This is a genomic window from Psychroflexus montanilacus, assembly GCF_020164535.1.
In the GTDB taxonomy this organism is placed as follows: Bacteria; Bacteroidota; Bacteroidia; order Flavobacteriales; family Flavobacteriaceae; genus Psychroflexus; species Psychroflexus montanilacus.
Genome location: NZ_JAIQZC010000002.1, coordinates 403,459 through 458,041 on the forward strand (window position 1 = coordinate 403,459; position 54,583 = coordinate 458,041).

Here is a 54,583-nt window from a genome sequence, read left to right on the forward strand (position 1 = left end):
TATCCGAAATACTTAATTAAATCGAAATTAAAATTATCTCCAAAATTTCTAACATCCGCAAACTTTGAAACTATTACCTTTTCCCCTTTAACTTTTAAAATTATAGACTTAAGGTTATAATAAGAAGTTTTAAAATAATCATATATGTAATAATAGTACTTCATTTAATTTATGTAATAGTTTTAAAAAAATTTCCAATTCTTAGTTGATTTTCCCATAGTTTTCGATTGGCCTGCATTAAGCTGTATAAACTTTCTTGAGTATGAGCCTCATGAAAGAATTTGACTTTTTCTGAAACTTTACCCCTATCTTTAAAGTCAACCCATACACAGTGTTCCTTCCAGTTTATCTTATTTTCTAAAGGTAATAAAGAATCGGTGTTGATAAAAACAGGAATGCGTCCCATGGCTAAGGTCTCATAAAAGCGGACTGAAAAATTGCCTCCACCCCTTACACATAGCACATAGTGAGAATCTTTGATGTTATCGTAAAATTCCTGTGTCGTTTGGTGTTTATCCTTATGTCTAGTCACTCCTGCCCTATACTTTTCTCTTCTGATGAAATTGGTGGTCACTACCTTAGAAGCTTCCAATCTATCCAAAAGCTGAGCCCTTAACAGAGAAGTCGACTGAATGGGCTGGGGAGGATTTTTTGTTTTACCTATTTTGAACCTCATGAGATGGTGTAAACGAATCAAATGCTCTTTTAAAACCTGCTTCAGACTTGAATTGGCCTGGCCACAAAACCCAACGATAGGTTTAGAATCATAGTCAGGCAAGCTTAGTTGTGAAGTCTTGTAAAACTTCTGTAATGGATCACCAATAAATACGGGCATCCCTATATGCTGTTCTGACAACTGACTTTTATGTCCAGAGTTGCGAAAAACTAGATAATCTGCTTCTAACTTCAAATCTACTCCAAAATCACCAGACATCCAGGTCCACACTTGTTTCCCCTTAGCATTTGCCTCTAAAATATACTGTTTGGCTTTATCAACTAAATTATGCTCTACATAGTAATTCCAGGACATCGTCAATATGCAGATGTCTGCAGCCTTAATATTAGTCACATATTCAACCTCTGTTTCAGAAACCTGATACATCTCTACACGTTCCAAATCTGTAAACCTTGAGGATTTAATGAAAGGTTTCAAATAAGGGAAGAGCTGTCCTCTAAAAGCAGGATTATAATGAGAAGATAAGTAATGAATATTTTGCATTGGTTTTTTATCTATAGCTTATGATCATATCCCACCAGAGCATTGCTTTTTCTAGCGATACGGTTATAGACAAACCGATTATACCAATTCCAGTCCTTATATCTTCCTATAGATTTAAAGTCTTTAGTTTTTTCAAGCTTACCCCAATTCTGAACGTGTTTTTTTCTTCCAAAATAAGATGAACCCACTACTTTCGCATTTACAGCATTTTGAAGTTCTTGCTCTGTATATTCAACATTAGCATACTCAAATATTTGCCTGATGTATTTTTCAGGCTCTTGAACGATGCTTTCGTATTTCACTTCTAGGTACCGCCCTTTAAGTTCCTCTCTCAACTTAAGTAACTGGTTGGTGTGTTTCACATAAGCTTTGGAATACGTATACATATTGTATCCAGAACGTGTTTTAATCTTAGATTTCAGTTTAGAAAAGTCAGATTTACTGTTTCTAATCAAAGTTGAAGCCTTCAGGGAAGAGGCGATTAAATCTGGAGCAGATCGTGTTAAGATGATGAGCTTACCTTCAGGGAAAAATTCGTAAAACCATTCTAAGTTATACAAAGAAGGATTTTTTAAAAACAGTGCCTTTTTTTCAAGCTCAAAGTCATGACGCAGGTAGTCTAAGAAGCCTTTTGCAAAATAAGGGGCCATCTTCTTAGCGTCAATAGCTGGAGAAGCAAAAAAAGTGGAGTTGAAATTTCTTACCCATTCCTGGTAATGACTAATAGTTTTATCTGGAAAAAAAGGGAATTCGCCTTTGGAAGTTGATTTTGGCAAACTGTCTACCGACTTGATTTCTGAAAAAATGCTCCCCATAAAATTTGTTCCAGACCTTACTGAAATTCCAGCACATAAAATAACACTCATAGCCTATCTATAATTATAAAACGCATTAAACTTCTCCTTTTGCTGTTTCAAAGTAAATTGATTTTGAACTCTTTTTATCGCCTTTTCTTGAATTTTTCTCTTATCCTCTTCATTGAGCTGAATCACTTCCCAAATTTTCTCAGCTAATAATTTAGGCTGAGCTTTTGGAACCAGCAAGCCTGTTTGGTTATGTACGATGTTTTCCTTTAAAGCACCAGAATCAAACGCAATGCAAACTTGACCTAAAGCCTGAGCCTCTAAAACTGCATTGCAAAAACCTTCGCTCAAACTAGTTTGAACATAAACATCACTTTCACTAAGATAGTTTAAGGTTTCCTGATGTGTTTGTTTGCCTAAAAACCTTATGTGATCTTTCAATTTCTTTTGATAAACGTGGTGAAGGTAACGTTCTGTATGTTTTATGTCACCTTCACCAATGATGCTCCATTCAAAGTCAATGTTTTTTTCTTTTAGATAGCTCGCAGTTTCTATCAAGTCATCAATGCCTTTGATCCAGTGTAACCTGGCTATCGTTAATAATTTTAATTTCCCTGAACTTTCTGCCTGATGCTTTGGAAGGGATTTTAACCTTTCAAAGTCAACAGCAGGAGTGATAATTTCATAATCTAAATGAGGTGACAAACCTAAACCATAAGCTTTATGAAACAAGTACTTAGAGATGCTATGCACTTTATCCACCTGTTTCCAAAGTAAAGAATAACAGTTTTTTTGTTTTAAAGGATAGACATCCATATCATAGCCTCTTAAACTAACCGCTAATTTAGCACCTATGGCTTTAGCCACTAACTCCCTATCTACTGCCATAGTAGCGAAGCCAAAATGCAGCCAGTCTGTTTTGATCTTTAATAAGGTAGCGTTGATGTAGATTTTTTCAAGAATCTTTTTGAAGCCACTCTCTTCTTTACGCTCTAGTTGAATGAACTTAATTAGTCTTTTTATGTATGGAAGTAAGCCTATAAAAACAATCAGCATTTTGAAGACTTGAACTAAGTTATTTTTGCTCACTTTAGGATGCTTTAGATGCTTACAGGCCTCAAATATGGTCTCTGTAGCCGCTGTTACCAAAATCACTTCATGCCCACTCTCTTGAAGCCCCTGGATCTTGGATCTAAAAAAGGTTTCAGAATAACCTGGTGGTTGTGGAAGGATGAGGGTGATGGTCATTTTTTGGTGTATTGGTGTATTGGTGTATTCGACTATTCGACTATTCGACTATTCGAAAATAAGGTTCAAATTTTACTTTTTACATACTTCTTATATCCTGATAATAATTTCTGGTTTTTTCTATCATAGAAAACAAAGATTCTTCAGCTTCAGCGTTAAGGTAATTTAGATTTTTTGCTATAATTAGCTGTGTGTCTAATTCAGCTGCTGAACCGATCGAATAGCTAACAAAGTTATGAAGCTCTTTCCAGCCATTTCTTCCACTACCTTCTGCTATATTTGAAGGAATAGAAACAGCTGAGCGTCTAATTTGATTAGTCAAACCAAATTGTTCGTTTTTTGGAAAATTTTCGGTGTGCTTGTAGATCAAAGTCACAAGCTCTATACTGACTTTCCACACATCTAATTCTTTATGGTTCATAATAGTGAGTTTTTTTTGTGTATTCGAATATACGACTACTCGACTATTCGATTATTCGAAATTACAGTTCATAAAATTTCTGCCCAAATTTCTCCAGCACCTTCAAAATTAATCCTTTCTCGCCCTCATTCAAAAACTCCCTGTCATCATTTTGACCTCTTACTGTTGACTTGGGGTGCGCTTTAGTGGAAGGTTTTTTGTACTCTTTTTCAATGCCATCTAAAACCTCAATTCCTAAAGTAGCGCACAGGTTTTTATACACCCCAACATCTGTTCTTAAATCTTCATGTTTGACGATGTGGTAATTTTGGGATTGATTTGCATTTAAATCTTCAATCACCACTACATTTTCTATACACCAACGCAAAGCCAAAATCTCCACTACACTTTTAGATTTATAGTCTTCAACATGGACTTGATACTTATCGGCCAAAATATTTTTGAGATCATTTTGCTTTGCAAAATAAGACAAGTCGTAGAGCCAGGGAAATTTGACCCGCTGCTGAGATTTGATTACCTCATAAGGGTTCCTAATCACATGAACTACTGGAATGTCGTAATACTGATTTAAAAAAGGAGCCATTAGGTTTCCTCGAACGAATTTTATGATGAATTGTTTGGGGAGGAATGGCCACAAGTGCATTTTATACTTTCGGTTCGAGTTTTGAGCGATCCAGTCGGAGTTCACCCGGTTTTTTAAGACGTGTTCCAGATACTTTAGTCCTTCTTTATACTCGAGATAATTGCTATTTATAATCAACTGGTCGGCAATTAAATGACCGCTTTTAGTTCTCTCGGTATGTTCCGGCTCAAAAAGCATCCGGTAACGAAAGACCTTAGCCATGTTTTCACTTAGCCAGCTAGTGCCACTTCGGGCGGTGCCCACCACAATCACATGTTTATTAAATTGACTCATACACGACTTCTCTGGAATTTATAAAGGTTTCAAAAGCATACTTCTCTATCACATTTTGTCGCATCTGTCCTCCAATTGTTTTCAATTCGTTAGTTGACAATTGCTGCGCTTTATGAAGTAATTCAGTAAGGTCTTTTACATTACTGGCTTCGAATAGCCAGTCTTCAAAGCCTTCTAAAATATCAGTGATGCCTGAGACTTTAGAGCCTATCACGGGCACACCCATGCTCATCGCCTCTACTGGTGCAATCGGCATGCCTTCCCGTTTGCCTTCATTTTTGGTTGGAATGACAAACACATCTGCAATGGACAAAAAATTCTGCACTTCCTGCTGTTTGCCTGTAAAGGTAATATTAGAATACTCAGGCAAATACTTATCCTTTAAAGCTTTCACATAATCTGTTTGATCATTCCCCACCAATAGCAATTTGATATTGGGGATTTGAGACTGTATCACAGCTTCAATCAGAATTTCAATGCCTTTCACTTCTACCATATTGACGACTGAAATCACTACAAAGTCAGTTTTAGAAATTCCATTCATCACAGCTGTAGGCTGGTGATAATCCCTTGGAGAATAAAAATCGGTATCCAGGCCCAACGGCAAATAGGTCGCTTTAACTGATGGAATCGGATTAAAGAATTCAGTCATCATGTCTTTATTGATGGCGATTACCTGATGGCTTAGCTTAGACCTCCAAACCCAGGCTTTATTCCCCCAGCCCATGGCTTTTTTCGTATACACAAATTTCTTTCCAGCCAGCCTCACTGCCAGAGGTTCTGAAAAGTCAGAGCTCCAGTGCCAGGAATGGACGATATCCCAGTCGTGTTGTTTAAAAAACCAAACCACTTTCAATAATCGAAAGGGAAAGGACCAAATGGGTTTGTAACCCGTTTCATAATCAAAGACATGAATCGGCACCCCGAGTTGTTCCACCTCCTTAAAAAATGCACCCCTAGTATGTTTTACCAAAATCTCAGGGGTAAAACGCTCCTTATCCAAACCCTTCACCAGATCATACACTACCTTGCCGCTACCGGCCGTGTCGAAGTTGGGGATGGTGTAGAGGATTTTTAGTTTTTTCATTGTTTCGTGTAATAGAGTAGTCGTGTAATGGTGTATTGGTTAATTAGGTCAAAAATAGCATTTCAAATTTGTTTATGTTCAAGATAAGATCGTAAATATTTAGTGTCATGCTGCCCCGAATGGTCGGGAGTTTCAGCACCTTATGAGTTTAGATTTTTAATATGAAATTAAACCCTTAGACCAATTCTTATATTATTTTATTAAATCTTCGAAATTTTAAAACCCTGAAATAAATTCAGGGTGACAAAAATATTTAATTATTTGTTTAGTTCCTCTTTTAGACCTGAACCTAATCTATTGAGATGCCTAGGATTGGCTAGCTAAAAGGTTGAGTGTTTTGTCAGTTCGAGCCTGCCTGCGCCTGCCTGTCGTGCCTCTGGCAGGCAGGTTTACTTGGAAGGCCCGCCTGAATAATTAGACAGGACCGTCTCGTCTATCAAGCTTAATTCGGTCATTGAGTGTTCCGCTTTTTCAGCGGAATGTATCGAAATGACGTTTCTGGTAGCTTCGACCTGCCTGCCGGCAGACAGGTACAATCCCAACGAAAATGTTGGAATTACTCAGCCACCAGTTAAAAAAATAATTTAATTTGAATAAAAATATAGTGACCTTAGCATCCTGTTTATGTTCGAGCGGAGTCGAGAACTTTTGCACAATGTTCATTAAGTACATCTCGATGCTGAAACAAAATTGAAGACTATAAATCGCTGCGACTGCCCTAACCCTAAAGGGAACGCAGCTTACTTTTTAGACTTTTTTATCCTAAAGACTTTTTGCTCCCGCCTAAGGCGGGCTGGGGCAAACAAAAAGACTTTGATCATCTTCTCTTTCCCATTAAACGATTATTCGAATACACGACTACTCTAAATTCCTCCTATTCCAAACACTCAAAGTCAACAACATGCTCACCGGATGCGAATAATACACGGGATCTCTGGTTTGAAAGTTATGATAAAGCTCTTTAACCACTGAGGTATCTATAAAGCCTTTAAAGTCCTCATCAAATAAATACGACTCCAGCTGTTTCTCATTTTTCTTTCCTAAAAACTGCAATTCCCAGTTGCGCTGGATGAATTTCCTACCTGCTTTTTCTTGAAGGACGCGTTTAAGTTTGTCGGTGATGCGATAAGGCAAGTTATAAGGGGCTTTATTCTTGTGGAAATTCATCAAATTAAACGGCTTTTGATCCTGCCAGGTGATGTTGGCGACTTCTGGGTTGTTGCGCTTGATGTATTCAATTTGTAGTTGGCGATCAGCTAGATGTTCTTCTGGGATTTCACAAATCAGCTGACACATACGGTTATCGTAATAAGGCAACGTAATGGGATGTGCCGCTTCAAATACGCTTAGGTTAATGCTGGTCCAGCGTGGCGCCCAATACATCGATTTAAAGGCTCTGACTTTAGCGGAGGTGTTTTGGATGTCGATGCGATTCAATAAGCTTTGGGTGGTGTCTTTTAAGTAGGCGTCAAAGTCACCTTCCAATTCCCAGGACTTCCACAACTGCTGAGCTAGTTCTATCCCGCCTTTTTTGATCACTTTTTTGTGGATGTAACTCACCAGATCTTTATCCTGAATGCCTTCATCGCCTCCCTTATCAAACAGTACATCGCCCCAATGCCCAAGTGAAAAGATACCTTGCATGTGTTTGAAGTCCTCCAGAACTGCCATTTGCCGGGGATGGGTAAATTCTGAATAGCACTGATTGATCTCAGCCAATTCATCGATCTTGTCCCAAAGATAACTGGACGGAATTTCAAACGCCTGGAAGTCGAACTTACAAGCTTTAGCAATTTGCTGACTGATCTGATGCTCTTTATACCCGCCTTGAAAAGAGTACGAATAAGACGTCACTTGCTTTCCTAAGTTATGAAGCGCCACCGCCTGACTCCGACTATCCAGACCTCCCGATAAGGGTGAAATCGCCTGCTGATTCCCAATTTGCTCGTTAATAATTTGCTCAAACAACTCCTTATACTGTTGAAGAGAAGCATCAAAACTTTGGTCTTTCGGCTCATAAGACCAGTTAAACCAGGGCTTCGAACTCAGCAAGTAGCCATCTTCATCAATGTCATTAATCGTACCTGGTCTTAATACTTTTTTATGCTTCCAATAGGTTGAATCGTCCCAAAAAAATCCCGTAGCCGCAAATAAACAAATAGCTTTGTAGTCCAGTTCTTCTGGCTCGCCTTTTATCTTGACAAAGGTTTGGTGGATGGGGATGATTTTGGTCTTAATACTTCGCATATTTATGTATTCGTTTATTGGTATATTGGTGTAATAGTATATTCGTAGAATTGTACAGCGGGATTCGACTTCACCACTACTCCATTATACGACTATTCGACTAACCGCTTTATCACTTTCGCTGGATTCCCCGCCACCACAACATCATCAGGTACATCTTTAACGACGACACTCCCAGCGCCGATGACCACATTATTGCCGATACTAATGTTTCCGATGATACAGACGTTGGCTCCTACGGTAACATTATCGCCAATAGTAGGTAAAAGGCTATTATCATTATTTTTGTTGCCGATGGTTAAACCATTTCTAAACTCAAAATTTTGACCGATGGATTTGGCATTGATGACCGTAGCAAAGGGATGAAAGCAGCTTAATCCCCCTTCAATTTTCGTGCTTTTAAAAATCTTGCATTGATAGTTTGGATAGTTAAAAAGTCGCTTGAGTCTAGTGTTCAAAAGTCCGGTGCGCCATTGAAAAATAAATACAAACTCAGGATAGTATTTCATCAAGTGCTTAAAACGATGGAAATCTGAGGTTTTAATTGAGTTACAGCCTCGCAACTGGTAATAGTAACGAATATCTTCTAAGGCTTCATTTGAGTTTATCATTTTAAAAAGCTTCGGAATTATGAAATATTGAAAAACATGATTAATTTTTTTCATAACATCGATATTAGTTTTAATTGAAGTTTTGTAACTAAAAACTTATTTACATTTTGAAAGTTATTTAAAAAATTAAAAACACTTAAAAAACATCGATGCCTCAAAGATATATTGGTATCCTTATACAGCAATTTAAATTCTTGATATGCCTTAAAAAATGAGTTTTTTTCTAAATTTCTGATCTTTATAAAAGATCTCAGAGTTGCTTTGAGAAAATTAAGTTTGACCTTGCCTTCTGTGTTTTTAAATCCATAAAGTCGAACTTCTAAATGACTTTTTTTTCTTTCTAATTCTGATTTAAGACTCCAAATCCCTTTCCTGTGCTTTCTATAATTAGCAGTTACAATATTTAAGTATTTTGCTTTGCCATATTTCATTTGCTCAATTAAATAAGCAGCATCTATAGCAGTAATACTTGTGTAGTCAGATAAAACGTAGTCATGATTTCTGTAAACTCTTGTAAGAGTGGGCGCTACAAACATTAAATCAAAAATTGATAAGACAGTATCTTTAGCATGAGGTAAAAACTTAGGATTTCTTAGCTCATTTTTTTGATTTACAGTTCCGCAATTTGTGTAACAGATTACAAAATCCTCATTACTCTCCAAAAAATCCACTTGCTTTTGTAGTTTAAGCTTATCAGTCCAGTAATCGTCGCCGTCACAAAGAGCGATGTATTTACCTTTTGCTGAATATAAGTTATATAGAAAATTAAATCGACCTGTAGGCTTTCCTCCTATGCTAATGTTGTTTTCACGATGGTGAAGAAATAGCCTGATTTTATCTGGATATTTCTCAGCATATTCTACACAAATCTCACGTGTCCCATCTGTAGAAGCATCGTCCCCTACAAGAAGTTCAAAATCGAAATCTACTTTTTGATTCAAAATACCATCCAAGCATTGCTTAATGTAGTTGACGTGGTTATAAGTTACCACACAAACGCTCACCACGGGCTTGCTTTTAACCTCTGTTGGGAAGTGTTCCACAGCCTTATGCTCGTATTTATCTTTAAATTCCTTAAATAACATTATTAAAACTATTTTTTAATGGACTGTCTTTCAAATCTTTTTCTATATAATCCTGTATTTCCTGTGAAATTTCTTTTTGGTAAAGTTCTTTTGAATTACGACTCGACTTAAACACGGAGTTCGGATGCTTTTTCACCTTATTCCTGCTTTCTGTAATGAAGTCCAAAACCTGGTCTTCAATTTCCAATCCTATGAAATCATAAATTTTTTTTACTTCAAAAGTTGTGTTGAGATTTAGCTCATCATACTGAACCAAAACAACGTTAGTAGGGTATTGCTCACTTAATCTTAAAAATAATTCTGAGGCTTCTTTCCACTTGAGGTATCCAAAATATTCTTCTTTTCGGCCTAAGTTTTTTAAGTCGGCTTCCAGCCATTGGTTGTTAAAATCCCATTCCAGCTTAAACTCTCTCGGCGCTTTTCGCCAAGAATTCAAAACCTCCAATGGGTGTCGGAGTATAAATATGAATTTTATTTCAGGAACTTTTTTAATCAGATGCTCAATCAGAAAGTGATATCGCACTTGCTTAAACACAAGGTGAGTTGGTTGTTGGTCCTTTTTAAAACTAGGGTATTCTCCTAAAAGATCTTTATCCCTTAAGTTGATAAAGTCATCGTCGCTACTAGAAATTTCCTCAAAAAACTTTAATATCCGTTCTCTGGAAGACGTTTCGTTTAAATAATCCTTAAAAGCATAAGAGAACAAGGGTTGGAATTTAAAATTTACTTTGGATGAGGCATTGATAAGTTGACCCAGCCAGGAAGTTCCAGATCTAGGTACTCCATGTATACCAATTATTGTTGACTCTCTCATTTTATCTTAGAGCTTTTGAAGTATTCTCAAACCCATTAAACATCAAAACATCTATAATCGATAGATAGTTTACAAATCCATCGGAAAACTGCTTATAAGTGAATGAAGGTATTTCCAAAGTTTCTTTTTCACATCCACCATTCGGGATCCAGTCTTTATAGAGTTTTTTACTTCCAGGAGGCATCACAATTGATCCTGCCTTCTGATTTTCTATTAGGGTGTCCAGTTTGTCTTCCTTACCTAAGGCTTCAAAATTTTCAAAATTTAGTTCACTAGATCGGATGAAGGTCGTTTCTAGATTAAGAGCTTTAGATAATTCTTCTAAGGTAAAACAATTTAAGTTGGAGATATACTCAAACTCTGGTTTTAAGAGATCTTCGATAAAACTATATGTCTCTTCAAAAAAAGGTGCTTTTTTATAACTAAAATAAAGTTGATTGAGCAACTTAGCTTTAGCCTTGGTGAAGTTTTTAAGCTTAACTTGGTTAATCGGCTTAAATTGATCCGACTTTTCAATCTGAAAATTAAAATAATTAGGTTCGCCGTTGATCAATATTTTATTTCTGTGCACAAAACCACGATTGATATATTGTACATTATCGTAGAAGATAAAACGATCTACACATGATATGAGCTTAAAATAGCCTAAATAAGGAAATATATAGGGCTGCATGACCGCCATAGAGGTATTCTTATTAGCCATGGTTTATAAGGATTACGATGGTTTTCAAATCGTTTTCTTTTAATGTGGTGTATAAAGGGAGACAAAGGACTCGACTTGCTATATCTTTGGCAATGGGACAATGACTGGAATTTATGTAAGGCAGCTCTTCCAAGCTCGGATAAAAATAACGCCTTGGATTGATGTTTTCTTCCTCTAATCTTGTTTTTACGTTTAAAAGTTCTTTTTCTGTTTTAAAAATCACAGGATAATAAGAGTAATTCCAGTCAGTGTGTTCTCTTAATTTTAATTTACTCAATTGACTAAAATCAAGATGCGCTTCGTAATACTCACAGACACGTTTGCGCTCAGTCATGATCTGTTCCATATAAGGCAACACACTTAAGCCCATTGCCGCCTGTAGCTCACTCATCTTGGCATTCAATCCAAGACCGTGGTATTTCTCAGGACCGTCGTGTCCAAAATTATGCCGGTACCACATCTCCTGTTTGGTGGGCTCATCCTGGCAAAATAGGGCTCCACCTTCACCGGTATGAAATAACTTAGTCGCATGAAAACTACAGGTGCTGACATCTCCATAATTAAAAATAGACTGTCCTTTGTAGCTGACACCAAAACAATGGGCGGCATCATAAATCACTTTTAAGTGATACTTTTTAGCAATGGCTTCAATATCTTCTACTGCGCAAGGATTACCGTAAACATGTGTGGCTAAAATGGCTGTGGTTTTATCGGTAATCGCCGCCTCAATTTTTGTTTCATCGATGGTTAAGTAGTCTGGATGAATGTCTACAAAGACAGGCGTACACTTTTCCCATACTATAGTGGCCGTAGTCGCCACATAAGAAAAGGGCGTGGTAATCACTTCGCCTCCGTTTGCAAAAGCATTTAAGGCGATTTGAATCGGCAAGGTGCCATTCGTCATGGGTATGATGTGGTTGACACCTAGATATTCCTGGAGTTTTTCAGACAACTCTTTATACAACTCCCCATTATTAGTCAGCCACTGATTGTCCCAAATGCGCTGGACTTGCTTTTGATAGTCTTCAATTGGTGGAAAAAAGGTTTTAGTGACGTTAATCATAACCTTTTGTATAACCTCATCATATCTTTTATCATCTTATCTTCGTTGTGTTGTTTTTCTACTTTTAGTCGTGCAGCCAATTTAAGGCTTTTTATGTCGCTTCCCTGTAATTCAGTAAAATTAAGTATTTGCTGAGCTATCGCTTCTTCATCTCGAGCTGGAACTATCCATCCTATTTTACCGTGATTAATCAACTCTTGCATCCCACCACAATCAGTCGATATTACCGGAGTTCCTAAAGCCATAGCCTCGACGGCAACGTTGGCGATGCCTTCTTCCAGACTTGGTAGTAAAAATAAGTCTGAAGCTTTCATCATTTCAAACACTTTGGTTTGGGGCAATTTAGATGTTAATTCGACCTTATCCTGCAGACCTAAGTCATCGATTAAAAATAATAATTCTTCATTTCCCTCACCACCCACGATGGTATATTTAAATTTAATACCTTGTTGATGCAAAAGTGAACAGGCTTTGATAGCATAGTCGTAACCTTTTTTCCAATGCGGTCGACCTACTGAAATTAATTGCAAGGTTTCATTCTTTACTACTTCGGGTTGGAACTCAAATTTATTTAAATCCAAGCCCGTGTACACCACCTGATCAATTTTATTCGGATCAGAGTAGATTTCATCTCCAATTTTAGAAATGGCCTTAGATACCGAATGAAAACCTTCAAATTTGGGAAGCCATTTTTGTAAATATTCGAAATTCTTTGGATTCACAAACGGGCGAACATTAGTTTGATAGCCCCGCTGAGAAAGTATAAATTTGAATTTCTTTTCTGCTACTTGCTCCTCAAACAACTTAATGTTAGACACCCATTGCAGATGTACTATATCTGGCTTAATATGTTCTAAAGCCACACTTAAGTTTTGTCGTTTAAGTTCAGACTTTTTACCACTCAACAAAAGCATAATAGTTTTAATTAAAGAACCAGATTTCAGTCCCCATTTTAAACTTGTCAACGCGAATCTTATTTGACTTTGACCACTGCCTAAATCTATATAATTAATCTCTTTTATCCTATGATTCAATTCTTCGTTAAATCCCAACACATAAACCTCGATTTTATGCTTAACCAAGCCTTGAATCAGGCGATTGATAAAAGCGGTGGTTTTGAATGTGCCGTCGAAAATTACTAGTTTCATTTTTTCGTGTATTCGAGTAATGGTGTATTCGTTTAGTTGTATGGAGTTATAGACCACTTTACAATTATACGACTATACGACTACACTCTATAGTAATCTTTATACCACTCTACAAATCTATCGATTCCAGTCTGAATATCGGTGGATGGCGAATAGCCAAAATCCCGTTGTAAAGCAGACACATCTGCCCAGGTTTGATGGACATCCCCTGGCTGCATGGGGAGCATTTCTTTTTTAGCAGTTTTTCCAAAGCTCTTTTCCAAAGCTTCTATAAAATCAAGCAGCTTTACTGGTTTTGATTTACCAATATTATAAATCCCATAGTTTTTGTGATCTGGTAAATCGGTTTCAATAGTAGCAATAACTCCTTTTATAATATCATCGATGTAAGTAAAGTCTCTGGATAAGTTGCCTTGATTAAACACTTTGATGGGTTTATCATTAGAAATAGCCTCTGCAAATAAATACATCGCCATATCGGGTCTGCCCCAAGGCCCATAAACCGTGAAAAACCGCAAACCTACAGTTTGGATCCCGAATAAATGCGCATAGGTATGTGCCAGCAATTCATTGGATTTTTTGGTAGCTGCGTAAACGCTTACAGGATGATCTACATTTTGATCTATTGTAAAAGGTACCTTACCTGTATTCCCATACACGCTGGAACTGCTGGCATACACCAGCTTTGAGACTTTATACTCTCTCATGCATTGCAGCAGATTAAGAAAACCAGTTATGTTGGTATCCACATACACTTCTGGGTTTTCTATACTGTAGCGCACACCGGCCTGAGCCGCCAGATTACAAACCACTCCAACCTCATGCTTCCTAAATAGCCCAGGTAAATTAGCTCGATCTTCTAACTTGAGTTGGTAAAAGCTCAATTGTTCATACTTACTGGATCCGACCTCCCGATTATAAAATTCAGAGTCTTGTTTAGCTATTCCAAGTAAGCCTAGACGTGCATATTTTAAATCAACATCGTAATATGTATTTAGGTTATCAATGCCTATAACCTGATAACCTCTTTTTAAAAGCTCTTGAGCCAAATGAAAACCTATAAAACCTGCTATTCCAGTTATAAATATTGTTTTATCCATGACTAGCTGAACTTATTAATTCTTTAAATATAGATTCATAAGTGCCTATATTTATCGAAGAAGAATAATTTTGATTAACGAAATCAATTGAGTTTTTAGAAATCAAATCTAACTGGTTTTGATTATTATAAACATATAAAATTTTACCTGCCCATTTAGCAGGTTCATTATCGACTAAAAAACCATTACACCCTTCTTTAATATAGTCATTCAATGGGGGAACATTAGATACTAGCACCGGCAAACCAGCCCCCATGCTTTCAATAATTATTTTACTTAATCCTTCATAGTTGCACGCATGAACAAGTAAATCATACTCAACTAAGTCTGACCAAATACTACTTTGAAAAGGTCTAAAACAAACTTGTTTTTCAAGACTAAATTTTTGTACTTTATTTCTTAGTAATTTTTTATTGGGCCCTTCTCCAATTAATGTCAATTCAATGTTCATTTCCTTTAACAATTTCATGGCATCTATAAGAATGTCCTGTCGTTTTTGATACTTAGAAAACCTAGAAGCCATAACAATTTTAAATGGCTCATTGTCACTCTTAAATCTAATTTTTTTTTGTGGCAATGTTGATAAATCGATTCCAATATCCTTTACAAAATAAGGTTCAAAGTTTACTTTTAAATTAAACTGCATCGATTTCTCTAAAACTAATTCCCTTAGACCCTCTGAAATAAAATTATATAAATCAATAGATTTAAAATAATGCTCATAAACAGAAATTAGTTCTGGGTTGCTTTCAAAATCTTCAAATAACTTTAAACCAGCCATTCTTACAACTAATTTAAAATTAAAATCAGGTTTAAAATTTACATAAAAGCTTACTATACCGATATTATTGTAGGTATGGACTATATCGATTTTACTTAATTTAGATTTTATAAACTTGTTTTTAAAAAAACGAGAGATTTGTTTGAACTTATAGGAATTGAGTAAACCAATTTTAAACTTTGTAAATATGTAAACTTCCACTTCATTCTCTGATTTTTTTCTAAAACCCGACCACGTCTTTGTAAATGACCGTGAAAAAAAAGTAACCTTATGACCTCTCTTAGCAAACTCTTCTGCTATAAGTTTTAAAGAAGTTTCTGCTCCTCCAACACGTTCACCTGTGTAGGGAGAATGAAAGGTATCTATTAAAATATTCAATTTTCAACTTTTAGTTTATTATAAAAAAACTGGTACTTCCCTGTTAATCTTGATGACAAAACGGCGAAGAAAAAATTTCTAGATTGTAACCCATAAAATTTAATGATTTCATTAAAAAAAAGCTTGGGCTTTTCTATGTTACTTTGTTCTAAATAAGATCTAATACATTTCAGTAAAAGTTTTTGACCAAAGGCTTTATTATATCCTGACAATGGATATATTTCTTTAAAAGTAATCCAACTGTTTTCAAAGGTGGTTCTGAGATATTCATCTTTATTTTGACGTCTTTTTACACCTATTGAGTCTTCTGCATAACGTCTTAAGGTGAGGTGTTTTCTAATAATTTTTAACTTATTTGTTTTAAGCAAGACTTTTGAAATATAATTAAACTCCTGCCCACTCTTAAGTTGTTCATTAAAATTAATATTTGAGACTAAATTCCTAGATACAAAAAAATCTGGTGTATACCAACTGATATAAGTTGATGTAAAGGATTCAAAACTGACTTCATCTTCCTTGAAATCGTACTTATAGTCATTTATATTTCCTGGAGCATTAAAATATTTTGTTTGACTCACTACAAAATCCACATCATTCTCAAGCATGGCTTTTACTTTCACCTCTAACTTCTCAGCCACCATCAAATCATCCGAATCAAACCAATTCACATACTCCCCCTGGCTCATTTTAAACCCATAATTTCGTGCACCATTCCCCCCAGGCAGGTGTTCGTCGGGTCGATGAAAATATTTAAATCGTGAGTCTTTACTAACATAGTCACTAACTACCTCATCCGTATTGTCTGAAGAGCCATCATCTACGATAATACATTCCCAGTTAAGGTAAGTCTGAGCCAATACAGAGTCCAGCGTCTCTCCAATGAGGTGGGCGCGATTGTAAGTCGGGATAATCACAGAGACTAAAGGCTGGTTATTCATGGCATTCGATTGGTACTGCAAGTTTACGAAATTTTCAGTTGACGGTTGACAGTTTTCGGTTATCTGTTTTCAGTTGTCGGTTGTCGGTTTGTACGTTGTAGAGTCCTAAATAGAGTTGACCTTTTTTAGAGTTGTTTATTTGATTCAAAGTTATTAATTTTTTGCATTGTAGAGTGGTGTAATAATTTTCGGTTATCAGCTTTCTGTTATCTGTTGTCTGTTTTTCGGTGAATAGTGAGTCGGGAATTAGGTTTTAGGTGGTAGGGATTAGGGATTAGGAAATAAAATTTGATATATGAAATAGGTCAGGGTGACAACGCTGTCAGGTCGAGTGTCCTGGCATGATTTATAGGGATGTATCGAGACCTCATTCGAGGTTTCAGCATTAAACTACTTCTCGATAGCTCTGCTGAGCGAAGTCGAAGTGCAAATTCTTTCCTTCGCAGTCAAGAAAAAAACTCGAAGTGCCATTGAGTCAAATATAAATTTGAATGCAGTTAGACTGAAAAACAATGAAACGATAAGGCTTTAAAGATTCATCGTCGAAGCAAAAAAGCTTCTCTGTCTGAATGACATTTTTCTCGATAGCTCTGCTGAGTGAAGCCGATAAGCAATTTTATTCCGTTTCTCTTCAAAAAATGAATCGACTTAGACGCCTTCACCTATAAATAGTTGTATAAAATGCACAATTATTTGTAGTTTAAAATCTTAAAAAAGCGTTAATCAAAAAAATAATTGAAATTTTAGTGATAATAAAACCCTTTTTTCATAGGCGCTTGGAGCAAATGTGGAAAACTCTGTGGATAACTTTCAAAGTTTTACAACGAAACTTAATATAATTCGGTTTTATCTTTACCACTGAAAATCAGAGTAATGAAGCTCTGATGTAAAACAATTTTTTTATGATTACAGTAAAAAGTTTACAGCGAGTAAATCCACGGGATGTGGAAGCTCCAAAAAAGTTCTACGTTCAAGCAGTGAGCGCAGGAAAAACCGATTTAGACCGTTTGGCCTATCTCATCTCCAACCAGTCCACCGTGCGTAAAGCCGACTGCTATGCAGTGCTTGAAGCTTTACTCCACAACATGATGGATGAGTTGAGTCAGGGTCGAATCATCGAACTCGGCAACATTGGTAATTTCCAGATTGGCGTAAGCTCCGATGCGGTAGAGACCGAGGAGGAAGTGACTTCCAGCCTGGTAAGGAAAGCTAAAATTTCCTTTAGACCTGCAAAAGCCCTGAGGGACTTACTGCAAACGGTAGATTACAAAAAGGTGAGCTAATGATAGGCAGCCTTACTTTTGTCTAGTTGACAAAAGTGTAACCCCCAACACCTTCTACTGTTGGGGGTTTTTTATGTCCGAACGTGAGATTGGACTTGACGAAAATATTTTTTGACTTGAAGAACTAAGGAAACCGAGAAGTGGAATGGCTTCTACCTTCAAGTTAAAATGAAAAATCAACTTGATAAAATTTTAAAACAGATGACCTTATAAAAGTTGGCAGAGGTGAAAACTCAATTTTAGGTCATAAAAAAACTCAAAACCAATGAGCTAATGATAGGCAGCGCTTGCTTTTGAGTTGTTTTAAAAGTGTAACCCATACTTCTACTTATCGATTACGAGCCAAATATAATTACTAAATCCTAATTGACGCATGCCCAACGCGTTAAAATTTTTACAGATGTTTTAAATTGAAGGAGTTACAGAATAAATTAAATAAAAGTGATTTTATTTTATATCCTTCTTAAGAATAGCTTTCTCAAGTAAATCCTCTAAGACTTTAATATGCCTCTCTAAAGAGTAGTTTTTTATATGATCTTCTCTTGCATTTTCACCTAATCGTTTAGCAAATTCTACGTCATCAAAAATACGAATGAGGTTTTTTGCCATTTTATCGACATCATGTTCTTCACATAACAAACCTGTTTTTTCATGTTCAATGACATCTGGTATCCCAGCATGATAAGTAGACACAACAGGTAAACCTGATAAAGCTGACTCTAGAACAGCTAAAGGAGTTCCCTCCTGATCACCGCTTTCGGAAGTGATAGAATGTTGTACAAAACAATAGCTTTCCTGCATAAGTTCAGCTATTTCTTCTGGAGAGACTACTCCTAACAACTTAACATTATTCTCTAAATCGAAATACTTGATCAAATTCAAACATGTATTAGACAAAACACCTTGGCCTGCCATCAATAATTGTGCATCTGGATGTTTTTTTACTAATTCCTTAAAAGCAATTATAGTGTAATATGGAGCCTTCTTGTCTACAAATCGACCTATGGCAACAGCCTGTTTCTTTGAAAATAGAGGTTGGCGTTCTTTAAAGATTGGGTTAGCTCCATAAACGTTATAAATTAATTTATCATTTGGGCATCCCATTTTTTTTAGTTGTTCCCGCATTGATTTTGATACAGCTATCACATAAGAAGCTGATTTAAATAATTCTTTATAATTATTATTTTTTTCAATTATATTTCTTACTGAAGCATCATATCCGTGAAAATGAACGATAAAAGGAATATTTGCTTTTTTAAAAACTCGTAAAAATTTATTAGCATGATTTCCATACTCTACTAGAGCAATGTCTATTTTAAAATTTTGGAGTTGCTTAAGTACTTCACCTTCTAATGAGGCATTAAAACTCTTTCCAAAGACTTTAGAAATTGCTCTAATGAATTTAAGTCTCTTGGGCTTAATTAATTTCCCCTGATTTTCAGCATACATATTTTGAAAGCTACTTCCAAAGACAAAATAAAGTTGATCTGCTTTTATGAAGTTTTTATGAGCCTGGATAAAGGTTTCTGAGTAAGGGTTCTGACTTGGTGAGAAAATGGCTAAATTCATGATTATTTAGATATTTTCTTTTTAATCTTTTTAGCTAATCTCTGAAACCTACTTTTCGATTTCTTCCCTTTTTTTACTTCTAGAAGTATACCCAAATTATCTTTCAATCTTTTTAATCTTATAGTTTGTTGTTCTATTTGGAAATCAATGTCATCCTTGATGAGATTTTGTGAATTATACTCAACTTCTTTTTGAATTACTGAATAGAAATAATCATAGTTCCTCCAAATATTCTTGTATTCAAAATATACTACTTGTCCTTCAATATCTTTAGCTAATTCCTGAAGGGTATCATAGTATATGTCTTCATCGACTGGCTGAAGTCCTTCAGGATTATTCTTCTTCAAATAATCTTGGTGATACACAGTTGGACATGCTATAATAATCCTGCCATCCCGTTTTAATAAATTTAAAAGTGATTGATGGAAACCTTTTCGGGCATCTACTGGAATATGCTCATAAACGTCAAGCATAATGATAACATCATACTTCTTTTTGGGAACTTCTTTTGTTATGTCAAATACCTTATAATTTAAATTTTGATTTTGAAAGAGCTTTCTGGCTTTCTCAATCAAAACTGGACTTAAATCAATACCTTCAAAAGTTGAGTTGTCAAAAAACCGAGAAAATTCATACGTACTCCAACCAAGTCCACAGCCAATATCTAAAACATCAACTTTACTTCTGATTGGTATGTACTTCGACAAACTCTCTATCGCTGATATTAAGCGTTTGTTTCCAAAGGCATAGTCATTAATTAATTTATTATCAAATTGGTTATAAAACTCTAAGGATTCTTTCATTATCTGTAGTTGAAAATATTCATATTTTCTTTTGAAATTCTAGTAACAACTTCTATTTCATCTGGTGTTAAATCATTAAGATATCTATCTTTTCCTTTTATGTTTTTAGACCAGCTTTTATTGCTTTGCTTGTCAAGCTCATTAATGATTTTTGATGATGTAAATTTAACACCACAAAACTTTGATATATTATCTAAAACATTGAGCTTATTTTCTAAAAAATCTTCATATTTTACAAATAAAACATCACCATACAAATCATTGTATCTCATAGCAGAATTTAAATACGAATTCCATCTGAGAGAAACATTTTCACATTGACTTTTTCCTTTTAAATTCAAGAAATTGATATTAATATATAAACCATTCAAATCTTCATTTAATCTTTCTTTAATAGCCGCATAATTATCTCTAGGGTCTCTGACTAAATAAATGACTTTAAATTGATTAATTTGAATTTTTCGCAAATGAGTTAATATTGTAGCAAATCCTGGAACTTTTACAATTGGATGTTTCCAAAGTTTTAATATAAAACTTAATGGCATTCCTTTTAAACCTATAGTTTTTACTAGGGGGTAAATATACCAAGACTCTTTAGGATCATTTAGCAATTTAAGACCTGTAGATTTAGATAATAATTTTGCAATAACTGTTGTTCCTGAACGTTCACAGCCAACGATTAAAATTTTCATATTCAATTTATTTCACATCGTAGTATACTACAATTATAGGATCTATTTTGTCTGCCGATACCGTATAAGTCTCCTGGCAGTACATTTATCTCTAATGCTTTATCGATATTATCTAATTGATCTGGTTTATTAGTAGAACCCTCGCTTAAAACTACTCTTAGATAATAATTTCCACCTCTGAGATCAAAACTTGGAATATCAATATTTATATGACCTCTTTTCAAATAAGTATTCATGTCTACATCAATTTCATCTGTTACAATCATAGATTTTAAAACCTCATTGGAATCAAAAATAGCCAAGCCAATAATAAATTTAGATTTAACCTCTTCATAAACTTTTACATTCAGTTGAACCCTTAAAAATTCTCCTGAAATAACAGATTCAATTCGACTACCATTTTTGTTAATAAGAGATGCGTTTATTAATTTAACCTTCCCATTACCAGTTCTGTCTGTTCTTTCTTTAATAGGCAAATTATCATTTTTTAAATCTTTAGATAAATAATAATCCACACTCTCCTCCGCAGTGCCTTCAAATGTTGAAGTCCCATTCTCCAATACAATCCCTCGCGTACACAAGGATTTCACCGCCGCCATATTATGACTGACAAACAAAACCGTTCTGCCATCATTGCCCGAGATGTCTTTCATCTTGCCAATGGCTTTCTTTTGGAATTCGGCATCGCCTACGGCCAGCACCTCATCGACTACCAGGATATCCGGCTCCAAATGCGCCGCTACCGCGAAAGCCAAACGCACCCGCATCCCCGAGGAGTAACGTTTCACCGGCGTGTCGATGTACATGGCACAGCCCGAAAAGTCAATGATTTCTTCTTCTTTGACTTTAATCTCAGCTTTGGTCATCCCTAAAATCGCCCCATTAAGATAAATGTTTTCACGCCCTGTCAGTTCCGGGTGAAAGCCAGTACCTACCTCCAGTAAAGACGCGATACGGCCTTTGGTTTTGATGCTCCCCGTTGTGGGAGAGGTCACTCGCGATAAGATTTTTAATAAGGTAGATTTCCCAGCACCATTCTTCCCAATAATCCCCAGCACGTCCCCATCGTGAACGTCAAAGTTAATATCCCGCAACGCCCAGACGTAATCGGTCTCCGCCTTCTTGCTGCGATCGTTTTCCGCCCCTATCTTCAGATACGGGTCGTCCTTCCCTCTCACACTCGCCCACCAGCGGTTCAGGTCGTGACTCAAGGTCCCCGTGCCTACCACCCCGAGGCGGTATTGTTTGGAGATGTTTTGGGCGGTTAGAATTATTTTACTCATCGGTTGTCGGTTGTCGGTTGTCAGTGTTCGGTTGTCAGTTTTCGGTTGTCGGTTGTCGGTTTTCAGTTATCGGTTAACTGTTCAACGGATAACTGACAACTGATTACTTCTTCGTTTTCCAGTTCTCCTCAACATAGTTTGTAAATTTATAAATTTTAGCGCCTAACTCATCATATTTTTTAATCATTGGTTCAACCTCCAGATCAGGATAAATTTGATTGATCATTTCCAGCTGCGATTTACACTCCAATAACGAGGCATGAGCGTAAATCAAAAATTTTATAAAATCACTTTTATAAGCTTTCCTACCATATCCTTCAATAATATTATCCTTTATGCTTTTGGATGAACGCCTCACCTGACTGCCCTGCTCATACAATTCGTGCTTGGGTAGCTTCATCGTTAAGCTATGGACTTCGATAGCATATTCAAAGGCTAAATTATATATATCTAAGTCTTTATAGGATTTCATTTTTTTGTCGGTTATCGGTTGTCTGTTTTCGGTTTTCGGTTTTAGGTTGTCTGTTGTCTGTTTTCGGTTGCCTGTTGTCTGATGTCTGTTTTCGGTTGTCTGTTTTCGGTTATCTATTTTCGGTTATCTGTTATTTTTTTCAACCGTGAACCGTCAACTGATAACTGTCAACTGCAGCTTCGCTGCTAAACCGTATCAATAAAACTCTTCTCCGTCCTGTTAAAAATCGCCAGTCCGATGAAAAAGACGACTATCGAAAAGCCCAAAGCATAGAAAAAGCCCCACCAGGTAAATAGACCTGTATCGAGGGTCATGTAGCGGAAGCCTTCTATGATCTGAGCCAAAGGATTGTATTTAAACACCCAAAAGTATTCTGGCTTTTTTTCCAGGATCTCTGTCATTGGGAAAGGCACCGCCGAAATATACATCAGCAATTGTACGCCAAATCCAATAAGGACGGTGAAGTCTCGGTATTTGGTGGTCATGGCCGATAAAATCATGCCTAAGCCTAAACCTGTCGCTCCCATGATAAACACGTAAACTGGGAATAGAAACAAATTGGTATTGGGACTAATAGGTTTCCCTGAGGCCACAAAATAGATATAAAAGCCAGTAAATATACTCAGCTGTATCGCCAGCTTTAAGAGGTTAGAAATCGTGACTGACATGGGCATGATGACCCTGGGAAAGTACACCTTACCAAAAATCCCCGCGTTTTTGGTAAACGTGCCCGAAGTTCCTGTGAGGCATTCTTTAAAATAAGTCCAGGCGGTAATACCGGCTAGGTTAAACAAAAAGCTTGGCACAGTCCCCGTCTGTATATTGGCCACATTGTTAAAGACCAGCGTAAAAATCACAGAGGTAAACAGCGGCTGAATCAAAAACCAGAGTGGGCCTAAGACCGTTTGCTTATACACCGTGACGATATCGCGTTTCACAAACAAAATCAGCAAATCACGGTACCTCCATATCTCCTTAAAATTGAAGTCAAACAGTGGCTTTTCAGCTTTAATCTCGTATAACCAATCGGAATCTTGAGAGGAAGTTTTGGTATGATCCATAAAAGGTGAAGTTAACTATAGTTCAACGTCTTAAAGTCTTCAAAATTATGTTGGAAGCTTGCTGAGTTGAGATCGGTTTTAAATTCTTAATTCTGCGCCAAATTTACATTTTTTGTTGGATTTATAGTGAATCGTAACTAGTGAAAATGATTAGTAATTAGTAGCCAGTAACAACAAGTAGTCAGTAGTCAGTAGTCAGTAGTCAGTAGTCAGTAGTCAGTAGTCAGTAGTCAGTAGTCAGTAAAATTAAAAATTTTGAATTATTAATTATTAATGCAGTTAGATGGAAATTTCTCATCACAAATTATTTATCACTATTCACTCAATTAAGATCCATATAAAGATTCACTTCTACATTTTGTATTCAGTATTAAGTATTCGATATTAAACTGGTGGACTGGCAGTATTTAGGTGTTTGGTTTTAGGGATTAGGAAATAAAAAATTTGAAATAATTTGTGAATGTAAACTAGTGGCTTGAAAATAATCGTAATCATAAAAAACGGCCTACTTTTTATGGATGTAAAAAACCGAAGAATGAGGTTCATAGCCTGTGCCGATGCTTATCGGTAAACACTTAATACAATAAAAACGGGGGTGAGTTAAAAAAGTGATGAAGCATAAGTTAGATCAAAAGAAATGAAATTATACAGCTTTAAAGATTCATCGTCGAAGCAAAAAGCTTCTCTGTCTGAATGACATTTTTCTCGATAGTTCTGCTGAGCGAAGTCGAAGTGCAATTCTTTCCTTCACAGTCAAGAAAAAAACTCGAAGTGAGATTGAGTAAAATTAAAAAATTTGAATTCAGTTAGAAAGAAATAGCTGATTACTCGTCACTATTCACTCAAGTTAAACCATAGCAAGATTGACTTCGGTATTTTATATTCAGTATTGAGTATTCGGTATTAAGAGGGCGGACTGGAGGTATAAGCAGTAGGTTTTACATGCTAAGTTTGATAGCATACAAAGGACGTTGCTTATGTGATTTCAAGACATGACAATTGCTGATAATCATCGTTATGTAAAAATCTTTCTATGCTAGTCTTCTTGGAAATTAACAATTCAGCAATTTCAATAGTAGTTAAGTTTCCCGTTCTTAGCCAGATAATTTTCGGCGGATGTCCATTAATTAAGCTAATATCATAGAAGTCAGCATCAAAAGTAACGATAGCGTAAGTGTTTTTTTAGCATAATCCCATATAGTAATGTCATCAGAATCTTGCAAATCACAATCGGAAACATGCCTACAATCAGAGAAGTGTTCACTCAGTTTCTTTGTAATCCTGAAGGAGATATTTTGATTAAAAAGGAGTTTCAGTGTCATGAAGCATGCTCTAATTTGTGCTCCCTATCGGCAGCATAAGCTAGACAAGCCTTAATATCTTCATTACTCAATTCTGGAAAATCAAAAACAATCTCTTCGAAAGACATACCCGCAGCTAACCATCCTAATACATCAAAAACAGTAATTCTCGTATTACGGACACAAGGTTTTCCAAATCTTTTGTTTGGGTTTCGCTTTATTATTTCTTTATAATCTAACATGCTTTTATGTTTCTCCTAAAATACTCAAATTTTCATAACTAGCCTATTTCTTAAGGTGTGCTAATATGAAATCAGACATAAGTTTGCGAGCAAAATTAATAATTATAAATGCAATTTTCCATCACTAGTTACTAATCAGTAGTTACTCAAGTTGTACCATATCAAGATTGACTTCGGTATTTTATATTCAGTATTGAGTATTCGGTATTCAACTGTTGGACTGAAGGTATAGGCAGGAGGTTGTAGGTTGTAGAAAATAGGAAATGAAAAATAAAGAATTTGAAATTTGAAATAAGTCATGAGTTGGTGGCTGAGTGATTCGACGCCAGGAGAATCGTATCGAAGCTACCATCAGTTTTCTGTTGTCGGTTTTTTGGTGATAAGTGATTAGTGAATCGTGAGTTGTTGGACTGTAAGAATTAGGAAATAGAAAATTTGAAATAAGTCAGGGTGACAACGCTGTCAGGTCGAGTGGATTTTGCTTTAGAAAAAAGTAAAATTTGTATCGAGACCTCATTTAAGGTTTCAGCATTAAAGTACTTCTCGATAGCTCTGCTGAGCGAAGTCGAAGTGCAATTTCTTTCCTTCGCAGTCAAGAAAAAAACTCGAAGTGCCATTAAGTAAAATTAAAAATTTTGAATGCAAGCAAACGTAAATTCCTCATCACTCTTTACTAGTCACTGGTTACATAACTATTAGGAAACTAGACAATAGAAAATGAAAAATTTGAAATTTGAAATAAGTCAGAGTGACAAAGCTGTCAGGTCGAGTGTCCGCCTCTGGCGGATGGACCTGCCTGCGTTCATTTAGAGGCAGGTCGAAGCTACCATCAGTTATGAGTTGACTAGAATTTATAGCCAATTCCAGCTGTCAACACTCTATTTTTTACAGATGCATTTACTCCTGATTGTTCTGGAAAAATAACCTCTTCCTCGTTTAATATATTTATAAGACCATAACTATAATTAGCCTCTATAAAAAACCCATCACCAACAGCATATTCCAAGCCTATTGAAAGGCCTGCGTCAATTGTATTAAATTCATTGGAGATATCAGAATTTTCACTTACAAACTCACCAGAATTAGGATCTCTAAATTCAAGTTCACCCTGAACATCTACAATTGCACCAACATATCCTCCTACATTTACAAACAAGCCTTCGATGATCGAGTATTTAAAAAGAAGAGGAACGTTTAATTGAGATATCTTAAAGACAAAATCTTCCTCACCAGTATCAAACTTGAATCCGTTTCCGTGATAAACCATTCCGGTATGAAATCTGTTATCATTAGAATTTGAGATGAATTCCACGAAACCTCCTAAGTAAAGAGACGTTCGAATATCAGTATCAAACTGCCCATTTAGAAAAGCTGAAGAAATTTCGAATTTAGAATTACCAAAGTTTAGCCCAGCTTTTACTCCATATTGGACCTCCTGAGAGGATACAGATAGAAATGCTAGTAGTGAAAGAATTGAAAGTATAGTTTTCATTTAATTGGATTTTTTCAGCAAAAATAAACCTTAAATGATATTAAAAAAATATAATACTAAATGTAAACATTTCCACTTCATAAAATTACCCACCTGCGTTTCCCGCCTGAGGCTTTCAGCTGTCCACCTTATGCGGATGTATGTGTCATTCCGACTAAGGTAGGAATCTCTTTTGTCTTAATATTCAAATAAGGATTTTAAAAATTGGGTGGTAGGGATTAGGAGTTAGATGTTAGGAAATGAAAAATATAAAATTTGAAATAAGTCAGTAGCCGGTTATCTGTTGTCCGTTGTCAGTGAATTGTGATTAGTGAAAAGTGAACCGTAAGTTGGTGAGTCGGTGAGTGAAATTTAAAATAAATTGTCAGCTGGTTGCTGAGTGTCCGCATCTGGCGGACGTATCGAAGCTACCATCGATTGTCTGTTGTCAGTCTTCGGTCATCGGTAGTCAGTAGTCAGTAGTCAGTAGTCAGTAGTCAGTAGTCAGTAGTCAGTAGTCAGTAGTCAGTAGTCAGTAGTCAGTAAAATTAAAAATTATGAATTATAAATGCAATTTCTCATCACTAGTTACTCGTCACTCCTCACTCAAGAAAAATCCATAGCAAGATTGACTTCGATATTTTGTATTCAGTATTGAGTATTCGGCATTAAGATGAAGGGATGAGGTGGTAGGTAGTAGTGAATAGAACCTTTAAGAATAACTACACTCAAAGAAAACGACCTACTTTTTATGGATGTAAAAAACCGAAGAATGAGGTTCATAGCCTGTGCCGATGCTTATCGGTAAACACTTAATCCATAACAAAAGGGATGAACAAAAAAGTACTATTATCAACTATTAACTTAAAAGCTAAAATCTAAAAATGGAGCTAGAGGTCTATTGGTGAGAACTATAATATTAATTTGTAAATTGCAATAAATTTAGAAAAATGGGCAGCTTAACTATTTCAAACAAAACACTGAATCGGTATTTTGGCTATCTAAAAAACCTTGATAATGCAACTAAAAAGAATTTAATTATCAAGTTGACAAAATCTCTAGAACTCAAACCTAAAAAAGAAACAGATTTGAAATCCCTGTTTGGTGCCTGGGAGGATAACAGAGACGCTGATGGAATCATATCAGACATCAAAAACTCAAGAGTTGCTAAAACTAATACGGTGTCTTTCGAATGAACTATTTAATTGATACTAATATTTGCATTCACTTTTTTCGAGGCAAATTCAACTTACTTGACAAGTTTGAAACCGTAAAACTAGAAAATTGCGCTATTTCTGAAATCACACTCGCTGAATTGATTTTCGGTGCAGAAAACAGTTCAAACCCAAAGAAAAATTATAAACTCATAGACCAATTCACTGAGCAAATTAAGATTTTACCTATTTATAATGCCTTAACTATTTATGCAAAAGAAAAAGTAAGGTTGAGAAGAGAAGGTAAAATGATAAGCGATTTTGATTTACTTATTGGATCCACAGCCATTTCAAATGATTTAATTATGGTTACTGAAAACATAAAAGAATTCAATCGAATAACTGATATTCATATTGAAAACTGGACCCAACTAAAATAAAAGCTGACTGCGTTTCTTGGAAGGCAGGGCGGGAATTTGGTTTTAGGTGTTAGATTGTAGGTATAAGGAAATAGAAAATTTGAAATTAATCGTGAGCTGGTGGCTGAGTGACTCGATTTTTGAATCGAGGTGTATCGAAGCCACTGTCAGTTCGAGTGCTGATTTTAAGTCGATAGACTAAAATCAGTGTATCGAGAACTTAACCTTACTAAAACAAAAATTTCTAAGATAATTAATAAGATAATTAATTTGGTGGCTGAGTGTCCGCCTCTGGCGGAAGTATCGAAGCTACCATCGATTGTCTGTTGTCAGTCTTCGGTCATCGGTAGTCAGTAGTCAGTAGTCAGTAGTCAGTAAAATTAAAAATTATGAATTATAAATGCAATTTCTCATCACTAGTTACTCATCACTGCTTACTCAAATTAAACGATAGCAAGATTGACTTCGATATTTCATATTCAGTATTGAGTATTCGGCATTAAGATGAAGGGATGAGGTGGTAGGTGGTAGGAAATGAAAAATAAAGAATTTGAAATTTGAAATAAACCCTAGGTCCGGGATCTTGTTTCTTGATTCCTGATTCAAAGCTTCTAGTTACTGATTACAGACTACTAAATACTTGTCACTAATCCCCAGTCACTCACCTCTAATACCTCACTCCTATTTCACTCACCTCTCACCTCTACTTCAACGACTTCACAAACGGCGCAATCCCCTCCATGCCCTCGTTGGTCAATCGGCGGATAAACTCCGAACCGATAATGCAACCACTCGTATACCGACTGGCTTGTTCAAAACTTAAAGCATCTTTGATGCCAAAACCTACCATGAGTTTATTCTTAAGCTCCATATCGGCAATACGTTTGAAATAGGCCATGGCTTCTTCGCCGAATCCTGCTTCACCGCCTGTTGTACTGGATGAACTGACCATATACACAAAACTATCGCCCAGGGCATCTATGGTTTGAATGCGCTCCACTGAGGTTTCCGGTGTAATGAGAGGAACAAATTTAAGGCCGTGAGTCTCAAACAGTGCTTTATAATCTCTTTCAAAAATATCAATAGGCAAATCGGGCATAATGATGCCGTCAATACCTATAGCTTCACATTCTTTACAAAACTTTTCTACGCCAAACTGCAGCATCGCATTGAAGTAGCCCATGACAATCAAAGGAATATCCACTTCATCGCGAATGCCTTGCAACTGATGAAACAATTTCTGCGTGCTCATGCCATTACGCAGGGCTTGCTCTGAACTTTTCTGAATCACGGGTCCATCCGCCAAAGGATCGCTATACGGCAAGCCGATTTCAATGACATCGGTGCCGGCACCGGACAGGCGTTTTATGACTTCTGTAGTATCTTCCAGCTGCGGATACCCGGCGGTGAAGTAAATCGAAATTAGTTTTTTATCTTGTGCTAAAGTTGTATTTATTCTATTCATGGGTGGTTTAAGTTTGCTGTGTTATGATTTAATCTATTACAAGTCTCTATTTTCTATATGATAAAATTACCACGGAGTCACGGAGGACACGGAGGTTTTTATCATTTTTATCTTGTCTCTTTTTTCCTGATCCCTGGTTCTTAGTTCTATGTTTTTATAAATCAATCACTATTGTAATTGAGATCATCCCTAGTTCTCGATACAATCCCAACAAAACGGTCGGAATCACTCGAACTGACATCTTGTTCTCTACTCCATGTACTATGCTATTTTTTTATAGACTGCGTTCTCTGCGTCTCTGCGGTGCAATCAAACCACAGAGTCACGGAGGACACTAAGGTTTAAATTATCTTTTCTCTTTATTCTATGTTCTTTACTCTCTGTTCTTTGTTCTATTCTCTTGACTTTGTTTATAAATCAATCACTATTGTATTTGACATCATCTCTAGTTCTCGATACAATCCCTACAAAACGGTCGGAATAACTCGAACTGACATCTTGTTCTTTGCTCTATGTTCTTTTCTTACCACGGAGTCACGGAGGACACTAAGGTTTAAATTATCTTTTCTCTTTATTTCATGTTCTTTGTTCTATTCTCTCCTTAACCGCAGAGACGCAGTGATCGCAGAGATTTTTTTATTTTATTTTACATCGTGACTCTTTTTTCTATAGTCTTTGTTCTCTGCTCTATGTTCTCTGCTCTATGTTCTTTTTTCTTTGTTCTCTTTTTCAAAACCCTACACCCTATCACCTAAGACCTAAAACCTCTCTAGTACCCAAAATACTTCCTGTAGGTCTCCAAATCTTTATCCCCTCTTCCTGAGCAATTAAACACCAGCACATCGTCTTCTTTAAAGTCCAAATACTTGAAAATCGCAAAAGCATGTGCCGTCTCAATCGCGGGAATGATGCCTTCCATGCGGCTCAACTCCAAACCTGCCGTCATCGCTTCGGCATCGGTGATGGACACAAACTTGCCACGTCCGGTTTTAAACAAATGCGCGTGCAACGGACCTATTCCTGGATAATCCAGACCAGCTGATATCGAATACGGCTCTGTAATTTGCCCATCAGTGTTTTGCATCAACAGGGTTTTACTGCCGTGAATAATGCCTTCCCGACCCAGAATCGTCGTCGCGGCAGATTCAGTGGTCTCCACCCCCTTACCAGAAGCTTCCACACCAATGATGCCGACCTCTTCATGGTCCATAAAGTCAGCAAACAATCCAGCAGCATTACTTCCACCGCCAACGCAGGCGATCACATAATCTGGCAACTCCCGACCTTCTTTCTCCAGCATTTGTTTTTTGACTTCCTTCGAAATCACACTCTGCAACTCAGTCACCATATCCGGATATGGATGCGGCCCTACCACCGAACCGATGATGTAATGCGTATCCTTAGGATGGTTGATCCAGTCCCGAATCGCTTCATTAGTCGCATCTTTCAGAGTTTTACTGCCAGATGTAGCCGGAACCACTTTAGCGCCGAGCATTTTCATTCGGGCCACATTGGGCGCTTGTCTTTCGATATCCACAGCTCCCATATACACAATACACTCCAGTCCCATCAGCGCACAAACGGTTGCCGTAGCTACCCCGTGCTGACCTGCACCGGTTTCGGCGATGATGCGATGCTTGCCCAAAGCTTTGGCCAAAAGAATCTGACCAACCGTATTATTGATTTTATGCGCCCCGGTGTGACACAAATCTTCACGTTTCAGGTAGATCTTGGTTTTGTATTTTTCACTTAGGTTTTCAGCCAGATATAAAGGTGTTGGTCGTCCCACATAGTCTTTCAATAGATGCTTAAACTGCTTTTGAAAATCATCAGTGGCGATAATCTGCTTATAATTCTGTCTTAATTCTTCCACATTGGGATACAGCAATTCCGGGATGTAGGCACCTCCAAAATCTCCGTAAAATCCTTTGTCATCTACACTATACTTGCTCATACGTTCTAAGGTTTTGTAAAAATTTGTGTACTAATGTTATGTTCTTTAGGCCAGGCTCCTCTTCGAAGCCAGAGTTGATATCCACGCCTGCAATAAGGCCTTTTTTGTATAATTCACTCACTTGCTCTGCATCTTCAGGACCTATGCCGCCACTCAGCATCACTGGTTTTGTAAAATTGAATTGCTCCAGCAGCTGCCAGTCAAACTTTTGTCCGTTGCCTCCTCGGTACTGCCCTTTGGTATCCAGCAAGTAGCCGTGCACATAAAAACCATAGGCTTCGATGCCTTCAAAATCTGAAGGCGATTGGATCGAAAATACCTTCCAAAGTTGAACTTCAGACTTTCCTGATTCAGCTAACACCTGATTCAGCTGTTCGCAAAATGCTGGCGTTTCATGGCCGTGCAACTGTATCAGCTTCAGTCCATAGCTTTTGACTTTTTCCAAAATAGCGTCGATATCTTCATTTACAAACACACCCACTTTTTGAATGTTTTCAGGTACCTCCACCACCGTTTCAGCAAAACGTGGCGACTTCTTATAGAAAATAAATCCCATATAATCGATGTCCAGTTCGGCAAGTGCCTTTATATTTTCAGGATGCTTCATCCCGCAGACTTTCACTTTCATCACTTGTTGCTATTTTGTGCTTTGAGTTTCTCTTTCATAAAAAATTCACCCACCAAAACACCGTTAAATCCTTGCTGAATTAACTTTTGAATCGTCTCCCGATCCTGAATACCACTTTCAGAAATCTTTAGCAAATCCGATGGCAGGTGCGGCAACATATCCAGTCCCTGTTGTATATCCACTTCAAAAGTTCTCAAGTTTCGGTTGTTCACCCCTATGAGGTCGATGTACCTGGTCTCTAATTTCTGAATTTCGTCGGCTTCGTGAATTTCGAATAATATTTCTAAACCCAATTCCTTAGCCAAAATCGCCAGTTCTTCGAGCTTTTCAGCTGTCAGGGCGTTGGCAATCAGTAAAATCGCATCGGCTCCGTAGGCTTTCGCTTCATACATCTGGTAGGCATCCACCATAAAATCTTTGCGAAGAATCGGTAATTCACACACTGATTTCGCCAGTTGCAAATCCTCCAGACTTCCTCCAAAGTAACGCTGATTGGTCAAGACCGACATCCCTGCAGCACCCATTTGCTCATAGCTTTGAGCAATTTCCATCACATCCGCCTTTAGGTTGATAGTTTCCTTACTCGGAGAACGCCTTTTAAATTCAGCAATAATCCCTTCTTCGGAACCTGCCCGACCGTGCCGCTCAGGCGGGTTTGATACTGCCTGCTTTAAGCTTCGCGTAGGATTTGAAAATTCAGGGAAAGACTTCAGGATATCGACGGGCATGCGTTTCTTCTTAAGGTTCACCACCAGTTGTTGATATCCTATGATTTCTTCTAAAATCCGTTTCATGACTGACTTATAGTTTTGAGTTGTTTTAAAACTTCCAAAGCTTTGCCGCCTTTCAAAATAGATTTTGCTTCGCTAAAAGCATCGTCTATCGCTATTGCTTTAGCAGTGGAAATGGCTGCCGCCGCATTGGCACATACCACGTTATTTTGAGCTTCGGTACCTTTCCCGCTTAAGATCTGATAAAAAATATCAGCTGCACTTTCTATCGTATCGCCTCCATAAATCTCTTCTTTGGAAACTGGTAAAACGCCAAAATCTTCAGCAGAAAGAAATATTTCTTTTGAATTGGTCACACACTTGGTTTTGGCGGTGAGTGAAATTTCATCATACTGATTCAGATCGTGCAAAATGCAATAGGTTTTATTCGTCTTCTGGTATAAATAATGGTATTTTCTCAACAATTCCAAATCGTAAACCCCTACCAATTGCAGATCTGGTTGAGCCGGATTCACCATAGGGCCTAGCATATTGAAAAAAGTTTTTAAGGCCAACGATTTTCTTATGGGCGCTACATTTTTCATCGCAGGATGAAAGAGCGGTGCGTGAAGAATGGCGATATTGGCTTTATCCAGACATTGGTCCAGGAAACCTTGTTCATTGGAAAATTTAATGCCCATCGCTTCCAGCACATTGGAACTTCCACTCACCGATGACACACCGTAATTTCCATGCTTAGCCACTTTCACCCCCATAGCAGCAACCACGAAAGAAGCCGCCGTCGAGACATTAAAGGTATTTTGTCCATCGCCTCCCGTCCCGCACAAGTCCATCACCGTTTCCCCCTGAAAATCGACTGGGATGCAGAGTTCCAGAAGCGCATCCCGAAAGCCTTCCAATTCTTCCACGCTGATGCTGCGCATCATAAACACGGTAAGAAAGGAAGCGATCTGAATTTCGCTAAATTCTCCGTTGGAGATTTGCAACAGCACACCTCTGGCTTCTTCTTTAGAAAGTTGCTCCTGCTGTATGAGGCGATTGAGTATATATTGCATAATAAATGTCGTTTTTAAAGAGTCAGTTAGCTTTCTATCCAGTTCTTAATCATTTGTTTGCCCTCCGGCGTCAACACCGATTCCGGATGGAACTGCACCGCTCTGATGTCGAATTCTTTATGCCGTAAAGACATGATTTGGCCTTGTTCATCCACTGAAGTCGCCACCAGACAATCGGGTAATTCCTGTTTGACGACCCAGGAATGGTAGCGCCCTACCATCATAGTTTCTGGCAGCCCCTTATACAAAACTTCATCTTCTACGAGAGTTTTAATTTCTGTCGCCACACCATGATGGACCTTATCCAAATTGAGCAGTTCGCCTCCAAAAACTTCCATGATCGCCTGCTGACCTAAACAAACGCCAAGCATCGGTTTTTCGTGAGCAAAAGCTTTGATAATGGCTTTCAACTGACCGGCTTCCTCAGGAATCCCAGGACCAGGCGAAAGTAATATTTTATCGTATTGCGCCACCTCCTCGAGATCGACCTCATCGTTGCGTTTGACGGTGACTTTGGCATCAAATTCTTCCAGATAATGCACCAGATTGTACACAAAGGAATCGTAATTATCTATGACTAAAATGTTCTTCATTACTTTATTTTATTGATCTAAAGCTTTACGCAAAGCTCCAAGTTTATTGATGACTTCCTGCAGTTCGTTTTCTTCAGTACTATCGCTTACCACTCCGGCACCCGCCTGGTAATGCAGCTTCATATCTTTACTAACGAAACTTCTAATGATTATGGCCTGGTTCATATTTCCATTGAAATCGATCACGCCTATCGCCCCGCCGTAGGCTTCACGACTGATGTTTTCAAACTTTTCAATCAGCGTCATCGCCATGTGTTTGGGTGCGCCGCTCAGAGTGCCTGCTGGAAAAGTGTCTCCTAATAACTTCAGACTGTCTTCAGTCTTGACCTCAGCGGTGACTTTACTTACCAGGTGAATTACATGTGAAAAGTACTGAACCTCCTTATAAGTTTCCACTTTCACGTTTTTACCATTTCGGCTCAGGTCGTTTCTCGCTAAATCGACCAGCATCACGTGCTCGGAGTTTTCTTTGACATCTTCAGATAACTTCAAGGCCATAGCTGCATCTTCCTGATCGTTACCGGTTCGCTTAAAGGTGCCGGCAATAGGGTGAATTTCAGCTTTACCATCCTGAACCACCAGATGCGCTTCAGGCGAACTCCCGAAAATCTTATAATTCCCAAAGTCAAAATAAAACAAATACGGACTTGGATTGATGCTTCTCAGTTTGCGATACACATTAAATTCGTCCCCTTTAAAGCCTTGGGAAAACCGTCTCGACACCACCATCTGAAACACATCGCCACGCTGACAGTGCGCTTTGGCTTTGGTGACATAATCCATAAATTCTTCATCGGTAATCGGAGATTCCTCTTCACCGTCCAGGTCAAAATCATATTCCGTATAATTTTGATTTTTCAGCAGAGATTTCAGTTCTGAAATGCGGTTGGAACCGTCATAAGAATGATTGAATATGTATGCTTCGTCATTGAAATGGTTAATCACAATCACATTCTGAAAAACATTGTACAGCATATCCGGTAAGCCCAGCTGAGATCTGCTCTTATCGATCGTCAGGTTTTCAAAATAGCGAACCGCATCGTAAGTCGTAAATCCAAAAAGACCTTGCGTCAGGAATTTGAAATCATGGTCTTCCACTTCAAATTCTGCTAGATATTTTTTAAGTTCAATTGAGACATTAATACTCTTATCGATGTCTGTTTGTTTATAAGTGCCGTCGGGATACTTGAGTTCGATTTGCTCATCTTCCACTTTAAAGTGAGCTATGGGATTGCAGCAGATATAACTAAAACTGTTGTCATTGGTATGATAATCGCTGCTTTCCAAAAGCAGCGAGTGTGGATATTTATCCCTGATTTTCAGATAAGCACTCACCGGCGTAAAGGTATCGGCGAGTAGCTTTTGGTAGGTGGTTTTTAACGAATAACTCATAGTGTTTGACTCAAAGTTTTAAAAATTAAAAAAGGCTTGTCGTGATAGACAAGCCTTTATGAAATATATACATAGCAGGATCTAGATCACGACGTTTGACGTAATAAAGACCACCACCAAGAATTGTTTAATTGTTGTAACATGTCACAAACATAGGAATAATATTGATTTATTGGTGAATCTACAGATGTTAAAATTTTGTTTGTTCTCGACTCCGCTCGAACCTAAACAAAATAGTGTTTAAATCTGTTAAGCTAATATGATTTGAGGGCGATGCCCTCTTTTCTAATTGTAACTTATCCTAAAAAATCTAAAACTTCAAAAACACCCCAATCATCCCCTTAAGGGGATAGTCTTTCGCAGCTTTTTCTCCCCCGATAGAGCCTGCCTGTTGGGCAGATAGGGATTAAGAGGCTATCAGGATTTAAAAAAAACCTTAATCCACTAAAATAAAGAGCGTAACCAGGATATCTGCCTAAAATCTACTATCACATTATTAAAAGGGGCGTTAGCCCTGAACTCTTCTTAACCACTAAAACTAGGAGAATATAAAGGGGCATAGCCCTGACACCTAAAATAAAAGGGCTATATGATAAATTTAAACCTTTGCGTTTTCTGCGCCTCAGCGGTTTTCTTTTACTTCTATGCAATAAGAACGAAAACATATAAAACAAAAATACACTAAAGCTTCAACCCCTCCTTTTCTTCCAAAAACTCTCCAAAATAGTATATTTGAATTTCAACAAAATAAAAAACACAATGAAAGCATACATATTTCCAGGACAAGGCGCTCAATATACAGGAATGGGCCAGGACTTATACCAATCTTCAGAAGAAGCCAGAGACTTATTTCACAAAGCCAACGACATCTTAGGGTTTGATATTTCCAAAATTATGTTCGAAGGCTCTGCCAACGAACTACAACAGACCAAAGTCACTCAGCCTGCCATTTTTCTTCACTCAGTGATCTTAAGTAAAGTTTTGGGCGATGCCTTCCAACCAGACATGGTGGCTGGACACTCCCTTGGTGAGTTTTCAGCTTTGGTGGCCAATGGCACTTTGGAATTTGAAGATGCTTTAAAATTAGTCCATAAACGCGCCTTGAGCATGCAGGCGGCTTGTGAAAAGAATCCGTCCTCGATGGCTGCTATTTTAGGACTGGAAGACGAAGTGGTGGAAGAAGTCTGCCAGTCTGTTGACGGTGTGGTGGTACCAGCCAATTACAACTCACCAGGACAATTAGTGATTTCCGGTGCATCTGAAGCAGTAGAGCGTGCCTGTGAAGTATTGAAAGGAAAAGGAGCCAAACGCGCTATCATGCTACCTGTAGGCGGAGCATTTCACTCTCCCTTGATGTTACCTGCCAGAGAAGAATTGGCCAAAGCGATTGAGTCAACGACCTTCCACAAGCCTATTTGTCCGGTTTATCAAAATGTAACCGCTGCTGCAGTCTCGGATCCTGAAGAGATCAAAACCAACCTGATCGAGCAACTGACGGCTCCTGTAAAATGGACGCAAACGCTTAAACAAATGTTGGCCGATGGCGCAACCGACTTCACCGAAGTTGGTCCAGGCAAAGTACTGCAGGGCTTATTGAGAAAAATTGATCGACAAGTTATCGCAGAAAGTATTTCTGGGATTGAGTCGTGAGTCGTGAGTCGTGAGTCGTGAGTCGTGAGTCGTGAGTCGTGAGTCGTGAGTCGAAATTAAAAATTCTCAATCCTTAATACGCTTTTGTAATCACTTTTTCTCCAGCTTCAGGCGAATACTTTCTGGTTTTAGTCATAGGTCTTTAGGCCTACTTCCCCACCAGATCCCAGCTATAAAGCCAACTCACAGGTTAAGGCTTGTGTTCTAAAAGCAAGAACCTCAGCAGGATTAAAATCAATGTAAAAGAAGCCACACTTCAAATCAACATATCGTATTTACAAGAACTAAAAACGACCTCAAATGAGGTCGTTTTTGAAAGGTTTATGACTTAAAAAATTAATCTTTATATATTTCCGTTGGCCATTTGTCATTGGAATAATTGACATCCATCAATATTTTATCAGGATCTATTTCAATAGACTTGATGTCTTTTTCCGTTTCAAACTTATGCGTCCAGGTATTTCCTCTTTGCCAGATTTCTACTGGAAGACTTTTCATTTCTGTAGTACCATCTTCAAAAGTGATTTGCATTTGTACCGGCATTGGGATATCCCCTTTGTTGGAAACCGAAAGGAAGTAAGCCCCCTGTTGTTTTCTAAGTGAATCTATTGCCAAATCTATGTTTCCAGTTCCATAAAACCAGGAGTTGAAAAACCAGGAAAGATTTTCCCCAGCCGCACTTTCCATATGGTTGAAAAAATCCTGTGGTTGAGGATGTTTATACGCCCAGGTCTTGATATAAGATCTGAAGGCGTAATCAAAACGCTCTTCTCCAAGGATATATTCTCTTAACATGACCAGACCTAAAGCTGGCTTATAATAAGCAATCATACCTAGGTTCCTTAAGTTAGCCACATCTGGATAGGTATCAATTCCCTCTCTGGTATCGCCCAAAAACCATCCAGTTAAATTTCTTGGCTGATTTAATCTTGCGGGATATTCTCCGTCATTAAAGGCTTGTGTAGAATAGTAATTGATAAAGGTGTTGAAGCCTTCGTCCATCCAGGCGTAGCGTCTTTCGTTACTCCCTACAATCATAGGAAACCAGTTATGGCCAAACTCGTGATCGGTTACGCCCCAAAGGCTGCCCCCTTTGCTTTTCCAGCTACAAAAGTTAAGTCCTGGATATTCCATACCACCTATATCTGCGGCAACATTTACTGCAGAAGGGTAAGGGTATTCGAACCATTTTTCAGAATAATGTTCAATAGAAGCCTTACTGTATTCTGTAGATCTGGACCAGGCCTCCTCACCATCACTTTCGATAGGATAGACCGAATGTGCCAATCCTGTTTTACCGCTAGGCAAATTGAATTGCGCGCCATCCCAAATAAAAGCTTTGGAAGCCGCAAAGGCAAAATCTCTTGAATTCTCAATCTCGTAATGCCAGGTTTGGTTACCGCTTTGGTTGGCAAACATAGAAGAGTCTCCGATCTCTTCAGAAGAAATAATAGAAACGGTTTCCTGACTCTCTAAAGCTTTTTGATAACGGTCATAAACTTTTGATGATAATACTCGCTTTGGATTTTGAAGCTCACCTGAAGCAACCACTACATAATTATGAGGTACTGTAATTTCAACATCAAAATCTCCGTAATCGTAGTAAAATTCACCAGCACCTAAGTAAGGTTCGACATTCCAGCCTTCTACATCATCGAACACGGCAACTTGTGGAAACCACTGTGCCATAGCGTAGATTTCTCCATTTTCAGTACTAAGTCTACCCATTCTATCCATCCCATTAACAGGCACTTCAAATTCAAAATTCATAGACACTTCGGCTTTACCTCCTTTAGCTTTAACAGGCTGATCGAAAAACACCTGCATACGTGTATCTGTAATTAAGTGCTTGGTAGAGGTTGAACGTTTCACCTTGGCTTGAAGGTTGGAAATCTTCACCCCATCTAAAGGATCTCCATTGTAGCGGTTTCCTTCCACCGGAGTGGTAAGTGTCCCCCTAGAATCTTCTGTAAATCTGTTTTGTTCCAAATACATCCAGACATAATCCAAATCTTCTGGACTATTGTTGACGTATTCCATAGTAATCTGACCTGTAACCTTATGTGTTTCAGGATCCAAATTCACTTTTATAGTATAATCTGCTTCATTCTGAAAGTAATCTGGTCCAGGTTTTCCCGTCGCAGAGCGATAAGAGTTTCCAGACCTGTCCATAAACTCATCAAATTGGGATTGATTACTTTCCAATTGAGCAAAGGCTGAGGGTAAAGTAAAAATGCTTAATCCAAATGCTAAGCAAAGAAAATTTATCTTATTCATGTTTGTAAAAATTTAATTTGGCTCTAAAATAGAAAAAACAAGCATACAAGCGAGTTTGAAGTCTTGAATTATTCTATTTCTAAATAATTTCTTTTGACAAAATCCAAAGCAGTCTTAAGGATGTGCCCCATAGTTTTGCAGCGCTTAAATCGGATATCCCTTGTGAAACTCACCAATTGGTTCCGCAGCATTTTAACGTTCTCATCTGAAGACACCCTGTCCTTGATCATGCATCGAATCAACATCCGGAATCGCTTTTCTGAAGTGATAAGCCGCTTGGCCACCTGTGAGCGTTCTTCTTTTCGATACTGTTCTACTGAAGAATCCTGTAGCAATTCTGAAACCATCTTGACCATAGGTCGGTTTTCCTTAAAAAAATGAGGCTGATAGACTTTTAAGTTGCCTTCATAATTTTGCTGATCGAAATCTATAGCTCTTATTTTATAATCCACATGGTCAAAATCGTGGGTAGGAATCACCACATAATTATAGGATCTCATGTCGCCAAGAAGCCTCAGCGTACAGCGCTCATCAAATTTGACAAATTGTTTGGCGATTTCATTTCTGGCTCTATCACTACATTCTGGCAGTTTTTCTTTGATGAAGACATCTCCTGGAATACCTGCGATATGCTCTTCGATCAACGTATCTTTGTACACCAAAAAATTGATCCGATTGGGAGAAAGTATATGTTCAAAATCCAGTCCGTAAATTCTGGAAGCATCTGCTTTTTTGACGTAGAAATAGGTGAAATTATCGTTTAATACATTTCTAACTTTAATTCTAAAAGGCTTAGAATTCCCAAACGTACAGTAATCAATCGCATCTACATTTAAGAAATCCAGGTGTTCGCTTCGACCATCAGAATGAAGGATAAGATACACACGTTTGAGACTGTTGTCGATCTCTTCGCGATCGAAATCAGAATAGTAACACCTTACCCACAGTGTATCTTCATCATGCCTGTCGTATACCACAATTGAACCCGAGAACCTTAACAAATCATCGTAAGACACTGGAATTTTGGTGTTCCTGTTGTAAGTCTGTAGATACTTGTTAAGCTGTTCGTTGATAGGAAAAGTCGGTTTTTTCCTGGACATGAGTTTCTTTTCCATGGGCTGCTTTTTCCTCAAAGGTAGCAAATTTGCTAACTAAAATTGTAACATCTGCCAGAGCTTTCCGTCCTACAAGAAACTCCATCACTTTGAAAACTATTTTAAAACTTAAAGACCTTACTAAGAAGTTTGGAAGCTTAATGGCAGTAGATGCTTTAACTTTCAATATTGAAAAAGGAAACGTTTATGGGATATTAGGCCCCAACGGTAGTGGAAAATCAACTACTCTGGGGATGGTTTTGAATGTGGTCAATCCCTCTTCTGGCTTTTTTGAATGGTTTGACGGCAACCTTAACACCCACGAAGCTTTAAAAAAAGTAGGCGCAATTATAGAAAGTCCCAACTTTTATCCAAGCATGAGCGCTGAAGATAATCTAAAGCTGGTTTGTCAAATTAAAGGCGTTGACTATTCCAGAATTGATACTGTTCTCGAAACTGTCAATTTACAGGATAGAAAAAAAGATCACTTTAAAAGTTATTCTTTGGGAATGAAGCAACGCCTGGCGATTGCTTCAGCTCTGCTCAATGATCCTGAAATTCTTATTCTGGATGAGCCTACCAATGGCCTTGACCCACAAGGTATTCATCAAATTCGTGAAATCATCAAAAAAATAGCTTCAGAAGGGATGACTATTTTGCTTGCCTCACACCTGCTAGATGAGGTTGAAAAAGTCTGTTCGCATGTAGTTGTGATCAGAAATGGAAAAAAATTATACGCAGGCCCTGTGGACGAATTGAATGCAACTCATGGTTTCTTTGAACTAAAAAGTGAACAGAAAGACGAATTGAAATCCTTTCTCAGCAAGCATGAAGCCATAGAAAGTTATGATGAAGAAGAGAATGATTTACTAAAAGCAATTTTATCCAAACCTTACGACGCCCAGTCCCTAAACAAGGAATGTTTTGAAAAAGGTATTTTACTGACCCACCTGGTCAAACGAAAAGAGACCCTTGAAGAGCAATTTCTAAAACTTACCAAGAACCTTTAAGCCACAACCATGAAACGACTTTTTCTCATCGAATTTCATAAATTAAAAAATAACCGTGCTGCTAAAATTCTTAGCCTGATTTATTTTATTCTATTTAGTGCCATCGCTCTTTTTGCCTCCATCAAATTCAATTTTGGGTCAGTTGACTTTAGACTGGCAGATCAGGGTATTTTTAATTTCCCCTACATCTGGCATTTCAACGCCTATTTTGTAGCATTTTTAAAACTTTTCCTGGCAGTTGTGATCGTTTCTATGGTCTCTAGCGAATATACCAATAGAACATTGAAGCAAAACTTAATTGATGGTTTGAGTAAAAAGGAATTTATCTTGTCAAAGTTTTATGGCGTTTTAGGCTTTGCCATAGCGTCGACTTTACTTCTATTCATAGTTAGTCTGGTGCTTGGGCTTATATTTTCTGATTACGATGAAGTTGGTATTATATTCTCTGATCTGGAATACATATTCGCTTATTTTCTGAAGCTTGTCGGATTTTTCTCCATGTGTTTATTTTTCGGCATATTGCTGAAACGTTCAGCTTTTGCTTTAGGCTTTTTATTCTTGCTCTGGATTTTTGAAGGAATAGTACAGTTGTTTGTAAAGTTTCAAGCCAACTCCCTTGAGTTTATTGTAGATTTTTTACCCCTTCAGTCTATGGGAAATTTGATCATTGAGCCACTCACAAGGCTGGGAATTGTAAAATCTACAGCTTCTCAATTGAATTCTGAATTCACAAAAACCTACGAAGTAGAATGGCTAACGGTTCTAATTGTACTTGGCTGGAGTTTCATCTTTATTTATTCATCCTGGAAACTTTTACAAAGGCGGGATCTTTGAGTTATATTTGAGAAAATTTAACTTTTTGAATAAGATTATATTTCTTTTTGTTTCCATTATATCCTTCTCAGGCTTTGCTCAGGGGGAAGCCAACAACTGGTATTTTGGTAGAAGAGCTGGTTTAACTTTTAATACTAATCCTCCATCTGCACTAACAGATGGTCAACTCAACACCTCCGAAGGCTGCTCCTCTATGTCCGATATCAACGGTGATTTATTGATGTATACTGATGGAAGGACGATTTGGGACAAAGAACATAATATAATGCCAGGGGCAGATTATTTTGGAACTAATGGATTAGATGGACTCAACGGTGATCCTTCCAGTACATCGAGTGGTTTGATAGTTCCTCACCCAACAGAACTCAATTTATATTATGTCTTCACTGTAGACGAACCTCACCATGATAATGCAAACGCTTATCCAAATCAAGGACCAGCAGATGAAGATGGGAATCCAATTCCGTTTTATACTGATGTAGAGAGCCATTTTGTTCCTCAGGATGATGATGGTTTTAATAATGGTCTTAACTATACCATTGTGGATATGAATTTGAGAGGAGGCTTGGGAGATGTTGTTCCTTCTGAAAAAAATATTCAACTCATCACTTACGATACAAGCAATCTCGAAGAGGTCAAATACAAAGCATCAGAGAAAATTACTGCTGTAAGAGGAAGTGATTGTAATTCTGTTTGGTTGATCACTCATTTTAAAAATAAGTATTATTCGTTTTTGATTAATGAATTTGGAATAGATCCTACTCCTGTGATTTCTCAAGTCATTCCTAATATTCCGACCTCAAGTTATAGAAGAGGAGCTATTGGTTATCTCAAAGCATCTCCAAACGGTGATCGGTTATTAGTTGCACATTTTACTACCTCTTATGATCGGAATTCCCAGGATGTTGGCAGAGACGGGTCTGTTTACCTTTATGATTTCAATAATGTGACTGGGGTTGTCTCCAACTCTCAAAAACTAGTGGACAATTGCAATCCATATGGAGTAGAATTTTCACCAAATGGGACGAAAGTCTATGCAACACTTGATGATGGTGAGAATAATATTTATCAATGGAATTTAGAGAGCACTCCAATTTCAAATTCAAAATTCAAAATTCAAAATTAACTCTGTTGAATTAGAGGAAAATTCATCAGCTCTTCAACTGGGTCCTGACGGCAGGATCTATCAATCTATCATCAATTCAGGCAGACTTGCAGTAATCAATAATCCAAATGCTTTGGGTCCTGATATTGAATATATACCCAACACAAATCTAAATTCAATTGGTTTAGGAGGAAGGTCAACTTCTTTTGGATTACCTCCTTTTATACAGTCTTTGTTTTCAGAAAGGATCAACATTGTGAATGATGATCAGGATAATATCCCTACTGAAGTAAATTTATGTGATGAAACTGAGTTTCTACTTTCTTACAATACATCACCAGGCGCTACTTATACTTGGAAAAAAGATGGGGAAATATTGAGCGACGAAAACGGCTCTTCATTGATGGTCGAAATTCCTGTCGATGCAGAATATCCTTATGAGGTGACTTATCAATTAGAGGTCAACTTCAACGACGGGGAATGTCCTCTTATTGGGATTGCGAGATTGACGTTCAATCAATCACCAAATTATGGGAATCAAGAGCTAGTCACTTGCAGAGAAACGACAGAAGATACACCTGTGTATGATTTTACAGATATTTACACTCAGCTGAGTGATGCTTTTGATATTCCTTTGGAGGAGATTTCTGGTATATTTTATGAAACTGAAGATGATGCTATTAACGGTGAAAATCCGATAACGGAGATTTCAAATTTTCAAAATACTACTGGGATTAGTTCTATTTATGCCGAAATGGAAACTTTCCAGTCATGTAAGGAAATAATTGAAATTAATCTGCTTGTAGAAGAGTTTCCTGATATTTTCTTGGAAGATGAAAGTTTAATACTGTGCCAGGAAAACTCAGACGGAATTTTACTCGATGCTAGCGGAAGCGAAGAAGAAAATACGCTAGAATACCTGTGGTCTACAGGGGAAACTTCTGCAAAAATCACTGTAAATACTGGAGGAGAATACACAGTTGATGTCAGTTTCCAGGGGTTTGAGTGTGCTCTTAGCAAGACATTTACTGTCATTGAATCAAATATTGCGAGTTTTGACTTTGAAGTAGAAAGCTCAGGTAATAGCAATTCTATTCAAATTATTACAGATAGCTCCAGTCTTGGAGAATATGAATTTACCATAAATGAACCTGTCAACTTTCAAGACTCCAGTACATTTGAAAACCTGAGCCCGGGGGTTTATCAGGTTTATGTAAGGGATCAGCTGGGTTGCGGCATTTCAGAAAAAACAATTGGAGTGCTGGGCATCATGGAATTTTTTACTCCCAACGGAGACGGCATCAACGATGTCTGGCAGATCAGTGGTTTGCTGCAAACCAATGAGGAAGATATTTTGCTTCAGGTTTACGACCGTTACGGTAAGCTTCTCTCATCTTTCACCAACAGAGATAGAGGCTGGGATGGCACTTATAATGGTAAAAATATGCCAACAGATGATTATTGGTATAGAATTCGATTGACTGATGGTACAATAGAAACTGGAAGTTTCACTTTGAAACGCTAGAATTAATCATTAAAACTTAGACCACATGAAAGTGTTTACTAGTATCATCGCCCTGTTTTTTGTATGCTTAAACATGCATGCACAACAGAAAAATTTTATTGATCAACCTTACATAGAAGTGAAAGGCAGTGCTGACACTTTAGTCACTCCAGATCGGATTTATCTTGACATCATCATTTCTGAAGAAGACACAAAAGGGAAAACAAGCATTGAGGAATTGGAACGCAAAATGATTTCAGAATTTAAAAAACTATCTATTGATGTGGAAGAGCAACTTTTTGTGGCAGATGCTAGTAGTAATTTCAAATCTTATTTCCTCTCTGGTCAAAAGGTTCTAAAAACTAAACACTATAATCTTTTAGTTTATAAAGCTTCTACCTTAGGCAAGGTTTTCAAAAGCTTACAAAATCTAGGAATAGCCAATGTAACTCTTGAAAAAACCGAACATTCTCAAATAGATCGTCTTGAAACACTTATGAAAGCTAAAGCCGTAAACAATGCTAAAGTCAATGCTCAAGCAATGACAAAAGCTTTAGATCAGAATCTAGGAAAAGCAATTTATATTTCTGAATCCAATTCTTATGTGTATGCTTTTCAAGGTAAAGCAAATAGCATGCAAATAAGAGGAATGTCATCTATGGAAGATTCTGCCCCAGACCTTTCTTTCGATCAAATTGAAATTAAAAGTGAAGTTTTGGTCAGGTTTGCTTTATAATAATGATGTAGAGTTAAAGATTTATTTAGTTTAAACTTTAGTTTTTAGGTATTTTTGAACTCAAAATGTATTCACCATTTCAACATTAAATGCTTAGGGACGCATCGTTAGTTATTATACTCATTTTTTCAACTATTGTCTTTTCTACAAACAGTTTTGCTCAATACGTAAGAACAGATCCAAATACTTTTTCTAGCCAAGAACTTATTGAAGATGTACTTTTTTCAAGCAATTGTGTTGAAAATGTTCAAATTCTAGAAAGCATTTCTGGAAACTTTAATGATGGTATGTTGAGTTTTGGTTTCTTTGAAAGCATCGATTCAAACTTCCCTTTTGAAAGCGGACTCGTGCTTAGCACAGGCAGACTGGACAATGTGGATGGACCAAACGACACTCTAAGCGATGATGATGCGCCAGGCTGGACTGGGGATGCAGATCTGGAAAATAGTCTTGGTATTTCTGGGACTATTAATGCCACAGTGATGCGCTTCACCTTCACGCCCAATGCGCAAAACATAAGCTTTCGTTATATTTTTGCTTCCGAAGAATACCAGGAAAACAATTCCAATACTTGCATCTACTCAGATGCCTTTGCCTTTTTAATTCGGCCCGTTGGAAGCCAGAACTATGAAAATATTGCTGTCATTCCAGGCACCCAAACCCCTGTATTGGTTACCACCGTTCGCCCTGAAATTCCTGGAGCCTGTGAAGCTTTAAATGAAGAATTCTTCGGACAGTTCAATGGAACAGACGCTCCCATAAATTTCAATGGCCAAACTGCTATCCTCACCGCGGAAGCAGAAGTTATTCCTAATCAAGACTATGAAATAAAGCTTGTTATCGCTGACGAGCAAAATTACAGATATGATTCCGCAGTGTTTTTGGAAGCCAACAGCTTCAATGTAGGATTCAATCTTGGTATTGACAGAACAGGATCTAATTCTTTATGTGAAACCGAAGAATTACAATTAGAAATTCCACAAAACCTTCAAGCCAATCCTATCACATGGTTATATAATGGAACTCCGATTCCAGGTGAAACAGATTCAACTTATCTAGTTTCTGAAGCTGATTTTGGTGCAGGAACATATTCAGCAAAAGTCGATTTGGGTAATGGTTGTATTGCGACAGATAACATAGAAATTAACTACGAATCGCCAACCAGTGCTGGTATTTTAAGACTTGCCCAATGCACAGCTGAAGATTCTGATGTCATTTTTAATCTAAATTCGATTGTACCTCAATTGAATGAACAGGGATTTAATCTTATTCCGCTTAACTATTTTGAGACATTTGCGGCTGCAGAAACAAATTCTAACCCTATAAATGACCCAGAGACTTTCATTTCCTCTCCAGGCGAAAATGTCTTTGTGAGATTAGCAAACCCTTTTGGTTGTGTCTCCATTTCAGAAATTGAACTTGTTACTGAGTTTACTCAATTCCCTGAAGTCAGCATTGAGACCTGTTCCCCTTCTGATGAGGACATGGTATCCTTTGATCTTTTTTCTACAGTAAATCGAATCCAAAATGAAAGCAACATAACTCAGGGAAATATAAGTATTTTCAGAAGTGAAGCTGAAGCTGCAAATGCACAAAATCCAATATCAGGAACTGTGATTAGGATTGCAAAAGAAAATTTGCCAGCAACTTATTATGCAAGGGTTTCTAATTCACTAGGTTGTAGAGGTCTCATTCCTCTAAATTTCGATGCTTCCTCTCAAGTAGAAGTTGATGACCCAGTAGTCGATGTAATCTTCTGTAGAGGAGATAATTCTATACTACTAGATTCTGGCTTTGATCAGTCTTTCTATGATTTCACATGGTCAGATGGCAGAACTTCATCTAGAATTTCGGTAACAGAGCCTGGCATGTATGAAGTTCTGATCGATCTCCCAAACGCACCAGATCAAAATTGTTCCGCCTTGAAAACTTTCAATGTAGAAATTTCTTCACAGGCTGAAATCGACTACAAACTTTTAGGATCGGTGGGCAGTTATTCAGTAGAAATCATAGCGAATGGCGAAGGAGAATATGAGTTTTCACTCAACGGCTCCAGCTTTCAACAAAATCCAGTTTTCACTGAAGTGGAAGCTTTCAACACCACCCTAGTGAGAGACATTTTAGGGTGTGGCGTGACTCAGTTGTCATTTTCTAGCCTAGTGTTTCCAGAGTTCTTCACACCAAATCAAGACGGTATCAATGACTTCTGGTTTCCTGAAGGCCTTAGCGCATCCAGTTTCAATTTGATTTCCCTTCAGATTTTTGATAGATATGGAAAGTTAATTTCAGTTTTAAATTCAAATTCTCGTGGCTGGAATGGAACCTACAATGGAAAAGAAATGCCTCAGGATGATTATTGGTTTAGAGCAAATTTTGAAAACCAGGCTAGCATCCAAGGCAATTTCACATTGAAACGCTGATTTCACACTCCCTTTTCTTCGGAATTTGATACCTGTGAAAGTAATGCCAAAGGAATGATTATATCTTTGCGTTGACTTCAAAGCAGATTATCTTAGCATGAATTAATTTGTATGAAAGCGACAGGATTAAAATAAACACATGAAATTTAATTTAAAGTCTGATTTTAAGCCTACTGGAGACCAGCCACAAGCCATTGATAAATTGGTTCAGGGGATCAATAGCAACGATCGTTACCAAACCTTATTGGGCGTCACGGGGTCCGGAAAAACCTTTACCATGGCCAATGTGGTTGAAAGTGTGCAAAAACCAACTTTGGTCCTGGCGCATAACAAAACCCTTGCCGCGCAATTGTATTCAGAATTTAAAGCCTTTTTTCCAGAAAACGCTGTTGAATATTTCGTGTCTTATTACGATTACTACCAGCCGGAAGCTTTTATTCCTTCCAGCGGGACTTATATTGAGAAAGATTTATCCATCAATGACGAGATCGAAAAGCTGAGACTAAGCACGACATCCTCTCTACTTTCAGGAAGACGAGATGTATTGGTAGTCGCTTCGGTAAGCTGTTTATATGGTATTGGTAATCCGGTTGAATTCCAAAAGAATGTGATTCAAGTTGAAGTGGATCAACAGATCCCAAGAACAAAACTGCTTCAGCGTTTGGTTCAAAGTTTATATTCCAGAACTGAGGTTCAGTTTAACCGCGGCAATTTCAGAATAAAAGGAGATACCTTGGATATTTTTCCTGGTTATGCAGATCATGCTTACCGCATTCACTTTTTTGGAGATGACATTGAAGAAATTGAAGCTTTTGATGTCGATACCAACGAAATCATGGCCAAATATGATAAGCTAAACATCTATCCCGCCAATATTTTCGTGACCTCGCCTGATGTGTTGAACTCTGCTATTGATCAAATCGCCATTGATCTTGGCAAACAGATTGAATACTTCAAAGAGATTGGAAAGCCTTTAGAAGCCAAGCGAATTGAAGAGCGTACGAATTTTGATCTGGAGATGATTAAAGAACTGGGCTATTGCTCAGGGATTGAAAACTATTCGAGATATCTGGATGGCAGGCAACCAGGCACCAGACCTTTCTGTTTGCTGGACTACTTCCCAGACGATTATTTGATGATTGTGGACGAAAGTCACGTGACTATTCCACAGGTTGGCGCTATGTATGGCGGAGACCGTTCCAGAAAAGAAAATTTGGTAGACTATGGATTTAGATTACCTGCAGCCATGGACAACCGGCCTTTGCGACTGGAAGAATACGAAGCTTTGCAAAATCAGGTGGTTTACGTGAGTGCTACCCCTGCAGATTATGAACTTCAGAAATGTGATGGTGTATATGTGGAACAAGTGATTAGACCAACTGGTCTATTAGATCCTGTCATTGAAGTCCGTCCAAGTCAAAATCAAATCGATGATTTAATTGAAGAAATCAACATACGCGTTGAAAAAGATCAGCGGATTTTGGTCACCACCCTAACCAAACGTATGGCGGAAGAACTCACCAAATATTTAACGCGGGTCAAAATCAGAACCCGTTACATCCACAGTGATATCGACACCCTGGAGCGTGTAGAAATTATGTCTGATTTACGAAAAGGCGTTTTTGATGTATTGGTAGGAGTCAATCTTTTGAGGGAAGGCTTGGACTTGCCGGAAGTTTCTTTGGTGGCGATTTTAGACGCAGATAAAGAGGGCTTCCTGAGAAGCAACCGAACCTTAACCCAAACCATTGGTCGGGCTGCGCGTCATCTTGAAGGCAGGGCGATTTTGTATGCTGATAAAATCACTGAAAGCATGCAAAAGACAATCGATCAGACCGAATACAGAAGATCCAAACAAATCGAATACAATACCAAACACAACATCACACCTCAGGCGCTTAAAAAAGCACACAATTCAGCCTTAAGCGGTAAAAAAGAAAAGCCCTACGAAGTTATTGAAACGCCTACTTTGCAAGCTGCTGAAGAAGCTGCTGAAAATTATAATGAAACCGACTTGAAAAAGAGAATGACGGTCGTGAGAAAATCTATGGAAAAAGCGGCAAAAGATCTGGATTTTATGGAAGCGGCGCGTTTTAGGGATGAACTAAAAATGCTTCAGGACAAACTAGAAAAGGAGAAAGCCTAAGTGGTTATCTGAACTGAGTTTTTGACATAAAATCCCAAACACAAACACCAGCTGTGACTGATATGTTCAAAGAATGCTTAGTACCTAACTGTGGAATTTCTAGAACGGCATCAGATGCATCAACAACTGCTTGTTGTACGCCTTTTACTTCATTTCCAAAAACAAAAGCATAAGTTGTATCACTTTCAGGTTGAAACTCACTTAGACCCACTGAATCTTCAGCTTGCTCGATCGACATCACCTGAACCTCTTCAGCTTTTAGTTCTTCAATCAGTTCTAAAGTACTTTCGCGATAAGACCAGTCTACGGTTTGAGTGGCTCCCAAAGCTGTTTTTTGGATGTCTTTATGAGGAGGAGTTGCTGTTATACCACACAAATAAATCTTCTGAATCAAAAATGCATCGGCGGTTCTAAACACCGAACCAATATTATTGAGACTTCTAATGTTATCCAAAATTAAAATCAAAGGCGTCTTCGCTGAAGCTTTAAACTCTTCATCTGACTTCCGTATAAGCTCGCTATTTTTTAATTTTCTAGGCATAACTTGGTTTAAAACAAAAAACCCTTTGAAAAATCAAAGGGCTTGTACTCGGAGCGGGACTTGAACCCGCACGACCGCAATGGTCATTGGATTTTAAGTCCAACGTGTCTACCAATTCCACCATCCGAGCAGAAAGAGCGAAAGACGGGATTTGAACCCGCGACCCTCACCTTGGCAAGGTGATGCTCTACCCCTGAGCTACTTTCGCGTAGATTATTGCGAGTGCAAATTTAATATATTAATTGATTTGTCAAAACCTTTTCGAGAAAATATAAAAAAATTACTTCTTGGTTTTTGGGGCTATAAGACGCTTGATCTCATTCAGTTTCATCAGGGCTTCCACTGGCGTTAAGGTATCGATATCTAACCTGAGAATTTCTTCCTTAATCTGCTCAAGCAGAGGATCATCCATATTGTAAAAACTTAATTGCGGTTCAGGTTGAACGGCTTGCTTTATCGCATTGAAATCGTCATCAGAATCTCTTAATGATTCCAGTTTCTTCAAAATGGTATTCGCTTTTTGAATTACATACTGTGGCATACCTGCCATTTTTGCGACATGAATCCCAAAACTATGCTCACTTCCTCCAGGCACGAGTTTTCTTAAAAACAAGACTTTGTCCTTTAATTCTTTTACAGACACATTGAAGTTTTTAATCCGTTCAAATTGTTTGGACATTTCATTCAGCTCATGATAATGCGTAGCAAATAGAGTTTTGGCTTTACTTGGATGTTCGTGTAAAAATTCAGCAATCGCCCAGGCAATAGAAATCCCATCGTAAGTACTTGTTCCTCGCCCTATTTCATCTAATAAGATAAGGCTCCTGGCTGAAAGGTTATTCAAAATACTAGCCGATTCATTCATCTCCACCATAAAGGTAGATTCTCCCATGGAGATATTATCACTCGCTCCTACTCTAGTAAAAATTTTATCAACCAAACCAATTTCTGCTGAAGTGGCTGGCACAAAGCTTCCCATTTGTGCAAGTAAAACTATTAAAGCCGTCTGTCTTAATAAGGCAGATTTACCACTCATATTGGGTCCCGTAATCATTATGATCTGATCGGTCTCCTGATCTAAATAAAGGTCATTACTGATGTATTCGTCTTCAGCTTTCAATTGCATTTCAATCACAGGATGCCTACCTTCTTTAATAGATAAATTAAAACTTTCATCTATTGAGGGTTTCGCATAATTATGTTCTAGAGCAAGTTGCGCAAATCCAGACAAACAATCCAATTGAGCAATTTGAAACGCATTTTGTTGGATGACTTTAATATAATCTTGAGTCCAAATGACAAGTTCTTGAAAAAGCTTTTGCTCTAAGACTGATATTTTTTCTTCAGCTGATAAAATCTTTTCCTCATAGATTTTCAATTCTTCGGTGATATAGCGTTCTGCGTTGACCAGGGTTTGCTTTCTGGTCCATTCGGCAGGAACTTTATCTTTGTGTGTATGCCTGACTTCAAAATAGTAACCATAAACGTTGTTACTTCTAATTTTTAAGCTAGGGATGCCCGTTTTTTGAGATTCAGATTGAAGCATCTCTTCCAGATAATCGTGACCAGAAAAGGCCATTTTTCTATACTCATCCAGTTCATCAGAATAGCCAGATTTAATAGCATTTCCTTTGAAGATATTCACGGGAGGCTCTTCTGAAATAGACGAGTTAATCTTATTTCGTAAGACATCACACGGGTTTAAATGGTCTGCAATGGTCACCAAGGCTTCATATTTAGAAGTATTGAGTGTCTCTTTACAGGAATAAATGATATCCAGTGAATTTTTAAGCTGAAGGATTTCACGAGGATTGATTTTTTGAGTCGCTACTTTAGATACTAAACGCTCTAAATCGTTGATCTCTTTAAGATAGGATCTTATCTCATTTTGAAGGCCTGGATGATCTTTCAGATGAGAAACGGTATCAAGACGTTGGTCGATTTTATATTTTGTTTTAAGTGGAAAAGCAAGCCATCGCTTAAGCAGTCTGCTCCCCATTGCAGACACAGTTTTGTCTATGATATCAATAAGCGAAACCCCTTCTGAAGATGTCGATTGATACAATTCAAGATTTCTAATGGTGAATTTATCCATCCAGACATAGTCTTCCTTAGGAATTCTAGATAAGTTGTTGATATGCTGAAGTTGTGAATGATTTGTTTCAGACAAATAATGCAGAATGGCCCCTGAAGCTATTATTCCTTCATTAAAATCCTGAATTCCAAACCCTTTAACTGAAGTAGTATTGAAGTGAGAATTGATAAGGTTGCTTGTAAAATCAAATTTAAACACCCAATCCTCTAAGTAAAAATAAGGCTGCTGGCTTCCGAGTTGCTCGGCTAATTGATTTTTTTGTTTTTTTGAAATAAGAATTTCGCTGGGTGAAAAATTTTGAATCAATTTATCGACATCCTCCAGACTACCTTCGGAAACTAAAAATTCACCGGTTGAAACATCCAGAAAAGAAATGCCATAATTATCTTTTGAACCTAATGCAATTGCACATAGGAAGTTGTTATCATTTCGTGACAACACATCGTCATTAAACGATACACCGGGAGTAATCAATTCGGTCACTCCTCTTTTGACAATTGTTTTGGTCTGCTTAGGATCTTCCAGTTGGTCGCATATAGCAACTCTTAAACCTGCCTTAACAAGCTTGGGTAAATAAGTATTGAGAGAATGATGAGGAAAACCAGCAAGTTCGGAACGTTCACCTCCATTATTTCTGTTGGTAAGTATGATATTGAGAATTCGAGAGGCGTTAACAGCATCTTCTCCGAAGGTTTCATAGAAATCACCAACTCTAAACAACAACATCGCATCAGGATATTTATCCTTGATGGTGTTATACTGTTTCATTAAAGGAGTTGTCTTAGGAGACTTAGATTTGGCCACGATTTTTTATGGCTAAAATACTAAATTGAACAAGGATATAGAACTAGAATACTCAAACTATAACAAAATAAAAAACCCTTCATTACGGTTGTAATGAAGGGTTTCTTTGTAAGAAGGCGGCGACCTACTCTTCCACGGTATGTAGTACCATCGGCGCTAACGGGCTTAACTGCTCTGTTCGGAATGGGAAGAGGTGAGCCCCGTTGCTATAACCACCTTAAATCGTATCCCCTCTTG

The 54,583-nt window shown here is 37.7% G+C and carries 47 protein-coding genes, 2 tRNA genes, 1 rRNA gene and 1 pseudogene (1 of these 51 cut by a window edge); 11 read left to right on the top strand and 40 right to left on the bottom strand.

What is annotated here, in order from left to right:
• The 17 genes from LB454_RS08680 to LB454_RS08760 form a co-directional block, all read right to left on the bottom strand.
• Window positions 1–164 carry the 5' end (the start) of a polysaccharide pyruvyl transferase family protein gene (locus tag LB454_RS08680; protein WP_224464270.1) on the bottom strand. The gene continues 691 nt to the left of window position 1, outside the view, so only the first 164 of its 855 coding nucleotides appear in the window; the start codon lies at window positions 162–164; its stop codon lies off the left edge, out of view.
• A 5-nt stretch (window positions 165–169) separates the two neighbouring features.
• The gene (locus LB454_RS08685) at window positions 170–1,219 is read right to left on the bottom strand and encodes an exostosin domain-containing protein (RefSeq protein ID WP_224464271.1); all 1,050 of its coding nucleotides are present in this window, start codon (window positions 1,217–1,219) and stop codon (window positions 170–172) included.
• A gap of 11 nt (window positions 1,220–1,230) precedes the next feature.
• Window positions 1,231–2,085: a sulfotransferase family protein gene (locus LB454_RS08690; RefSeq protein WP_224464272.1), complete on the bottom strand. Its 855-nt coding sequence runs from the start codon at window positions 2,083–2,085 to the stop codon at window positions 1,231–1,233.
• Window positions 2,086–2,088: 3 nt separating this feature from the next.
• Window positions 2,089–3,270, bottom strand: coding sequence for a glycosyltransferase family 4 protein (locus LB454_RS08695; RefSeq protein ID WP_224464273.1), 1,182 nt, complete (start codon window positions 3,268–3,270; stop codon window positions 2,089–2,091).
• A 79-nt stretch (window positions 3,271–3,349) separates the two neighbouring features.
• The gene (locus LB454_RS08700; protein WP_224464274.1) at window positions 3,350–3,691 is read right to left on the bottom strand and encodes a four helix bundle protein; all 342 of its coding nucleotides are present in this window, start codon (window positions 3,689–3,691) and stop codon (window positions 3,350–3,352) included.
• Between the two features lie 61 nt (window positions 3,692–3,752).
• A complete protein-coding gene (locus LB454_RS08705) occupies window positions 3,753–4,607 on the bottom strand; it encodes a sulfotransferase domain-containing protein (protein ID WP_224464275.1) in 855 nt (284 codons plus the stop codon).
• A complete protein-coding gene (locus LB454_RS08710; RefSeq protein WP_224464276.1) occupies window positions 4,594–5,694 on the bottom strand; it encodes a glycosyltransferase in 1,101 nt (366 codons plus the stop codon). Before LB454_RS08710 ends, LB454_RS08705 begins: the two co-directional genes overlap by 14 nt.
• A gap of 858 nt (window positions 5,695–6,552) precedes the next feature.
• Window positions 6,553–7,941: an asparagine synthase-related protein gene (locus LB454_RS08715; protein ID WP_224464277.1), complete on the bottom strand. Its 1,389-nt coding sequence runs from the start codon at window positions 7,939–7,941 to the stop codon at window positions 6,553–6,555.
• Between the two features lie 92 nt (window positions 7,942–8,033).
• The gene (locus tag LB454_RS08720; RefSeq protein WP_224464278.1) at window positions 8,034–8,606 is read right to left on the bottom strand and encodes an LbetaH domain-containing protein; all 573 of its coding nucleotides are present in this window, start codon (window positions 8,604–8,606) and stop codon (window positions 8,034–8,036) included.
• Window positions 8,603–9,637, bottom strand: coding sequence for a glycosyltransferase family 2 protein (locus LB454_RS08725; RefSeq protein WP_224464279.1), 1,035 nt, complete (start codon window positions 9,635–9,637; stop codon window positions 8,603–8,605). Before LB454_RS08725 ends, LB454_RS08720 begins: the two co-directional genes overlap by 4 nt.
• A complete protein-coding gene (locus LB454_RS08730; protein WP_224464280.1) occupies window positions 9,627–10,451 on the bottom strand; it encodes a sulfotransferase family protein in 825 nt (274 codons plus the stop codon). The genes LB454_RS08725 and LB454_RS08730 overlap by 11 nt, the downstream gene beginning before the upstream one ends.
• Before the next feature lies 1 nt (window position 10,452).
• Window positions 10,453–11,154, bottom strand: coding sequence for a WbqC family protein (locus LB454_RS08735; RefSeq protein ID WP_224464281.1), 702 nt, complete (start codon window positions 11,152–11,154; stop codon window positions 10,453–10,455).
• A complete protein-coding gene (locus tag LB454_RS08740) occupies window positions 11,147–12,217 on the bottom strand; it encodes a DegT/DnrJ/EryC1/StrS family aminotransferase (protein ID WP_224464282.1) in 1,071 nt (356 codons plus the stop codon). The genes LB454_RS08735 and LB454_RS08740 overlap by 8 nt, the downstream gene beginning before the upstream one ends.
• Window positions 12,214–13,365, bottom strand: coding sequence for a glycosyltransferase family 4 protein (locus tag LB454_RS08745; RefSeq protein WP_224464283.1), 1,152 nt, complete (start codon window positions 13,363–13,365; stop codon window positions 12,214–12,216). Before LB454_RS08745 ends, LB454_RS08740 begins: the two co-directional genes overlap by 4 nt.
• An 80-nt stretch (window positions 13,366–13,445) precedes the next feature.
• Window positions 13,446–14,465: an NAD-dependent epimerase/dehydratase family protein gene (locus LB454_RS08750; protein ID WP_224464284.1), complete on the bottom strand. Its 1,020-nt coding sequence runs from the start codon at window positions 14,463–14,465 to the stop codon at window positions 13,446–13,448.
• Complete coding sequence (locus LB454_RS08755; protein WP_224464285.1) at window positions 14,458–15,624, bottom strand: glycosyltransferase; 1,167 nt, start codon at window positions 15,622–15,624, stop codon at window positions 14,458–14,460. The genes LB454_RS08750 and LB454_RS08755 overlap by 8 nt, the downstream gene beginning before the upstream one ends.
• Window positions 15,621–16,583, bottom strand: a complete 963-nt coding sequence (locus tag LB454_RS08760) for a glycosyltransferase family 2 protein (protein WP_224464286.1) — start codon at window positions 16,581–16,583, stop codon at window positions 15,621–15,623. Before LB454_RS08760 ends, LB454_RS08755 begins: the two co-directional genes overlap by 4 nt.
• 881 nt (window positions 16,584–17,464) lie before the next feature.
• On the opposite strand from LB454_RS08760, the gene LB454_RS08765 reads away from it, so the two are divergent.
• The gene (locus tag LB454_RS08765; protein ID WP_224464287.1) at window positions 17,465–17,845 is read left to right on the top strand and encodes an HU family DNA-binding protein; all 381 of its coding nucleotides are present in this window, start codon (window positions 17,465–17,467) and stop codon (window positions 17,843–17,845) included.
• A 447-nt stretch (window positions 17,846–18,292) separates the two neighbouring features.
• Here LB454_RS08765 and LB454_RS08770 read toward each other — a convergent pair whose 3' ends face one another.
• The 9 genes and pseudogenes from LB454_RS08770 to LB454_RS08810 form a co-directional block, all read right to left on the bottom strand.
• The gene (locus LB454_RS08770; protein ID WP_224464288.1) at window positions 18,293–19,414 is read right to left on the bottom strand and encodes a glycosyltransferase family 4 protein; all 1,122 of its coding nucleotides are present in this window, start codon (window positions 19,412–19,414) and stop codon (window positions 18,293–18,295) included.
• 2 nt (window positions 19,415–19,416) lie between these two features.
• Window positions 19,417–20,217: a class I SAM-dependent methyltransferase gene (locus tag LB454_RS08775; RefSeq protein WP_224464289.1), complete on the bottom strand. Its 801-nt coding sequence runs from the start codon at window positions 20,215–20,217 to the stop codon at window positions 19,417–19,419.
• Window positions 20,217–20,909 carry a sulfotransferase family protein gene (locus LB454_RS08780; protein ID WP_224464290.1) on the bottom strand — a complete coding sequence of 231 codons (693 nt, stop codon included), beginning with the start codon at window positions 20,907–20,909 and terminating at the stop codon, window positions 20,217–20,219. The genes LB454_RS08775 and LB454_RS08780 overlap by 1 nt, the downstream gene beginning before the upstream one ends.
• A 2-nt stretch (window positions 20,910–20,911) precedes the next feature.
• Window positions 20,912–22,192 carry an ABC transporter ATP-binding protein gene (locus tag LB454_RS08785; RefSeq protein WP_224464291.1) on the bottom strand — a complete coding sequence of 427 codons (1,281 nt, stop codon included), beginning with the start codon at window positions 22,190–22,192 and terminating at the stop codon, window positions 20,912–20,914.
• 103 nt (window positions 22,193–22,295) lie between these two features.
• Entirely contained in the window at window positions 22,296–22,664 is a 369-nt protein-coding gene (locus tag LB454_RS08790) for a four helix bundle protein (RefSeq protein ID WP_224464292.1), read from the bottom strand.
• A 185-nt stretch (window positions 22,665–22,849) separates the two neighbouring features.
• Entirely contained in the window at window positions 22,850–23,725 is an 876-nt protein-coding gene (locus LB454_RS08795) for an ABC transporter permease (protein ID WP_224464293.1), read from the bottom strand.
• 975 nt (window positions 23,726–24,700) lie between these two features.
• Window positions 24,701–25,047 (bottom strand): annotated as a pseudogene (locus LB454_RS14210) (DUF5615 family PIN-like protein).
• Entirely contained in the window at window positions 25,044–25,268 is a 225-nt protein-coding gene (locus LB454_RS08805; RefSeq protein WP_224464294.1) for a DUF433 domain-containing protein, read from the bottom strand. Before LB454_RS08805 ends, LB454_RS14210 begins: the two are co-directional and overlap by 4 nt.
• 844 nt (window positions 25,269–26,112) lie before the next feature.
• Window positions 26,113–26,760, bottom strand: a complete 648-nt coding sequence (locus LB454_RS08810; protein WP_224464295.1) for a porin family protein — start codon at window positions 26,758–26,760, stop codon at window positions 26,113–26,115.
• A gap of 929 nt (window positions 26,761–27,689) precedes the next feature.
• Here LB454_RS08810 and LB454_RS08815 point away from each other — a divergent pair.
• Together LB454_RS08815 and LB454_RS08820 are read left to right on the top strand one after the other, a co-directional pair.
• On the top strand, window positions 27,690–27,935 hold the full coding sequence (locus LB454_RS08815; protein WP_224464296.1) for a hypothetical protein: 246 nt from the start codon (window positions 27,690–27,692) through the stop codon (window positions 27,933–27,935).
• Entirely contained in the window at window positions 27,932–28,333 is a 402-nt protein-coding gene (locus LB454_RS08820) for a type II toxin-antitoxin system VapC family toxin (protein ID WP_224464297.1), read from the top strand. Before LB454_RS08815 ends, LB454_RS08820 begins: the two co-directional genes overlap by 4 nt.
• A 682-nt stretch (window positions 28,334–29,015) precedes the next feature.
• Here the strand turns inward: LB454_RS08820 and trpA are convergent.
• The 7 genes from trpA to LB454_RS08855 form a co-directional block, all read right to left on the bottom strand.
• Window positions 29,016–29,777: a tryptophan synthase subunit alpha gene (gene trpA / locus LB454_RS08825; RefSeq protein ID WP_224464298.1), complete on the bottom strand. Its 762-nt coding sequence runs from the start codon at window positions 29,775–29,777 to the stop codon at window positions 29,016–29,018.
• A gap of 769 nt (window positions 29,778–30,546) precedes the next feature.
• Window positions 30,547–31,731 carry a tryptophan synthase subunit beta gene (trpB, locus tag LB454_RS08830; RefSeq protein ID WP_224464299.1) on the bottom strand — a complete coding sequence of 395 codons (1,185 nt, stop codon included), beginning with the start codon at window positions 31,729–31,731 and terminating at the stop codon, window positions 30,547–30,549.
• On the bottom strand, window positions 31,718–32,359 hold the full coding sequence (locus tag LB454_RS08835) for a phosphoribosylanthranilate isomerase (protein ID WP_224464300.1): 642 nt from the start codon (window positions 32,357–32,359) through the stop codon (window positions 31,718–31,720). The genes trpB and LB454_RS08835 overlap by 14 nt, the downstream gene beginning before the upstream one ends.
• Window positions 32,359–33,153, bottom strand: coding sequence for an indole-3-glycerol phosphate synthase TrpC (gene trpC / locus LB454_RS08840; RefSeq protein WP_224464301.1), 795 nt, complete (start codon window positions 33,151–33,153; stop codon window positions 32,359–32,361). The genes LB454_RS08835 and trpC overlap by 1 nt, the downstream gene beginning before the upstream one ends.
• Window positions 33,150–34,145, bottom strand: a complete 996-nt coding sequence (gene trpD / locus LB454_RS08845; RefSeq protein ID WP_224464302.1) for an anthranilate phosphoribosyltransferase — start codon at window positions 34,143–34,145, stop codon at window positions 33,150–33,152. The genes trpC and trpD overlap by 4 nt, the downstream gene beginning before the upstream one ends.
• 26 nt (window positions 34,146–34,171) lie before the next feature.
• Window positions 34,172–34,738 (bottom strand): anthranilate synthase component II, encoded by a 567-nt coding sequence (locus tag LB454_RS08850; RefSeq protein ID WP_224464303.1) that lies wholly within the window; start codon window positions 34,736–34,738, stop codon window positions 34,172–34,174.
• Window positions 34,739–34,747: 9 nt separating this feature from the next.
• Window positions 34,748–36,130: an anthranilate synthase component I family protein gene (locus LB454_RS08855; protein ID WP_224464304.1), complete on the bottom strand. Its 1,383-nt coding sequence runs from the start codon at window positions 36,128–36,130 to the stop codon at window positions 34,748–34,750.
• Between the two features lie 759 nt (window positions 36,131–36,889).
• Between LB454_RS08855 and fabD the strand changes: the two genes are divergently transcribed.
• The gene (gene fabD, locus LB454_RS08860) at window positions 36,890–37,780 is read left to right on the top strand and encodes an ACP S-malonyltransferase (protein ID WP_224464305.1); all 891 of its coding nucleotides are present in this window, start codon (window positions 36,890–36,892) and stop codon (window positions 37,778–37,780) included.
• A 336-nt stretch (window positions 37,781–38,116) separates the two neighbouring features.
• Here fabD and LB454_RS08865 read toward each other — a convergent pair whose 3' ends face one another.
• A complete protein-coding gene (locus LB454_RS08865) occupies window positions 38,117–40,057 on the bottom strand; it encodes a M1 family metallopeptidase (protein WP_224464306.1) in 1,941 nt (646 codons plus the stop codon).
• Between the two features lie 68 nt (window positions 40,058–40,125).
• A complete protein-coding gene (locus LB454_RS08870; protein WP_224464307.1) occupies window positions 40,126–41,172 on the bottom strand; it encodes a hypothetical protein in 1,047 nt (348 codons plus the stop codon).
• Between the two features lie 89 nt (window positions 41,173–41,261).
• Between LB454_RS08870 and LB454_RS08875 the strand changes: the two genes are divergently transcribed.
• From LB454_RS08875 to uvrB, 7 genes are all read left to right on the top strand, one after another.
• Window positions 41,262–42,161, top strand: a complete 900-nt coding sequence (locus LB454_RS08875; RefSeq protein ID WP_224464308.1) for an ABC transporter ATP-binding protein — start codon at window positions 41,262–41,264, stop codon at window positions 42,159–42,161.
• Between the two features lie 9 nt (window positions 42,162–42,170).
• On the top strand, window positions 42,171–42,995 hold the full coding sequence (locus LB454_RS08880) for an ABC transporter permease (RefSeq protein WP_224464309.1): 825 nt from the start codon (window positions 42,171–42,173) through the stop codon (window positions 42,993–42,995).
• Between the two features lie 25 nt (window positions 42,996–43,020).
• Window positions 43,021–44,121 (top strand): hypothetical protein, encoded by a 1,101-nt coding sequence (locus tag LB454_RS08885; RefSeq protein ID WP_224464310.1) that lies wholly within the window; start codon window positions 43,021–43,023, stop codon window positions 44,119–44,121.
• Between the two features lie 112 nt (window positions 44,122–44,233).
• Window positions 44,234–45,625 carry a T9SS type B sorting domain-containing protein gene (locus LB454_RS08890; RefSeq protein WP_224464311.1) on the top strand — a complete coding sequence of 464 codons (1,392 nt, stop codon included), beginning with the start codon at window positions 44,234–44,236 and terminating at the stop codon, window positions 45,623–45,625.
• A 25-nt stretch (window positions 45,626–45,650) separates the two neighbouring features.
• Window positions 45,651–46,340 carry an SIMPL domain-containing protein gene (locus LB454_RS08895; protein WP_224464312.1) on the top strand — a complete coding sequence of 230 codons (690 nt, stop codon included), beginning with the start codon at window positions 45,651–45,653 and terminating at the stop codon, window positions 46,338–46,340.
• An 89-nt stretch (window positions 46,341–46,429) separates the two neighbouring features.
• Window positions 46,430–48,760, top strand: coding sequence for a T9SS type B sorting domain-containing protein (locus tag LB454_RS08900; RefSeq protein WP_224464313.1), 2,331 nt, complete (start codon window positions 46,430–46,432; stop codon window positions 48,758–48,760).
• 139 nt (window positions 48,761–48,899) lie between these two features.
• Window positions 48,900–50,906, top strand: coding sequence for an excinuclease ABC subunit UvrB (uvrB, locus tag LB454_RS08905; RefSeq protein WP_224464314.1), 2,007 nt, complete (start codon window positions 48,900–48,902; stop codon window positions 50,904–50,906).
• Window positions 50,907–50,910: 4 nt separating this feature from the next.
• Here uvrB and LB454_RS08910 read toward each other — a convergent pair whose 3' ends face one another.
• From LB454_RS08910 to rrf, 5 genes are all read right to left on the bottom strand, one after another.
• The gene (locus LB454_RS08910; RefSeq protein WP_224464315.1) at window positions 50,911–51,447 is read right to left on the bottom strand and encodes an RNA methyltransferase; all 537 of its coding nucleotides are present in this window, start codon (window positions 51,445–51,447) and stop codon (window positions 50,911–50,913) included.
• Window positions 51,448–51,492: 45 nt separating this feature from the next.
• Window positions 51,493–51,577 (bottom strand) — tRNA-Leu (locus tag LB454_RS08915).
• 6 nt (window positions 51,578–51,583) lie between these two features.
• Window positions 51,584–51,655 (bottom strand) — tRNA-Gly (locus LB454_RS08920).
• Between the two features lie 72 nt (window positions 51,656–51,727).
• Window positions 51,728–54,310, bottom strand: coding sequence for a DNA mismatch repair protein MutS (mutS, locus tag LB454_RS08925; protein WP_262902775.1), 2,583 nt, complete (start codon window positions 54,308–54,310; stop codon window positions 51,728–51,730).
• A gap of 147 nt (window positions 54,311–54,457) precedes the next feature.
• A 5S ribosomal RNA gene (rrf, locus tag LB454_RS08930) occupies window positions 54,458–54,566 on the bottom strand.
• Between the last annotated feature and the right edge of the window lie 17 nt (window positions 54,567–54,583).

Coding starts and splice junctions, on each gene's coding strand:
- LB454_RS08895 (WP_224464312.1), top strand. CDS start 45,651: ATGAAAGTGTTTACTAGTATCATCGCCCTGTTTTTTGTATGCTTAAAC.
- LB454_RS08810 (WP_224464295.1), bottom strand. CDS start 26,760: ATGAAAACTATACTTTCAATTCTTTCACTACTAGCATTTCTATCTGTA.
- LB454_RS08695 (WP_224464273.1), bottom strand. CDS start 3,270: ATGACCATCACCCTCATCCTTCCACAACCACCAGGTTATTCTGAAACC.
- LB454_RS08835 (WP_224464300.1), bottom strand. CDS start 32,359: ATGAAAGTGAAAGTCTGCGGGATGAAGCATCCTGAAAATATAAAGGCA.
- LB454_RS08865 (WP_224464306.1), bottom strand. CDS start 40,057: ATGAATAAGATAAATTTTCTTTGCTTAGCATTTGGATTAAGCATTTTT.
- LB454_RS08715 (WP_224464277.1), bottom strand. CDS start 7,941: ATGCGAAGTATTAAGACCAAAATCATCCCCATCCACCAAACCTTTGTC.
- trpC (WP_224464301.1), bottom strand. CDS start 33,153: ATGAAACGGATTTTAGAAGAAATCATAGGATATCAACAACTGGTGGTG.
- LB454_RS08765 (WP_224464287.1), top strand. CDS start 17,465: ATGATTACAGTAAAAAGTTTACAGCGAGTAAATCCACGGGATGTGGAA.
- fabD (WP_224464305.1), top strand. CDS start 36,890: ATGAAAGCATACATATTTCCAGGACAAGGCGCTCAATATACAGGAATG.
- LB454_RS08790 (WP_224464292.1), bottom strand. CDS start 22,664: ATGAAATCCTATAAAGACTTAGATATATATAATTTAGCCTTTGAATAT.
- LB454_RS08730 (WP_224464280.1), bottom strand. CDS start 10,451: ATGAGAGAGTCAACAATAATTGGTATACATGGAGTACCTAGATCTGGA.
- LB454_RS08815 (WP_224464296.1), top strand. CDS start 27,690: ATGGGCAGCTTAACTATTTCAAACAAAACACTGAATCGGTATTTTGGC.
- LB454_RS08690 (WP_224464272.1), bottom strand. CDS start 2,085: ATGAGTGTTATTTTATGTGCTGGAATTTCAGTAAGGTCTGGAACAAAT.
- LB454_RS08700 (WP_224464274.1), bottom strand. CDS start 3,691: ATGAACCATAAAGAATTAGATGTGTGGAAAGTCAGTATAGAGCTTGTG.
- LB454_RS08745 (WP_224464283.1), bottom strand. CDS start 13,365: ATGAAACTAGTAATTTTCGACGGCACATTCAAAACCACCGCTTTTATC.
- LB454_RS08900 (WP_224464313.1), top strand. CDS start 46,430: ATGCTTAGGGACGCATCGTTAGTTATTATACTCATTTTTTCAACTATT.
- LB454_RS08735 (WP_224464281.1), bottom strand. CDS start 11,154: ATGGCTAATAAGAATACCTCTATGGCGGTCATGCAGCCCTATATATTT.
- LB454_RS08785 (WP_224464291.1), bottom strand. CDS start 22,192: ATGAGTAAAATAATTCTAACCGCCCAAAACATCTCCAAACAATACCGC.
- LB454_RS08780 (WP_224464290.1), bottom strand. CDS start 20,909: ATGAAAATTTTAATCGTTGGCTGTGAACGTTCAGGAACAACAGTTATT.
- LB454_RS08750 (WP_224464284.1), bottom strand. CDS start 14,465: ATGGATAAAACAATATTTATAACTGGAATAGCAGGTTTTATAGGTTTT.
- uvrB (WP_224464314.1), top strand. CDS start 48,900: ATGAAATTTAATTTAAAGTCTGATTTTAAGCCTACTGGAGACCAGCCA.
- LB454_RS08870 (WP_224464307.1), bottom strand. CDS start 41,172: ATGGAAAAGAAACTCATGTCCAGGAAAAAACCGACTTTTCCTATCAAC.
- LB454_RS08850 (WP_224464303.1), bottom strand. CDS start 34,738: ATGAAGAACATTTTAGTCATAGATAATTACGATTCCTTTGTGTACAAT.
- LB454_RS08795 (WP_224464293.1), bottom strand. CDS start 23,725: ATGGATCATACCAAAACTTCCTCTCAAGATTCCGATTGGTTATACGAG.
- trpB (WP_224464299.1), bottom strand. CDS start 31,731: ATGAGCAAGTATAGTGTAGATGACAAAGGATTTTACGGAGATTTTGGA.
- LB454_RS08705 (WP_224464275.1), bottom strand. CDS start 4,607: ATGAGTCAATTTAATAAACATGTGATTGTGGTGGGCACCGCCCGAAGT.
- LB454_RS08880 (WP_224464309.1), top strand. CDS start 42,171: ATGAAACGACTTTTTCTCATCGAATTTCATAAATTAAAAAATAACCGT.
- LB454_RS08855 (WP_224464304.1), bottom strand. CDS start 36,130: ATGAGTTATTCGTTAAAAACCACCTACCAAAAGCTACTCGCCGATACC.
- LB454_RS08820 (WP_224464297.1), top strand. CDS start 27,932: ATGAACTATTTAATTGATACTAATATTTGCATTCACTTTTTTCGAGGC.
- LB454_RS08910 (WP_224464315.1), bottom strand. CDS start 51,447: ATGCCTAGAAAATTAAAAAATAGCGAGCTTATACGGAAGTCAGATGAA.
- LB454_RS08770 (WP_224464288.1), bottom strand. CDS start 19,414: ATGAATTTAGCCATTTTCTCACCAAGTCAGAACCCTTACTCAGAAACC.
- LB454_RS08775 (WP_224464289.1), bottom strand. CDS start 20,217: ATGAAAGAATCCTTAGAGTTTTATAACCAATTTGATAATAAATTAATT.
- LB454_RS08805 (WP_224464294.1), bottom strand. CDS start 25,268: ATGTTAGATTATAAAGAAATAATAAAGCGAAACCCAAACAAAAGATTT.
- LB454_RS08685 (WP_224464271.1), bottom strand. CDS start 1,219: ATGCAAAATATTCATTACTTATCTTCTCATTATAATCCTGCTTTTAGA.
- LB454_RS08725 (WP_224464279.1), bottom strand. CDS start 9,637: ATGTTATTTAAGGAATTTAAAGATAAATACGAGCATAAGGCTGTGGAA.
- trpA (WP_224464298.1), bottom strand. CDS start 29,777: ATGAATAGAATAAATACAACTTTAGCACAAGATAAAAAACTAATTTCG.
- mutS (WP_262902775.1), bottom strand. CDS start 54,310: ATGAAACAGTATAACACCATCAAGGATAAATATCCTGATGCGATGTTG.
- trpD (WP_224464302.1), bottom strand. CDS start 34,145: ATGCAATATATACTCAATCGCCTCATACAGCAGGAGCAACTTTCTAAA.
- LB454_RS08710 (WP_224464276.1), bottom strand. CDS start 5,694: ATGAAAAAACTAAAAATCCTCTACACCATCCCCAACTTCGACACGGCC.
- LB454_RS08740 (WP_224464282.1), bottom strand. CDS start 12,217: ATGATTAACGTCACTAAAACCTTTTTTCCACCAATTGAAGACTATCAA.
- LB454_RS08720 (WP_224464278.1), bottom strand. CDS start 8,606: ATGAAAAAAATTAATCATGTTTTTCAATATTTCATAATTCCGAAGCTT.